We start from the raw sequence: 57,671 nt of genomic DNA on the forward strand, positions 1-57,671 counted from the left end.
CGCGCTTGATCGATGCCGCCCGGCGTGGCGAGCTGACCTTCGAACTCGCCAGCGACGAGAAGCTGAACGCCTTCAAGCGGACCCTGAGCACCGTGCTGGGCAAGCGTCAGCGGTTGCGCTCGCTCAACAACCGGATTCGGCAAGCCCAGGCAGCGCATGGGCATCGCTCCCCACCGGTCCGGGGGCTGAAGCGCGAAAGGACAGGCCTCCAGAGCGAACTGGGCCACTACGAACGTCTGCTGGCCGAGTCGCTGAGTCCCGTCGATATGACGCCTGCAGAGCGGACGCAACTGGCGGCGGCGCTGGGCGATGCCTCGCTGACCGAGGCCCGGGCCGGCATCACCCTGGTCTTGCCGGCAGCGGCCCAGCAACAGGAAGTGAGCCGCCTGATCCGCCATTTCCGCCAGGGCATCTCCAGCACGGCGAAAACGCTGAACGTCACCGGCGATGGCCTGAGCCTGGCGATCTTCGTGGCCCAGGCGGTGAATATGGTACAGGCCTTCCAGGCCTACAACAGTCTGCCCAGCCATGCGCCTAGGGAGGTTCGTACTCAGGCCAGGCTGAATGTGGCGAGTGCTTTAACCGCCACCGGGGCTGCCGGCTTTCTGACCGCCCAAGGGATCGGCCAAGCGGTCCTGGAGCGCCAAGCTAAGGTGCTGGGCGAAGCGCTGGGTACGGGCACGATCAGCGCTCGGCTAGGGGTGATGCACGCCACTTTGGGAGGGGTAGGCTACTTGCTGGGCTTTTTCGCCGCAGGGGCGAGCCTGATAGGCAATGTCGGCAACCTGACGGAGGCGGTGCGTAGCGGCCAGTCGCGGACCACGCTAGGGGCAGTCACGGCGATGGGCGGCAATGTTGGCATGATGGGCGCCCATGGTTACGGAGTTGCCAGAACGTTTCGCACCGTCAGGGACGTACGGAGTGGGGTGACCACCTGGGCGGTCGCCGGCAAGCACCTGGGCAAGTTGTTTCTGCGGCTCAATGCCTTGGGTCTGGTCTTTACCGCCCTGGAACTGGCCGGCTCCTGGATGTACAACCGCTACAACCTTAGCGAGCATGACCAGTGGCTATTGACGTCCCCCTGGGGAGCGGAGCCTACCGATCAGCCGTTGGAACGCTATCTGCAGTTCCTCGAGCAGGTCTTGCAGCCCACCCACGCCGTGGTCGAGGCACGCTACGGCGAGACCTTCATGCCCGCATGGTTCGACAGCTGGACCGAAGGCATCCGTAATCCGGTCAAATACATTTTTACCCTGCATATGCCCAATGTCTCGCCGGCCATGCTCTCGGCGCTGGGTGGCGAGCCGCCCCTGCGCCTGGCGATCCGGGTCTGGCGGCTGACGCCAGCCGGGACGCGTGGGCGCTGGACATCCACCACCTGGCACGATATCACCGAGGACTGGACCAGCGGGATGGTAGTCACGAGCGCCGAGCGGCATGCCGGCCTGATGGTGGTCGGGGAGACGCCCCCCGAGGAGCCGGGCAAGGTGCGCTATGCATTGGGGGTGCGCTATCAATGGCCGGATGGGCAAGGTGGCCACCGCGTCGATGATCAATATTTCCTGATTCGGCCCCGTCGTGGGCGGGGAGCGGGGCCCGAGCAGCGCTATGTGCCGAACGATCGGGTAACCCCCAGCTCCCGGTCCGGCCACGGTGAGTGGCATGAGATCGACGGCCGGGCCATCGCGCTCGGGTCGCCCAAGGACGATTGAGAACACGATGGCAAAGAAACAGTCCGAGAGACTACCCCAACCGACGCCGGGCCAGCCCCATCGGGCCGGCGACACCGAGCGCATCGGCACCAGCAAGGTCACCTACCTGGCGCCGCTGCCGCTGCCCACCGGTCTGTCACCGGTGGACTTCAGCCAGACCATCGGTGAGATGAACGATGTCTATCTCGACTATGGAGCCGGCCCGCCGACTGTCTTTGGTTGGCAGTTGGCAATAGGATTGCCTCTATTTGGTATTTTTTTCTGCCTTGTGATTGCGCCGTTATTGCTGATCGCCATTATGGACTGGGAGTTTTTCCAGCTCTTTCTCGGCATGGCGATATGGGGGGGGGGAGGCATAGCATTGATTATCTGGGTGACGATGCGCAGCAGCCACCGGAATCTGTTGCGAGCCACTCCCATCCGCTTTCATCGCCAGCGCCGCGAGGTGTGCTTTATCGTCAAGGAGCGTCGGCTGGGACGTGAGGTCGATGAGGCGGTGATCGTGCCCTGGGAATCGCTGATGGCCTGGGCGGTGGAGGGGTACGGGGCGACCCAGTACGGCACCACCCGGCAGTACGGCCTGGGGATCGGCTATGCCCACCCCGAGACAGGCAAGTGGCTCAAGACGGAGGGCCTGACGGCGGGCATGGCCTTGTCGCTCGGCGAGTGGGAGGTGCTGCGGGCTTACATGGAGTACGAACTGAACAGCCTCGATGAGGTGCAGGACCCGCTGGGGCTGCGAGCGCCGGGCGATCCGCCCCATCAGGGGGTGCATACCATCCGCAATGCGCGGCGCAAACTCCACGAGGGGCTGCGCCAGAATCCGTCCTTCTGGCGGTATCTCTATGTGCCGCTGTGGTACTTCATTCACGCGATCACCCTGTGGACCCTGCCCGGCTACCTGGCTGAGCGGGAACACCGCATCATCCAGCAACGGCGCCCGCAACTGAAGCTGGCCAAGGTCGAAGAGTATTGGCCAACGTCGAAGAGTGGTCCAAGCCGTTACCCAAAGCGCAGTGGGCCAAGCCCAGCACAGAACTGGTCAAATTGTCCGCGGAGGTGCGGCGAATCCGCCAGCGCGATCCGCTGCGCCCGATCGAGGAGATCGTTGCCGAAGCCTATCGCCGCCAGGGGGTGGTGGCATAAGGAGGCTGTAAAGGCGAGTGGCATGAGATCGACGGCCGGGCCATCGCGCTCGGGTCGCCCAAGGACGATTGAGAACACGATGGCAAAGAAACATTCCGAGAAACTACCCCAACCGACGCCGGGCCAGCCCCATCGGGCTGGCGACACCGAACGCATCGGCACCAGCAAGGTCACCTACCTGGCGCCGCTGCCGCTGCCCACCGGCCTGTCACCGGTGGACTTCAGCCAGACCATCGGTGAGATGAACGATGTCTATCTCGATTATGGAGCCGGTCCACCCACCGTTTTCGGCTTTCAATTGGCAATAGGGCTACCCCTCTTCTTTATTTTCTTCTGCCTTGTGATTGCGCCGTTATTACTGATCGCCATTATGGACTGGGAGTTTTTCCAGCTCTTTCTCGGTACGGCCATTTTTGCGGGGGGGGCTGGCGCCTTCTTGGTGTGGCTTGGCATGCGTTCGGCACACCGGGAGCGCTTGAACGCCGTACCCATTCGCTTTCATCGCCAGCGCCGCGAGGTGTGCTTTATCGTCAAGGAGCGTCGGCTAGGACGTGAGGTCGATGAGGCGGTGATCGTGCCCTGGGAATCGCTGATGGCCTGGGCGGTGGAGGGGTATGGGGCGACCCAGTACGGCACCACCCGGCAGTACGGCCTGGGGATCGGTTATGCCCACCCCGAGACGGGCAAGTGGCTCAAGACGGAGGGCCTGACGGCGGGCATGGCGTTGTCGCTCGGTGAGTGGGAAGTGCTGCGGGCTTACATGGAGTACGAACTGAACAGCCTCGATGAGGTTCAGGACCCGCTGGGGCTGCGGGCGCCGGGCGATCCGCCCCATCAGGGGGCGCATACCATCCGCAATGCGCGGCGCAAGCTCCACGAGGGCCTGCGCCAGAATCCGTCCTTCTGGCGGTATCTCTATGTGCCGCTGTGGTACTTCATTCATGCGATCACCCTGTGGACCCTACCCGGCTACCTGGCCGAGCGGGAACACCGCATCATCCAGCAACGGCGCCCGCAACTGAAGCTGGCCAAGGTCGAAGAGTGGTCCAAGCCGCTACCCAAAGCGCAGTGGGCCAAGCCCAGCGAGGCACTGGTCAAATTGTCCGCCGAGGTACGGCGGATTCGCCAGCGCGACCCGCTGCGCCCGATCGAGGAGATTTTTGCCGAAGCCTATCGCCGCCAGGGGGTGGTGGCATAAGGAGGCTGTAAAGGCGAGTGGCATGAGATCGACGGCCGGGCCATCGCGCTCGGGTCGCCCAAGGACGATTGAGAACACGATGGCAAAGAAGCAGTCCGAGAGACTACCCGAACCGACGCCGGGCCAGCCCCATCGCGCCGGCGACACCGAGCGCATCGGTACCAGTAAGGTCACCTACCTGGCGCCGCTGCCGCTGCCCACCGGCCTGTCACCGGTGGACTTCAGCCAGACCATCGGTGAGATGAACGATGTCTATCTCGATTATGGAGCCGGCCCGCCCACCGTTTTCGGCTATCAACTGGCTATCTGGGGCCCTCTATTTGGCATTTTCTTCCTCCTGGTTCTGGTTCCCTTAATGTTGATCTCCATTATGGATTGGCAGGGGTATCGGATCCTTCTCGGCACGGCAATATGGGCTGGAGGTGCTTTTTCGCTACTGGCGTGGATTGCCATGCGTAGGAATCATCGGGATCGCTTGAACGCCGTCCCCATTCGCTTTCATCGCCAGCGCCGCGAGGTGTGCTTTATTGTCAAGGAGCGTCGGCTGGGACGTGAGGTCGATGAGGCGGTGATCGTGCCCTGGGAATCGCTGATGGCCTGGGCGGTGGAGGGGTACGGGGCGACCCAGTACGGCACCACCCGGCAGTACGGCCTGGGGATCGGTTATGCCCACCCCGAGACGGGCAAGTGGCTCAAGACGGAGGGCCTGACGGCGGGCATGGCGTTATCGCTCGGCGAGTGGGAGGTGCTGCGGGCTTACATGGAGTACGAACTGAACAGCCTCGATGAGGTTCAGGACCCGCTGGGGCTGCGGGCGCCGGGCGATCCGCCCCATCAGGGGGTGCATACCATCCGCAATGAACGCCGCAAGCTTCACGAGGGGCTGCGCGAAGCTCCCTCCCTCTGGCGCTACCTCCACGCATCGTGGTGGTACTTTCACTATGTGATCACCTTAGGTCCGCTGCCAGGCTACCTGGCCGAGCGGGAGCACCGCATCATCCAGCAACGGCGCCCGCAACTGAAATTGGCCAAGATCGAAGAGTGGTCCAAGCCGCTACCCAAGGCGCAGTGGGCCAAGCCCAGCGAGGCACTGGTCAAATTGTCCGCGGAGGTGCGGCGAATCCGCCAGCGCGATCCGCTGCGCCCGATCGAGGAGATCGTTGCCGAGGCCTATCGCCGCCAGGGGGTGGTGTGAGGGCAAAAAGAATCTTCGAGAATTTTTGAAAAAGAAGGAGCGGTTTGGAAAAGCCATGGTGGCTTTCGGAATTCCTTACTTTTTGCCGGGCCTCATCGTATCGTTCTATTTTGGTGGGGCTGGTGAAAATACCATGCCAACGCCTCGTGACGGGAAAGTAAGGGAGCTGAAGATGGGCAGAAAAGTGAGGCCAGGGCAGGGTGGGCGCCGGGAATGGACGCTAGTCGAGTTGGCATGCCTCGAACGACACTTTCATTTCATGACCATGCCCGAGCTCCAGATGACTCACTTTCCCCACCGTACCCAGAAGGCCATACGGCGAATGGCATACAAGCTGGGTCTGAAGAAGCGCGAGCCCAACCGGGATTACGGTCAGCAACCTTGGACCGAAGAGGAACTATCCCTGGTGGCCCAGTATTACCCGACCCTCAAGGCGCGTGAGGTTCAGAGCCGCTTTCTACCCCATCGCAGCGTACTTGCTATCCGCCATGCGGCCAAGAAGTTCGGGATACGTGTCTTTTCGGTGGCGCCGTGGACCGAGCAGGAATTGGCCATTCTGCGACGTGAGTTTCCGCGGGGTGGCCATCGCCAGGTAAGGAAGCATTTACCCCATCGTAGTGAGGCGGCCATCAAGTTTCGCGCCCGAGCCGAGGGCCTGAGCTATACCCCTCACGGGGATGGAGGGCATGGCGAGCCGTGGAGCGTCGAGGAATTACAGCGCCTGGAGGACAACCGCGCGTTGCCAGCCGAGGAACTCGCTGCCTTGTTTCCTCATCGCCACAAACGCAGCGTGATCAACAAGCGCTACCAGCTGGGATGGACACCGGTGAAGCAATGGTCGCCAGAAGAGCTACAGCGACTTCGCGATCACCTCGATCTTTCGGTCGACCAGTTGTGCGAGCTATTTCCCGATCGCCCACGGGAAGGGGTCAGGATCAAACGGGATCGTTTGCGGCGGGCGCAACGAAAGAATCACCTCGCCAGGTTAGCCCATGAAAGCACTGACGCCGAGGCCTGACGCAACGGTCAAGACATGACGGTGCAGCAAATGAACAAGGAGGTAGCGTGAGTATATCCAAGGTTGAAGGGCGGTTGATCGCCAAGATCGGCGACAAGGTGGTCTGTTCCTGCAAGGGAGGGCCTCATCGTATCGTGTCCGGCTCGCCCACCACCAAACTGCGCGGCATTCCCGTGGCGCGGGTCGGCGATAAGAGCTCATGCGGCGCCAGCATTGCCACCGGTACCGCCAAATTCAAGATCCGTGGTACCGAAGCCGCGCTCGACGGGAGCCAGACATCCTGTGGCGGGACGATAGTGGTGTCGGGGTAGTGGAACAAACGAAAATCTCCAGGCGTTGGAACGACGAAGAAATACAGAAACTGACCGTCCACCAGCACTGATAGGGGCTACCTGATTAGTCATGACCAGTCACCTGGCGTTACAATGCTCTGCCCGCTACGGGAGTCCCGTGGCGGGCGGATTTCATTGACCGAGAAGAGGATGTCTTGAGCACTACCACGCGCTCCAAACCCACCGCCGAGTTGTCTCGACTGAATGCCTTGCAAGCACGCCTGGGCGATTGCTTGCTGCGTGATGCTAGAGAATTCGAACGCCGCCTGGCGGGGCTGAAGCGGCGTGCCCGGGAAGGCAAACCGGTGGATCGCGGTCTGGCCGAGATCGAGCGTCGCCTGACAGCCTCGCAGGCAGCACTGACGCATCGTCAGGCGCTGCCGGTGCGTCTCGAATATCCGCCCGAACTTCCCGTGGCAGAGCGTCGTGAAGAGATTCTTGCCGCCCTGCGCGATCATCAGGTCGTGGTGGTGGCCGGCGAGACAGGCTCGGGGAAGACCACACAGCTACCCAAGCTGTGCCTGGAACTAGGGTTGGGGCGGCGAGGGCTGATCGGTCATACCCAACCGCGACGGCTAGCGGCGCGCTCGGTGGCCACACGCCTGGCCGAGGAATTGGCGGTGCCGGTGGGTGAGCAAGTCGGCTATCAGGTACGCTTTACCGACCATACCGGGGATCGCACTCTGGTCAAGTTGATGACCGACGGCATTCTGCTCGCTGAAACCCAGCATGACCCGGATCTCAGCCGCTACGAAGCGATCATCATCGATGAGGCGCATGAGCGTAGCCTCAACATCGATTTCCTGCTCGGTTATCTCAAGCGTCTCATTGTCCGCCGTCCAGACCTCAAGATCATCATTACCTCGGCAACTATCGACGTCGATCGCTTCTCGAACCACTTCGCATCGCCGCCCGGCAAGCCGGCACCTGTGGTACAGGTATCCGGACGCACCTATCCGGTAGACGTTCACTATCGGCCGCTATTGCGTGAAGAGGCCGACGAAGAGGACCGCACCCTACAGGAAGGTATCCTCCACGCGGTGGAGGAGATCGAGACCATCGAGCGCGAGAAGCGCTGGTTCCATGGCCCCCGAGACGTGCTGATCTTCCTGCCTGGCGAACGTGAGATCCGTGAAACCGCCGATACCCTGCGTCGCGCCGATCTCAAGCAGACCGAGATACTGCCACTTTATGCGCGACTGTCGAGTGCTGAACAGAATCGTGTCTTCCAGGCACATAGTGGGCGGCGTATCGTGCTGTCCACCAATGTTGCCGAGACCTCGCTCACCGTACCCGGTATCCGCTACGTGATCGATCCTGGCCTGGTGCGCATCAGCCGCTACAGCTACCGTGCCAAGGTCCAGCGCTTGCCCATCGAGCCGGTCAGCCAGGCCAGCGCCGACCAGCGCAAAGGGCGCTGCGGTCGTGTCGCCGAAGGGGTGTGCATACGCCTCTATAGCGAAGAAGACTACCTCTCTCGCCCGGAATATACCGAACCCGAGATCCAGCGCACTAACCTGGCGTCCGTGATCTTGTCGATGCTGTCCCTGAAGCTTGGCGACATCGAGGACTTTCCGTTCGTCGACGCCCCCGATTCGCGTTTCATCAAGGATGGCTTCCGCTTGCTGTTCGAGCTGGGGGCGGTGGACGAACGCCAGTCCTTGACCGCCACTGGCCGACGTCTGGCGCGATTGCCTATCGATCCTCGCTTGGCGCGCATGGTGCTGGCTGGCGCTACGTCGGGCTGTTTGCGCGAGGTGCTGATCGTGGTCTCGGCATTGGCCGTGCAAGATCCACGCGAGCGCCCGGCAGAGAAACGCCAAGCCGCCGATCAGGCTCACAAGCGCTGGGACGATCCGGATTCGGATTTCGTCGCCTGGCTGAACCTATGGCTTGGTTTTGAGGCCGCCCGTGAGGAGCTGTCGGGCAACCAGTTGCGGCGCTGGTGTCGCGAGCACTATCTCAACTACTTGCGCCTGCGCGAATGGCACGACACCTTCCGTCAGCTCAAGCAATTGCTGCGCGACATGGACATTACGGTACCCGCGGCGGCCCCGTTGTCTGATAAAGGCTCTGATGAAGACCCTGAGGTTGACAATGAACAGCGCGTTCGTCAGCGCCGAGAAAGTCGTGTCAAACTACACCAAGCGTTACTTACCGGCTTGCTCTCGAACATTGGCCAATTACTCGAGAACCGAGAGTATCTGGGCGCACGCAACCGTAAATTCATGATTCATCCCGGCTCCGGGCTAGCCAAGAAATCACCCAAGTGGGTCATGGCCGGTGAACTGGTCGAGACGTCGCGGCTGTTCGCCCGTCAGGCCGCTCGCATTGAGCCGCAGTGGATCGAACCGTTGGCCGAGCACTTGGTCAAGCGCACCTACAGCGAGCCGCACTGGGAAATGAACCGTGCCCAGGTCGTGGCTTTCGAGCAGGTAACGTTGTTCGGACTGCCAATCGTCGCGCGGCGCAAGGTGCACTACGGCCCCATCGCCCCACGGGAAGCGAGGGAGATTTTCATCCGGCGCGCCCTGGTCGAGGGCGAATACCGTACCAATGCCGCTTTCTTCACCCATAATCGCGACATGATCGAGCAGATCGAGGACCTCGAGGATCGCGCCCGCAAGCGCGATATCCTGGTCGACGAAGAGACGCTGTTCGATTTCTACGACCAGCGCTTGCCCGACGACATCATCAACGGCAAGGGCTTCGAGCGCTGGCGCAAGCAGGCCGAGGCCGAGAGCCCGGATATCCTCAAGTTCGACCGCGAAGCGCTGATGGCGCGCGAAGCGGAGGATGTCACTGCCGTTCAGTATCCTGACGAATTGGTGCTGAATGGTGTGCGTTACCCACTGAGCTACCATTTTCAGCCCGGTGCGTCGGACGATGGCGTGACACTGACGGTGCCGGCGGCAATGCTTTCACAGTTACCGGTAGCACGGCTGGAGTGGCTGGTGCCGGGGCTTCTACGCGAGAAGTGCATTGCGTTACTCAAGTCGCTTCCCAAGTCGGTACGTCGTCAGGTAGTACCGATTCCCGATTGGGTCGATGCCGCACTCGAACGCTTGGTTCCTGACGACGTCCCGCTGACGGCAGCGCTTGGCGAGTTCCTGCGCGTCAAGACCGGCATGCGGCTGCACCCCGACGACTGGCGCCCGGAGCAGCTCGAACCGCATCTGGTGATGAACGTGAGGGTCGTCGACCATGATGGCCAGGTGCTGGGTGAGGGGCGTGATCCCATCGAACTGGAGCGGCGCTTTGCCCAGGCCGCCAGCGCCGGTGCTCGCGCCTTGAGCAAGGAGATCGTGGCCGAAGACCATCTGGACGGCTTGCCGGAAGCGGGCTTGCCGGAGTCACGGGTCACCACGCAGGCAGGAATCCGAGTCGAGGCCTATCCCGCCTTGGTCGAAACCAAGGGCGGCCTGGCGGTGGAACTCTTCGAGCACCCCGACAAGGCGCATGAGGCGCATCGTCATGGCATCAAGCACCTGGCCATGCAACGCTTGCCCGATCAGGTCCGCTTGCTGCAACGCCTGCCAGGGCTAGAACGTTGTGCGCTGCTGTTTGCCAAGGTCGGGTCCAAACGGCAGCTCGTCGACGATGTGGTCGAAGCCGTGTTCTTGCAGGTCATCGCCACGGAGCCACTTCCGCGCACACCTCACGCGCTTGCTGAACGCCTCGACGAGCACCGTGCCGATCTGGTGCCACATGGGGAGTCATTGGTCGCAACACTGGAGAGCGCGCTCAAAGGGCATTTGGAAGTGACCAAGGCGTTGAAAGGCAATCTGAGCTTCGCTTTGGCTCTGGTATACAGTGACCTAAAAGCCCAGATGGAACGCTTGGTGCACCCAGGGTTCGTTGCCAAGGCCGGAGGATGGCTCGAGCACTATCCTCGCTATATGGAAGCCGCGATGATCCGTCTGGAGAAGGCGCCGCGCGAACGTATGCGGGACCAGATGCTGATGCAGGAAGTCCATGAGTTCGAGACACGTCTCGCCGGGCGTCGTGAAATGAGCCGGCGTGCTGGAATGGAGGATCCTCGGCTGGTGGAGTTCGGTTGGTGGATAGAGGAATTGCGTGTGTCGTTGTTTGCGCAGCAGCTTGGTACGCTAATGCCGGTGTCCGGCAAGCGTCTGGAGAAGCGCTGGGCAGAAATTACCGGCCAAGGTTGAAGCGGCCCCAGGGGCCGCCGATAAAAGACTCAAGGCGGGAACGAACCGCCACTGGGGGATACTATGATGCAAGCGGTGATTACCGGTACGGGCCTCTACACACCGGAACACGCCATCGACAACGCTGCCTTGGTGGCATCCTTCAATACTTGGGTGGATGCCGAGAATGCCCGGTACGCGTCGGCCATTGCCGCTGGCGAGCGTGAACCGCTGGAATATTCCAGCAGCGAGTTCATCGTCAAGGCGTCGGGTATTCACAGCCGTCATGTTCTGGATGCCGTAGGGGTCCTCGATCCCGAGCGCATGCGCCCCCACCTGCCTGAACGCCGCAATGACGAGCCATCGATCCAATGCGAGATGGGGCTCACTGCCGCTCGTGAGGCGCTGGACCGTGCCGGTGTCGAAGCCTCGGATATCGATCTGGTCATCGTTGCTTGTTCCAACCTGGAGCGACCCTATCCGGCGGTTGCCGTGGAACTCCAGTCCGCACTTGGGGCTGGGGGGCACGCCTTCGACATGAACGTCGCCTGCAGTTCGGCAACGTTCGCCATCGATACCGCTGCCAATGCGATTCGTAGCGGTAACGTGCGGCGAGCCCTGGTGGTCAGTCCCGAGATCTGTTCGGCGCATCTCAATTTCCGTGATCGCGACAGTCATTTCATTTTCGGCGATGCCTGTACGGCCGTGGTCATCGAAGCTGCCGAGCTGGCGAGTGCTGCATCGCGCTTCGAAATTCTTGGCACCCGCTTGGTGACTCGTTTCTCCAATGCCATTCGTAACAACGCCGGTTTTCTCAACCGTGTCACCGATAGCGATCCTCGTGCGACAGATAAATTGTTCGTCCAGGAAGGGCGTCGAGTGTTCAAGGAAGTCTGCCCGATGGTGGCGGCCCTGATCAGTGAGCATCTCGAGGCTTTGGAGTTGTCCGGCGACAAGTTGTCGAGACTGTGGTTGCACCAGGCCAACCGCCATATGAACGATCTGATTGCCCGTCGAGTACTGGGCTTCGAACCGACGCCAGAGCAAGCGCCGATCATCCTCGACCGTTACGCCAATACCAGCTCGGCTGGGTCGATCATTGCGTTTCATCTGCACCGCGACGACCTGCCAGCCGGTGCGCTTGGGGTGGTGTGTTCCTTCGGAGCTGGGTACAGTGCCGGCAGCGTCGTCGTGCGCAAGGTATGAAGTAACGAGAATAGAACCTCTGAACAAGGTGAGATTGATGAAAGGCAAGGGAAGGCGTAGTGCTGTGTCGCTCCACGGTGCCAGGTGTCTGACGGCGATATTGTTATTGGTGGCGCTCGCGGGTTGTGCCAGTCAACGAACCATGGAACCCAATCCCGATGACCCATGGGAAGGCTTCAACCGGCGTGTCTTCGCTTTCAATGACGCCCTCGACCGTGCGATTCTCAAGCCCCTGGCCCAAGGATACGACACCATTACGCCGCAACCGGTGCAGACCGGGGTGGGGAATTTCTTCTCCAATCTTGGGGAAATCCGCACCATGCTCAACAGTCTATTGCAGGGTAAGCCAGGCAATGCGGGGATTGCCGGCGGGCGTTTCTTGCTCAATTCCACCGTTGGCATCGGTGGCCTGTGGGATGTGGCCACCGGCATAGAGCTTACTGGCCGTGAGGAGGACTTCGGTCAGACGTTGGCCGTATGGGGAGCAGGCGAGGGGCCTTATCTGGTATTACCGTTCTTTGGTCCCAGCACCGTTCGGGATACGGCCGGGATGCCGGTGGATACGTATACCTACCCGTTGACCTATGTAGAAGACGATGAGGTGCGTTATGGCCTCACCGCCTTGCGAGTGATCGATACGCGAGCCAGCCTCCTCGAGGAAGAAGAGCTGATCCGCGGTGACCGCTATGCCTTCATTCGCGATGCTTACCTTCAACGACGACGTTTCGAGGTCAACGATGGGGAGCAAGGGGAAGATCCTTTCGCCACCGATGATTTTGATTTCGATGATGACGCTTTTGCCGAGTGAGGCAGGGGGCAAACGGCCATGGCCAGTCCACGTGTGCTGATTGGGGTGCTCGACCAACCTGGGCGCGAGCGCGATGTGCTGGCCGAAACCATTGCCAAAGGCGAGTTCGCGGTGGTCTCTGCAGAGCGCGCCGAGGACTTGCCTGAAGAAGTGGTGCTGATCGTAGCGCACGCGCGCGCTGTCCCTAGCCACGAGTGGCCAGCCCTGACGGCTCGTCGGCCAGCGCTGGTCGTCAGCGACTCGCGGCTCGACAATGACTTGCTGAAGGCAGTGGACGCAGGTTTGGTGGACTATGTCATCGAGCCGGTGCGCCATGGCGATATCCTGCGACGCATGATTGCCAAGGTCATCGAGAACAGGCATTTGGCAGAGGAGCACGCCCGCGATCGCGAACGGCTGGCCGAGCTCAACGAGAGCCTGGAAACCCATTTGGCGATGCTGCGTCTCGACCAGCAGGCCGGGGGCCATATCCAGCGCAAGATGTTGCCGCCACGGCCACAGACGTTGGCGGGAGTGACCTGCGACTACTGGCTGGCCCCTTCCTTGTACCTGTCAGGTGATTTTCTCGATTTCCAGCGCTACGACGATGACTACAGCGTATTCTACTTCGCCGATGTGTCGGGGCATGGCGCCTCGTCGGCCTTCGTCACCGTGTTGCTCAAGTACCTGTGCAATCGCTGGTTGACCGAATGGGACGGCAAATCGCCCGAGGAGCTGCCGTCGCGCTGGTTGAGCGATCTCAACCGAGAACTTCTCGATACCGGGATCGGCAAGCATGCCACCTTGTTCGTGGGAGTCATCGATCACGAGGAACGTCGTCTTCACTATTCGCTAGGCGCGCAGATGCCCATGCCCTTGCTGGTTGCCGAAGGTAGGGTCAATATGCTGGAAGGTGAAGGCATGCCGGTTGGACTGTTTCCAGGAGTGGAGTATCCTAACCTGAATTGTGCACTGCCGCAGAAATTCCAATTGTGGTTGTGTTCCGATGGTGTGCTGGAGTGTCTGCCGGGCGATACGCTCGACATTCGGCTCAAGGAGCTGGAGCGTCTGGTGCGGGACTGCGAAAGCGTGGCCGCATTGAGGGAGAAGTTAGCACTTGGTGATGTCTCAAATATTGAGGAAGACATCGTTGCCAGACATGCACCGGGTCATGACGAACTTCCGGATGATTTGACGATCATGACGTTGAGCGGATTTGACGATGATGATGCATGAAGGACGGCTCAAGGCAGCGTTCGACTCCGGTGTATTCGTTCTCAAGCTGTGTGGAGACGTACGCCTGACACTCTGCGCGACCCTGGACAGCCAGGCACAGCGCCTAGCCAATACGCCGGGCCTGAAGGCGGTGATGATCGATCTTCGTGAAGCGACCAATGTCGACTCGACGGCGCTGGGATTCCTGGCCAAGGTGGCGATGGCGGTGCACGGGAGGCTCGAGCAACCGCCGACTATCGTGGCCGATCACCCCGATGTACGACGCATGCTCGATGTAATGGGATTTTCCCATTATTTCACCCTGGTCGAGGCCCCGCTCACCGAACCTGCCGAACTGGCCGAATTGCCCCAAGTGGAAGCTGATGAGGCCGGTCTACAGAAGCGCATCCTCGAAGCTCACCGCATTCTGATGCGCATGAACGAACACAACCGAGAGCAGTTCCAGCCGCTGGTGGAACTGCTAGAGGCCCAGCAACATGACCCGGTCCAGTGACCGGGTCTCGGCTTTTCTGAACGTTTTTTCGCTGATTTTTGCCTTGCCTACGCGTCCCGGCCTGCCCATCGGCTCGGCGACTTTTCGGGCAAAGCCGGTGTATTCAGAACATTTTTCAGTGCCGCAGCTCGCCTAGCAGCGCTTCCAGTTTGCGCTGATCGTCCATGAACTTACGGATGCCTTCGGCCAGTTTCTCGGTCGCCATGGCATCTTCGTTCATCTCCCAGCGAAACTCGCTTTCGTCGTAGGGTTCGCGAGGCGAGGTTTCGGCATCACCCGCCGGAGAAAGCTGACGCGGTAGAGAGTCGTGATCGTCGGCCAGCTCGGCCAGTAATGCGGGTGAAATCGTCAGGCGGTCGCAGCCGGACAGCGCTTCGATTTCACCACGGTTGCGAAAGCTCGCCCCCATGACCACCGTCTTGTAGCCGTGTCCCTTGTAGTGCTCGTAAATGCGTCTGACCGACTGGACGCCGGGGTCATTGTCGCCTTCGAAGTTGGCGCCTGGCTCACGTGCCTTGTACCAATCGAGGATACGGCCAACGAAAGGTGAAATCAGCGTCACTCCGGCATCGGCGCAGGCTTGGGCTTGGGTGAAACTGAACAGCAGGGTCAGGTTGGTATGGATGCCCTCGCGTTCGAGTTGTTGAGCGGCGCGAATTCCCTCCCAAGTAGCGGCAACCTTGATCAGGATCCTTTCGCGCCCGATGCCGCGGCGCTCGTAACGCTCGATCAGCGAGCGTGCGCGGGTCAGCGTCGCCTCGGTATCGAAGGATAAACGGGCACTGACCTCAGTGGACACGTATCCCGGCACCAGTTCGCTGATTTCACTGCCGATTTCCACGGCTACGGCATCCAGTGCATCACTGATGTCGGTGCTGTGGCGAGCCAGTTCTGCGAGCCTGGCCCGGCGGCCTTCCTGCTGTGCCGCCTGCAAGATCAACGATGGATTGGTGGTGGCATCGGTGGGCTGAAAACGGCGAATGGCCTCGATATCGCCGGTATCGGCGACCACGGTGGTCATCGCCTTGAGTTGAGTCAGCTTGTCTTGGGCCATGGGCATCTTGTCCGGGTCATGAAAGAGTCCTCCACTTTACCAAGGTGACGGGGTAGTGTGCATCAGGCGGGCTGGGGGACGGCTGACGACAGCCGGGGACGCCAGAAAGCGCCTTGCGTTTCGAATGACGCGCCTTCGGTCTCGTCATCGAGTTCGAGGTGGGGAGGCAGTGCCGCGGTTTCGGTAGCGGCGATAGGGGCCGTGACGAAACGGGCTGCATATTCGCGCATCCTCCCGGCTTCCTCCTCCAGGGTATGTGCATTTCGGGTGGCTAGTTCGACCAACCGGGCATTGTCTTGCGTGACACTCTCCATCTGGCCCATGGCCTGGTTGAGCTGCTCGATGCCCAGATGCTGCTCTTGCGAGGCGTTGGCGATTTGCTCCATCAACGTGTTGACCGACTGGATGGCGCAAACGATATCCTGCATACCTTGGCTGGCACGTGTCGAAAGTGCCTTTCCTTGCTCCACGCTGGTACGCGATGCGGCGATCAACTCACGGATCTGGTTGGCGGCATCGGCGCTACGCGATGCTAGCGTGCGCACCTCGCCGGCGACGACAGCGAAGCCTTTGCCCTGTTCCCCGGCACGGGCAGCCTCGACGGAAGCATTGAGTGCCAGGATATTGGTCTGGAAGGCGATATCGTCGATCAGGCCAATGATCTCGTCGATGCGTTGCGAACGGCCATGGATTTCACTCATGGTATCCACGAATTCGGTGATCACGGTATCGCCTTCGCGGGCCTGTAGCGCAGCATGGCTGGCCAACTGGTTAGCCTGGCGAGCACTGTGGGCGTTGCTGGCCACCGTGGTGGTCAATTCTTCCAGGCTGGCAGCGGTCTGTTCCAAGGCCGCGGATTGCTGCTGGGTACGCGACGACAGTTCCTGGTTGCCTTGGGACATGTGCTGTGCCCCATTGAGTACGTGGTCGCTGCCCGTGCTCAGATGTGTCACGAGCGTGGCCAGTGAATGTTGCATGGTGGTCAGCTCTTGGAAAAGCTGACCGATTTCGTTGCTGCCTCGGGTCTCGATGGGGGCCGTCAGGTCACCGGCCGAGATGGTGCGGAAGTGCTCGATGGCCCGGCGCAGGGGACGAATGACATTGCGTGTCACTCCCCATAGCACCAGCACGGTAATGACCAAGGACATCACTATCGCCCCGATGATGGCCATGCCGAGCCATTCGCCGACAAGCGTGAAAGTATCGGACAGGCTGCGACCCTGAGCTGCCGAGGCGCTGAAGAATTCATCGGCACTGGCCATGAACGCTTGGCTCATGTCGCTGACGCGTGATTGCCCCGAGCGATAGCCACTGACGTCACCATCCTCGAGTACCAGTAGTTGTAGTGACATCCCTGTGCTGAGCAATGAACGGAAACGTTGCTCCAGCGTATCGATGGCATCTTGCTGTTCTGTCTGGGCCGGAACCTCGAGAAAACGTGAAAAGGCCTCATCGGCGCTGGCCAACAACGACTTGGCCTGCTCGATCACGGGGCCAGGTTGGTCGAAGGAGGGAACACGAGCCAGTTCCGCCGCTCGATTCATCTCGACCTGGGCACGCAGCAGATCGATATAGGCTCGGTTGAGGGCATTGGCCTGTTCGACATTGATTTGATTGAGAGTACCGAACGCCTGGCGGCTGTAATGATTGGAATAAAGCCCCAAGGCGCCAACACCGATCGCCATCAGGCTGAAAGCGATCAATACCAGCGTCCAACTGACCCTGACGGTCATATCGTCGAATCTTTTCATTTATTTCCCTGCCCATGTCTTAAGTTCGAACTCCCATCCATGGATGGTGGATGGGGCACCGATGCAAGGCTGCCGGATTATTGCGTGATGACCGGTCTTGTGGCGTTGCATCGGGAAACCAGGGATAACAGGACTTTGTTGCATTTATTGGTCATTCATACGGTTTTCAGCCGCTACGATGATTCTGACGCCATGAAGGAAATCAGGTATCATTAGCGTCCTAATTTATTTTTCCGGGACACGCAAGGAGGCCGTCTTGTCGCTCAACGCCCGTCGCGTTGCCATTCTGGTCGCTGCCAACACTGCCTTGGCCCCTTTCGCCATCGATGCCTACCTACCGGCGATGCCGGCCCTGGCCGCGGCTGTGGGTGCCAGCATCCATCACACCGAGCTATCGATCAGTGTCTTCCTGTTTGGCTTCGCCATCGGCCAGCTGACATGTGGTCCTCTATCCGACCGCTTGGGGCGCAAACCGGTATTGCTTGGCGGATTGGCTGTCTTTCTGCTTGCCAGCCTGGCGATCACCCAAGTCGGTTCGCTTTACGAGTTGTGGGCCTGGCGCTTCGTGCAGGCACTGGGCGGAGGGGCTTGCGTGGTCAATTCGGCGGCGATCGTGCGCGACTGTTTCAGCGGTCGCGAGGCGGCCAAGGTGATGTCGACCATGGCGATGATCATGATGCTGGCGCCATTGGCGGCGCCGGCGGTAGGCAGCAGCCTATTGTACTTGGCGGACTGGTGGCTGATCTTCGTGTTCCTGGCCTGCTATGCCGCCTTCCTGATGTGGCTGCTGGGGACTCGCCTGCCTGAAACCCGCGACCCCGACCAGCCAACGGCATCGCCACGTCAGGTACTGGCCAATTATGCCAGCGTATTCAAGCACCGCGAGGCGATGGGCTATATCTGTGCCACGGCCTTGTCGTTCGCCGGGCTGTTTGCCTTCATCACCGCTTCGCCGTTCCTCTATATCGAGCATTTCGGCTTGTCGCCGGCCATGTACCCCGTGGTGTTCGGAGTCAATGTGCTGGTGATGGCCTCGTCCAATCGCGTCAATATCTGGTTGTTGCGCAAGCGTAGCCCGCAGCAGAACCTGCGCCTGGGGTTGGGAGTTCAGCTCGTGGCCGCCAGCGGGTTGGTACTGATGGTGGCGACCGGTCTCGAGTCGTTGTGGACCTTCGTGCCGCTGATCATGATGTTTACCGGCATGATCGGGCTGATCACTCCCAACGCCATCTCCTCCTTGCTGGATCATTTCAGCCATATGAGTGCTACCGCCACCGCGTTGCTGGGCAGTATCCAGTTTTCCTGCGGTGCCTTGGCAGGTGTGCTGGTAGGGGCATTCGAGATCGACAGCGCCTGGCCGACGGTGCTGACCATGCTCATGGTGGCGGTACTGAGCAACGTAGGGGTGCGTAAGCTGGCCGGCAAGGCATTACAGGAGTGAGCGTCGGGCAGCATCGGGATTACCTTTCTGACAAGATGTTACGACTGTCATGAAGTTGTCATTTTCGTGCGGCATCTTGTGTCTCGCGAAGGTTGAACACTCTCATCGACAGGAGTTACCCGCATGAACCGCATCCTCAAGACCACCGCTATCGCTGCCGCTGTCATGAGCGTGGCGGGAGTCGCCCAGGCGCGTGACCAGATCCGTATCGTTGGCTCCAGCACCGTTTACCCCTTTGCCAGCTACGTAGCCGAGGAATTCGGCGCCACTACCGACTACCCGACCCCGGTTATCGAGTCCACCGGTTCAGGTGGCGGTCTGCGCCTGTTCTGTAATGGCGGTGGCGATGACACGCCGGATATCACCAACGCCTCGCGCCGCATGAAGCCCTCGGAGTTCGAGCGTTGCGCGGAAAATGGCGTGACCGATATCACCGAAGCGTTCATTGGCTATGACGGCATTGCCTTCGCCCAGTCCAATGCCAACGAGCAAATGAATGTGACGCGCGAGCAGATCTTCCTGGCTTTGGCTGCCCAGGTGCCCCAGAACGGCGAACTGGTCGACAACCCCTATACTCGCTGGAACGAGATCGACTCATCACTGCCGGATCGCGAGATCGCTGTCTATGGTCCGCCCACCACTTCCGGTACTCGCGATGCCTTCGAAGAGCTGGTCATGGAAGCCGTCTCCGAAGACATGGAAGCCTACGGTGGCGAGGGTTACACCGATATTCGTGCCGATGGCGCCTATATCGATGCCGGTGAGAACGACAACCTGATCGTTCAGCGTTTGTCCGAGAACACCGATGCCTTCGGCATCTTCGGTTACTCGTTCCTGGAAGAGAACGACGATAGCCTGATCGGTTCCAGCATCGATGGTGTCGAGCCGACTCCTGAAGCCATCGGTAGTGGTGAGTACCCGGTATCCCGTTCCTTGTTCTTCTACCTGAAGAACCAGCACAGCGACGATGTGCCGTCGATGTACGAATACGCCAACATGTTCATGAGCGAGCAAATGATTGGTGAGCTGGGCTACCTCAAGGGTATTGGCCTGATTCCGGCTCCGGAGGATCTGCGTGAGGAAGCACGCAACGCCGTCGAGAGCCAGGAACAGCTCGAACTGTCCGACCTTCAGTGAGGTGAGGCAGCTCGACGCATGATGCGGCCGGCAGCCTCGGGTTGCCGGCCTGCTTACGTTCCGGCCTGCCGATGAGCCGGGTAATGACTTCCGAGAGTTTCCTATGCAGACCAACCAACTTCTCCTGCTGTTCAGTGGCGTCTTGTTGCTGCTGGGTCTGATAGCCTTCTTCATGGGGCGGGCCAAGGCCGCCCGTGTACGCTCCACCGGCACTTCCATGTATGCCCAACCGGACCAATACGCTTGGTTCACGGTATTGGCGACTGCAGGCCCCGCCGTGTTGGTAGGTGCCTTGGGCTCCTTCGTGATGCTGTTGCTGGGGGCTGAGATACCCACTCTCTACCTGCTGGCAGGTAGCCTGGTAGTGTCCTGTGTCGGTTTGATGATCGGCATGAACCGGGTTCGTCCAGATTTCCATGCCCGTCAGGCCATCGAGCGAGTGATTCGCTTCATCCTGGCTGGGGCGGCGCTGATCTCTATCTTCACGACGTTCGGGATCTTGTTCTCGATCATTTCCGAGGCCGTTCGCTTCTTCCAGATGCACAGTTTCTGGGGGTTCATCACCGGAACCACCTGGAACCCGGGGGCAAGCTTCCTGGAAGCCGCGGGACGTGCCGATGATGCAGCCAGTGCCGCCCAGTTTGGCTCGGTGCCACTGTTTGCCGGCACCTTCATGATTACCCTGATCGCCATGCTGGTGGCGATTCCCGTCGGTCTGATGTCGGCCATCTACATGTCGGAGTTCGCTCCTGCCAAGGTACGTACGCTGGCCAAGCCGGTGCTGGAAGTCCTGGCAGGGATACCGACCGTGGTCTATGGCTTTTTCGCCGCCATCACCGTCGCGCCTGTCATCGTCACCATCGCTGGCGCCCTGGGGCTCGAAGCGTCATTCAACAATGCCCTGGCGCCGGGGATCGTGATGGGCATCATGATCATTCCGTTCATCTCTTCGCTTTCCGATGACGTCATCAACGCTGTTCCCGACAGCATGCGTCAGGGAGCGCTGGCGCTGGGCATGACGCGGGGGGAAACCATCAAGCACGTGGTGGTGCCGGCAGCGTTGCCGGGGATCATTTCCGCCTCACTGTTGGCGGTGTCGCGGGCATTGGGCGAAACCATGATCGTGGTCATGGCGGCCGGTATGCGGCCCAACCTTACCGCCAACCCCCTGGAAGACATGACCACGGTCACGGTACGTATCGTGGCGGCCTTGACCGGTGATCAGGAATTCGAAAGCGCCGAGACACTGTCGGCCTTTGCTTTGGGATTGGTGCTGTTTGTGGTGACCCTGACGCTCAATCTGGTCTCGGTGATCATGATTCGCCGCTTCCGTGAGAAATACCGCGTCAACAACCTGTGAGCGACCGAGGTTCAAATAGAACGATGAGTCAATCCTTCGATGAGATCAGCGCCCAGCTCAAACGTCGCCACCGCAAGTCGGCGCGACTCAAGTGGCTGTCGATGGGGGCCTTGGGACTGGCCGGCCTGTTCCTGGTGATCTTCTTCGCCGACATGCTGGGCAAGGGGCTGCCAGCCTTTCAGCAGGCCCAGATTCGGGTCGAGGTCACCTATAGCGAGCAGTCGCAGCAGTTGCCGCTGGCGGCAGTGAACGAAGATGTCAGGGAATTGGTCAGCCGTGGCTGGCTACGCACCTTGCCCATGATGATGCGTGACAATCCTCAACTGTTGGGCACGAGCCGTCAGGAATGGGTGCTCGCCGATGGTCAGGTCGACCAATACCTCAAAGGGCATTACACACGCCTGGATGACGACGAGAAGGAGATTGTCGACGCTCTCGCCGAACAGGGACGAGCCGAGCTCCAGTTCAATACGACGTTCTTCTCGCGCGGTGATTCCAAGATGCCGGAGCTTGCCGGCATCATGTCGGCGGCGATGGGTACCGTGATGACGCTGCTGGTGACCCTGGCAGTCTCGTTCCCCATTGGCGTGATGACGGCGGTGTATCTCGAAGAGTTCGCACCCGACAATCGTCTGACCCAGATCATCGAGATCAACATCAACAACCTGGCAGCGATTCCCTCGATCCTGTTCGGTCTGTTGGGTCTGGCGATCTTCATCAACTTCTTCGGCGTGCCTCGTTCTTCACCGTTGGTAGGCGGTTTGACCTTGGCGCTGATGACGTTGCCGGTAATCATCATTGCCACCCGTACTGCGCTGCGCAGTGTACCGGACAATATCCGTCACGCCGCCTTTGGGGTTGGCTGCTCTCGGTGGCAGGTGGTGCGTGATCATGTGCTTCCGTTAGCGCTGCCGGGCATCATGACCGGTTCGATCATTGGCCTGGCCCAGGCCATGGGGGAAACCGCGCCGCTGATCATCGTCGGTATGGTGGCCTTCATTCCGGATATCTCGGCCTCGGTCACCGATGCCGCCACAGTGCTGCCGGCACAGATCTTTACCTGGGCGGGTGAGCCGGATCGTGCCTTCGTCGAAAAAACGGCCGGCGGTATCCTGGTACTACTGACCATATTGATTGCCATGAACGCCACCGCCGTGGTATTGCGCAAGAAATTCGAACGTCGCTGGTAACCAACCGGCGCCTGCAACAGGATATGTCATGATGGATATGAAAGTTGCCAACCTGGGAGCTGCATCCATGTCTATGCCAGCCATCGGAGAGCCGGTGACCCGCAACGAGGAGGCCAATCACGAGTTGAGCATCCGCGTGCGCGACCTCAATCTCTGGTACGGCCAGACGCAAGCACTCCAGAACATCAATATCGATGTCTACCAGAAGAACGTCACAGCGTTGATCGGTCCTTCCGGCTGTGGCAAGTCGACCTTTCTGCGTTGTCTCAACCGCATGAACGACTTGATTCGTGGTGTGCGTATCGAGGGCCTGGTGGAAATGGACGGCCGCGATGTCAACGAAGTCAGAATGGACGAAGTGGCGTTGCGCCGCCGAGTGGGGATGGTGTTCCAGAAGCCCAATCCCTTCCCCAAGTCGATCTACGAGAACATCGCCTATGCCCCCCGTATGCACGACCTGGTAAGCCGCAAGGCCGATCAGGATGAACTGGTGGAGCGGGCACTACAGGACGCCGGTTTGTGGAATGAGGTAAAGGACAAGCTGCATCAACCGGGCACATCGCTATCCGGTGGCCAGCAGCAACGCCTGTGTATCGCTCGTGCCATCGCCGTGCAGCCTGACGTGATCCTGATGGACGAACCGACGTCGGCGTTGGATCCGATCTCCACCGCGACCATCGAAGACCTGATGGACAAGCTCAAGAAGCAATTCACCATCATCACCGTGACCCACAACATGCAGCAGGCCGCGCGTGTGGCCGACTATACCGCCTTCTTCCACCTCGGCGAATTGATCGAATACAACGATACCAAGACCATGTTCTCCAACCCGCATACCAAGAAGGCCGAAGACTACATTACCGGGCGTTACGGATAATAGAACGCTTATGCCCCTGACTGGGGGCTATTTAACACTCTCGTCATGACCGACATGGATGTCGGTGTCTTTCTCTTTCAGGGCACGCCAGGTTTGTTTTACCGTTTCTGAAGGATATTGGCCATAGATCGCCCGGTACTGGGCGGAAAAACGGCCGAAATGCCCAAACCCCCACTTCAGTGCCACTTCGCCGACGGATAGTCGGTTCTCTGGCGACGACAATTCCGCATGCACCGCTTCGAGCCGGATGGCACGCAAGTAGCGCAGTGGTGTCGTATCACGATATCGCTGGAAGCCGGCTTGCAGGGCACGCACACTGACCGCTGCCGCTTTGGCTATCTCGGCCACGGTGAGCTGCCGATGCAGGTTGGCGTGCATGAAATCGGTAGCGATCTTGACGTGGCGTGGTGTGATATTGGGTAAACGCCCAGTCGCTCGATCGTTGGAGCGATGCGGCACGTTCTCGAAGATCAGGTGCAATGCCGAGTCGATGAGTCGTGCCATGGTCTTTGGCGAACGTTCCAGCGTCCTGTCGCCATGCATCCCCGTCATCAGGGTTCGAACGAGAAGGTTCAGGGTCGGCCCGATTCCTTTCGATAAATCGATCAGCGGTTCGAGATGAAGTTCATGAAGCTCGGCTCCTACGGCTAGCGATGGAAGCACTCTGGCGATTACTGATTTAGCAAAGTTCAGCGATACCAGGACATGCTTCCCTTCATCGCAGCAGAACCGCATATAACGCATGAGCGGTGTAGGAACCAACAAGGCTTGGCCAGGAACTGCACTGACATCCTGCTCATCCAGTGTCACCTCGAGCCTTCCGGTGCGGGGTATGAGAAGGCCTAAATTTTCTTTGTCTCCCTCGTAAGTCAATGACCACTCATCGCTGCATTGTGCTTGAACGATGGTCAGGCCGTTGGCGGCAGCGATATCCATGCTCCAATGGAAGGGCGCGTCGGTCTGGTGCGCTGGACGCGACAAGGAGTGATGATAAGGCTCTAGCGTGTCCCGCAGTGTCTCGAAACTCGTACCGGAGAGGGGAAGAGAAGAAGGGACATGATGATACTCCAATATATCGACCTCTTGATTCGTGACTTCCATCCAAAGTGGCTTAGGCACTTTGTTATATATCGGTGCTTTTTCAGCAAACTAATGTCCCATTTGCGAAAAGCCTATCCGAATTGCGCAGATAAATGTCGGAATGGGCTTTGGTCTCACCATTCGTGGCCGATATCGGAGGGAACCAGGAAATGGAGATTCGCTAATGGGCGATACAAGAGAAACCGAGGTGAGGCTGGAAGGCACCCTTGGTCTTCGCGATGTGGAAGCGGTCCGCGAACGTTTAGAGGCAGCGCTGAAGTCGGAGACTTCAGTGGTAGTGGATGTAAAAAAACTGGTTGACGTCGATATCAGTGTTCTTCAGTTGCTGCTCTCTGCTCGTGTCAGTGCCATGCATCGTGGAATCGAGCTGCGCTTCGTAACGTCACATGGTGATGTATTACATGAGGCAATGGATCGAGCCGGAATATTTGGGGTTAGCAGGTAAAAATGCAGAGGTGATCTTCGACATATTTCTTCAATTCATTTAGATGAAAATGCGATTTATCGAAGATTTTTAATATGAAAATGGCTGGGTATGACTCAGTAACGCTGGTTATCCCAGTCGAACTAGATATACGCGTGGAAACGAACTCACTACCTTCCCGGCAAAAATGCGTCAGGGAAGAACGAACAACCAAAGGGAGAAGGGAACCGCATGAGCAAGACGATTCTGACGATAGACGACTCCGCCTCCATTCGGCAGATGGTATCGCTCACCTTGTCGGCGGCCGGCTATCAAGTTCTTCAGGCGAGCGACGGAGAAGAGGGGTTGGAGAAGGCAACCACTCATCGGATCGATGCCGTTCTCACCGACCTCAACATGCCGAAAATGAACGGTATCGAGTTCATTCGTCAGTATCGTGCTCACCCGTCGAGCGCGGGGGTGCCGATCGTTTTCCTTACAACTGAATCCGACGATGAAATGAAGCAACAGGCCAAGCAGGCGGGGGCTACCGGCTGGATCGTCAAGCCTTTCGAACAGCAGAAGCTACTGGCCGTGGTCAAGAAGGTGGCAGGATCATGATGACTCACGATCCCGCCGATACCTTTCGACAGGAAGCGCGCGATCTGCTGGAAAGCCTCGAGCAGGCGCTGCTCGATCTCGAGCAGACGCCCAGTGACCGGGAACTGGTCGACAGCGCCTTCCGCTCACTGCACACCCTCAAGGGCTCGGGTGCCATGTTCGGCTTCGATGAGGTCGCCGATTTCGTGCACGAGTTCGAAACCGCCTTCGACCGGGTACGCAAGGGTGAATCGGCGGTGACTCCGGCATTGATAGCCGTGGCGCTCGCCGCCGGCGATCACGTCGGCAGGTTGATTGAAGAACCTGGACGATATGCCGCCCAGGGGGAGCCGATCCTCGCGGCGCTACAAGACATCGTCGGTGATCAAGGCTCCGTCAAGTCGACTTCTGTTCCGGCGCCCAGCGATGATACGCGCCGGGCGCGGTCTTGGCGAATTCGCTTTCGCCTGCCTGACGACGCCCTCGCGCTTGGCACCAATCCATTGCTGCTGCTTGACGAGCTTCGCGAGCTGGGCGAGTGCGACATTGAGGCGTTGACCGACGACGTGCCGCCGCTCGAGGAAATCGATCCACGGGTCTGCTATCTGGCATGGAAGGTCTCGCTTACCACCGAGGCGCCACGGGAGGCCATCGAGGATGTCTTTCTGTTTCTGAGCGACGGCATGACGTTGGAGATCGAAGCGCTCGAGCCGGGGACGAGTGAGACCGTCACCGCTGACCAAGCATCCAGGGTTCTACCGCAAGACCTGGATACGGATCGGGACAAGAGTCAGGCAGCCGGCGAATCACCAGGGAAAAGCGCGCAACCGCCTCAGCACCGGGAGGCCAAGGAACGTCAGGGAAGCTCATCGTTGCGCGTGCCGGCGGAACGTCTGGATGAGCTGATGGACCGAGTGGGCGAGTTGGTCATCGCGCAGGCACGGCTCTCACAGATGACAGGGGCAAGCGACGATCTCGAACTCAAGACCGTGGCCGAGGAGATCGAGCGGTTATCGTCCGGGCTGCGCGACATCACCATGGGCATTCGTATGGTGCCGATCGGTACGTTGTTCGGCCGCTTTCGGCGCTTGGTCCACGATCTCTCGCATGAATTGGGCAAGGAGGTCGAATTCGTGGCCTCCGGCGAGGAAACCGAGCTCGACAAGACCGTCGTCGAGCAACTGGCCGACCCCTTGGTGCACCTGATTCGCAACGCTGTCGACCATGGCCTCGAGGATCCCGAACGTCGCGAGCTGGCAGGAAAGCCTCGGCGTGGCAAGGTACGGCTCGCCGCCGTTCACGCGGGGGCCGAAGTGGCGATCTCGATTCGTGACGACGGTGCGGGCCTGGATGCCGAGCGTATTCGCGCCAAGGCCGAAAGCGCGGGTCTGATCTCGCCCGAGGCCACGCTGTCCGACAACGAGTTGTACCAGTACATCTTCCACCCCGGTTTTTCCACGGCCAGTGAGGTGACCTCGGTGTCTGGGCGCGGGGTGGGCATGGACGCGGTCAAGCGCACCATCGAAGCACTGCGCGGTAGCATCGAGCTGACCAGCGAACCTGGTTCGGGAACCACCGTTACGCTGCACCTGCCGCTGACGCTGGCCATCATCGACGGCATGCTGGTGCGCGTGGGCGAAGGGCGTTACAGCCTGCCGCTGCTGGCAGTGGAGGAGTGCGTCGAGCTGCCTGAATCCGAAGTCGCCGAGGCCCAGGGCCGTAATTTCCTTAACATTCGCGGCAGCCTGGTGCCTTTCCTGCGGCTACGGGAGCTGTTCGGCGCCAGCGGAGAACCCGACCCACACCAGAAAGTGATCATCGTGTCCTCCGGTGAGTTCCGGGTCGGGTTGGTGGTCGACCAGATCATCGGCAACAACCAGACCGTCATCAAGCCGCTCTCCAAACTCCATGCCAATCTCGGAACCTTCTCCGGCGCCACCATCCTGGGCGACGGCAGTGTCGCGTTGATTCTCGATGTCGCGCATCTGGTGAACTTCGGGCGAGGCTTCGAAGAACGACTACGCGACGAGCGCATGAGGAGGGAAGCATGAACGACGCCAATCGAGCCGCTATTGCCATGCAGGCACTGATCCTCGATCTAGGCGGCGAGATTTTCGCCATCGATGCCGCGCAAGTGCGGGAAATTCTCGATGAGGTGCCCATCACCCAAGTGCCCAATGCACGCCCCTTCGTGGATGGGCTCATCAACGTGCGCGGTCGCGTGGTGCCGCTGGCCGACCTGCGTGTGGCGTTTGGCATGACGCGCACCGCGACGGACGAGGACTCGCGCATCGTCGTCATCGAAATCGAACTTGGTGGCGAATCGAGCATCGTCGCCATCTACGCCGATCGGGTGTACGACGTCACCGATATCGAGACAGCGTCGATCGAGGAAGCACCCAAGGTCGGCATGCGCTGGCGTTCGGAATATGTACGAGGCATCAGCCGCCGGGGCGAAAGCTTCGTGATCATCCCCAACCTGGAACGGATCTTCGTGGAAGAGGGCGACCTCGAGCCGGTCCCCCAAAAAGCAGAAGCGTGAGGCGTAAAAAATATGAGATTGACACTCAAGGCCAAACTTGGCGCTACCTTTGCCACGATCGTGTTGTTGGCGGGCGCAGGGATGTTTTTCGGTATCAATAAGCTGGGTCAGCTCAACGAGACCTTCAACGAGACGCTCAACGAAAATGTCGAGCGGGTTCAGCTCATCAATCGACTCGATGCAGAGGCAGTGCGCATCGATCGCGGTGAATCGGATTTCATTCTCGCCGAAAGCAATGCCGAGATGGATGAATATGCCACCGAAATCGAGGACGGTGCGGCCACGGTCGCGGATCTTACCGACAGGCTGTATGCGCTTTCCGGCGCCACCGGTAGGGCTCAGCTCGACGCCTTCAGGGTCGAATGGGAGAAATTCCTCGCCAGCGATGCCGAGGTGCAAAAGTATGGACGACAGCAGTCGATTCGTATTGCCCGTCGCATCATGCAGGACGAGGGTCGTGATGGCTATCTGGCGGTCCTCGAGTCCGTCGAAAGTCTGGCCGAACAGCTTAGCGGTTCGGCGTCAACGGCTGTAGGGGCCGTCAGCCGCGACAATGGTGCCGAGCAATATCAGGCGGTGACCGATATCATCCCGGCGTTGTTGCGGGTCCGCGTCAATCTGTTGAATGTCCTCACTTCCGCCGACAACCCTGAGGCCCAGCAACGCTACGCCGAGGTGGTGGAGACGCGAGTTTCCGAGTTGCAGGCGCAGGTCGACAAAGCCTCCCGCCTGCTGAGTCGCGAGCACCGGGCGAGTTTCGATGCGATCGAGACGGGTATCGCGGAGTGGCTGCCTGTGCTCAACGAAGCCCTGGCCAAGGGACTGGAGAACGGTGATTACATGGCCGTGCAAGTGGCCAATACTACCTCTCTCGAAGCACGTCGCGCGGCCACCGCCATCCTCGAGAACATGAAGACCCGGCTGGAGGCTGAGGTCGACCAGGCCAAGGTGGACTCGGCGGCGGCCTATGAGCGCAGCCGCGTGATCCTGATCGGTATCCTGGCCGCCGCCGTGTTGATTTCCATCATCGCTGCTACCTGGATCGTGCTCAACATCACCCGTGCCGTGAGTAGTGCCCTCGGGTTCGCCAATGCCGTGGCCGCCGGCGATCTCAATGCCAGCGCCCAGGTGAAATCCAACGACGAAATGAAGGACCTGGTCGATGCGCTCAATGCCATGGCCGCCAAGCTGCGCGAGGTGGTCGGCGAAGTGACCGGCGCGGTGCGCAACGTGGCTTCGGGCAGCCAGGAAATGGCCGCCACGGCCGAGCAACTCAGCCAGGGTGCCACCGAACAGGCCGCTTCCGCCGAGGAAGCGTCGTCGTCGATGGAGCAGATGACCGCCAACATCAAGCAGAGTGCCGACAACGCCAGCCAGACCCAGAAGATCGCCCGCGATGCCGCAAACGATGCCGAGGTCTCGGGCCAGGCCGTGGCCGAGGCGGTGGGGGCGATGGAGACCATCGCCGAGAAGATCCTGATCGTTCAGGAGATCGCCCGCCAGACCGACCTGCTGGCGCTCAACGCCGCGGTGGAAGCGGCGCGTGCCGGCGAGCATGGGCGCGGTTTCGCGGTGGTGGCTGCCGAGGTGCGCAAGCTGGCCGAACGCAGCCAGGCGGCGGCGCAGGAAATCTCGGGGCTCTCCGGCGATACCGTCAAGGCCGCGCAAAGTGCCGGCGAGATGCTGACCAAGCTGGTGCCGGACATCAAGAAGAGCGCCGAGCTGATCGCCGAAATCTCGGCGGCCAGTAACGAGCAGAACGCCGGTGCCAGCCAGGTCAACGTGGCCATCCAACAGCTCGACAAGGTCACTCAGCAGAACACCTCTGCCTCTGAGGAGATGTCGGCCACCGCCGAGGAGCTCTCCAGCCAGGCCGAACAGTTGCAGGCTGCCATCGCCTACTTCCGGGTCGATGAGCAACCGGCGCTGCTCACGAATGGCACCCGGCCGGCATCGGCATCCACTGCGCCCAAATCGCAGGTGTCGTCACGCCCCCGGCGCGATCTAGCGGTGCGGAACGAGAAGGCCAAGGGCGGTTTCGCCCTCGATATGGGCCATGCCGATGATGAATTGGATGCCGAATTCGAGCGGCACGAAACCACCTGACGCATTGGTCCACTAGTCAGCCCCTTCCGTCCGGCATGGAAACTCTTGTGCCGGGCGGTTTTTTATTCAAGGGGAAAGGGCTTTGTACGTATCCATGAGCAATGAGGTGGCAACATGGCGTTATCGCTGAAAGGTAAGTTTGCCCTGGCGTTGGGCGGCATGCTGCTTCTACTGTGCGGTGCCGCGCTATTCGGGATCTTCTCGCTCGACGATTCGATGCGGCATTTCCAGAGCCAAAGTGCCATGGCAGGAAAGAATGAACGTGATGTGCTCAAGATGAACATCGCATTCAAGACCCAGGTGCAGGAATGGAAGAACGTGCTGCTGCGCGGCCAGGATCCCGGGAGATTGGAAAAATATTGGGATGCCTTTCAACATGAGGAAGCGCAAATCGCCACATTGGCTGCTGCGCTCATGGCACGCATGCCGGATGGTGAGACCAGAACGCTCGTGCGTGAATTTGCCACGGCGCATCAGGAGATGGGGCAACGTTACCGTGCTGGGCTCGAGGCGTTTCGCGCGTCCGGCTTCGTGGCCGCTGAAGGAGATGCGGCGGTGGCGGGCATTGATCGTAGGCCGACCCAATTGCTGCTGGACGTGAGCGAATTGATCGCGGCTGCCGTGGATGGCCTTGAGGCCGAAGTGGACAAGGAGCGGATTCTTGCTCGCAATGTTGGCATTTCCGGCATGGCTATCGCCGTATTGTTGGCGGTCGTCGTTGCCGCTTGGTTGCTCCTCGGAATTACCCGGCGTGTGACAATTGCCGTTGAGCTTGCCAATACCGTGGCGGCGGGCGACCTCGATGTTTCTGCGAGAGCTAAGGGTAGCGACGAGATCACGGTGTTGATCGATGCGCTCAATGCCATGGCTGCCAAGCTGCGGGAGGTGGTCGGCGAAGTGAGCGGCGCGGCGCGCAACGTGGCCTCTGGCAGCCAGGAAATGGCCGCCACGGCCGAACAACTCAGCCAGGGTGCCACCGAGCAAGCAGCCTCCGCTGAGGAAGCGTCGTCGTCGATGGAGCAGATGACCGCCAATATCAAGCAGTGCGCTGACACCGCCAGCCAGAACCAGAAGAACGCTCGTGACGCGGCCAACGATGCTGAGATATCAGGCCAGGCGGTCAGTGAGGCGGTCGGGGCCATGGAAACCATTGCCGAGAAGATCCTGATCGTGCAGGAGATCGCCCGCCAGACCGACCTGCTGGCGCTCAACGCGGCGGTGGAAGCGGCACGTGCCGGCGAGCACGGGCGTGGTTTTGCCGTGGTGGCCGCGGAGGTGCGCAAGTTGGCCGAACGCAGCCAGGCGGCGGCGCAGGAAATTTCCGGGCTCTCCGGCGATACCGTCAAGGTCGCACAAAGTGCCGGCGAGATGCTGACCAAGCTGGTACCCCATATCCAGAAGGGCTCCGGAATGGTCGCTGAACTTTCGGCGGCCATCCGCGAGCAGAGTTCCGGTGCCAGCCAGATCAACCTCGCCATCCAGCAGCTCGACAAGGTCACCCAGCAGAACACCTCCGCCTCTGAGGAGATGTCGGCCACCGCTGAGGAACTCTCCAGTCAAGCCGAGCAGTTGCAGGCTGCCATCGCCTACTTCCGGCTCGATGAGCAACCGGCGCTGCTCACGAATGGCACCCGGCCGGCATCGGCATCCATTACGCCAAAATCGCAGGTGTCGTCACGTCCCCGGCACGATCTAGCGGTGCGGAACGAGAAGGCAAAAGGCGGTTTCGCCCTCGATATGGGCCATGCCGATGATGAATTGGATGCCGAATTCGAGCGGCACGAAACCACCTGACGCATTGGTCCACTAGTCAGTCCCTTCCGTCCGGCCAGGGTTTTCCCGAGTCGGGCGGTTTTTATTCCTGTGGGCAGAAATGATTCCGTGCGCAGCCATGAGCATGAGGAGGTATTACAAGGCCTTCACTGCAAGATCAGCAAGTTCGGCCTCGATGTCTTGGTCAATATGACGCGAGCGGCACGTCTGAATGTCCATCCGACGTCGAAGATGATTCCTCGCATGGGAAGAAAGTCAGGTAACTTCCAGTTCGACATGCCCTGGTTTCGAGCGTGGGCGGGAAGGGCCGATGACAATCTTGACCTCTCGACCGAGCCGAGCAAGACATTCGAGCATCTTGGCTTCACTGATGCCACGGAATTGACCACGTAGCAGGCCAGATAGTTTGGGTTGGGGGATACCCACGATCTCGGCAGCCTTCACTTGGGTGAGACGACGACGCTTGATGATCTCACCGATTTTGGCAGCGAGTTGGGCCTTTATCAGCATCTCATCGGCGTCAGGTTGGTCGAGATCGGCATAGACGTTGCCGGATCCTCGTTCGATATCGATCATGGTGCTTGCCCCTTGGCGTGTTGCTCTGCGACCTTGAGCCGTTCACGGATCTTGTCCAGGTCTGGCTTGGGCGTGGGACGACTTCCAGAACACCGGCTGAGCCGAAGCCTTTGAGTGGCTTGGCTTGGGCATGTTTGCCGTTCGTTTGGGCCAGATGAAGGGCAAATCCGAAAACGTCCTGTACGTCCCCGGGCATGGCCTGAAGATCCTTCTTGCTACTGGCCACCCAGTACAGCGGCTTGGGCGATGTCAAGTCCATGAAAAGGAGTTTATTCCCATATGGGTATAGATGGCAAGCATGCCGCGTTAGCCTCACCGGAGTAGCGTGAGCACAGCAATAATCAGGACAAAGGCCGACGGCGGCATCGTCCTCAATGGAGCAGATGACCAGCCAACATCAAGCAGAACACCTCCGCTGCCGAAGAGATGTTATCCACCGCCGAGGAACTCTCCACCCAGGCTGAGCAGTTGCAGGTATCGACGGAGGGCGGTGGCACGTTTCGTGTCTTCTATGTCGCTAACTGGGGCGATGCGATCTACATGCTTCATTGCTTCCAGAAGAAGACACGGAAGACATCGCAGAGAGACATTCAACTGGGCCAGCAACGTTACAGAAACCTGCTCCCGCAGGGATCAATATGTTCGCTTGAGGTGATGAATATGGCCAATGAACGATTCGATAGTATCTGGAGCGCCATCGAGGACTCTCCCGAGCAAGCCGAGAACATGCGGGTCAGGGTCGAGTTAATGCAAGCGCTTCATGAGCGGGTGGCTTTCTGGGAACTGACTCAACGGGAAGCAGCCGCCCGGCTCAATATCAACCAGCCCCGGCTGAACGACTTGTTCAAGGGCAAGATCAGCAAGTTCAGCCTCGATGCCTTGGTCAACATGACAAGCGCGGCGCGTCTGCCAGTAGGCGTTTGCCTACTCCCTGCTTCTATCGACATTCTTTCGGCTATCCATTATCCGATTTACGTGTCTTCATCCGAATAGCGCAGAAAAGAAACAATGAGGGCTTTGACCTCGTTTGTCGTTGCCGATAGCAGAATATTGGGGAGAAGCGACAACAAATGGTTGAGTACTGAATAACAATAAGTTTCAGTGCTCAACATGCGGGGGACGAATAATGAAGCTGACACTCAAAGCCAAACTAATCACTGCTTTCAGTATGGTGATAGTGCTCGCTGCAGCAGGTATGGGCATCGGTATCATCAACCTTGGCAGCCTGAATGCCAATGTGGAGAAGATCACCCAGAAGGATTGGACAAAGGTCGAGCTTTCCAACGATTTCCTGAAATTGGTCAATGAAAACGCACGCGACAATTTCGAGATGATCCTCGCCGAGACGGCCGATGAACGTTCCGAGATCAACGCCCAAATCTCGAACAATGCCGCTACCATCACCGACCAGATCAATCAAGTCGAAACGATGCTCTATGCCGCCAAGGGCAAGGAATTGCTCGCTCGTGTCAAGGAGACCAGGACACCTTACGTGGCCAGTTTCGGTGAGATCACAAGACTCCTCGAGGCGGGTGAGCGTCAGGGAGCCATTCATGTTGCCAACACCATCATGGTTCCCTCTCTTAGAGAGTTCATAGGCGCCATCGACGCATTCGTCGCATTCCAGGGTAACCTCATGAACCGGGCTGGAGAAGAGGCGGCGGTGGCCTATTCGGCCAGTCGAACGATGATGCTGGCCATTCTGGCTCTGGCCGTATTGGTGGCGATGGGCGTGGCGTTCTGGATCATCCTCGACGTCACCAGGCAGCTTGGTGGAGAACCGGCCTATGCCCAGGAAATCATGCGGGAAATCGCCGCTGGCAACCTCGATGTGGCGGTAGCCACGAGGAAGGGAGACGATTCGAGCCTACTGGCCGCCGCACGCGATATGGCTGCCAGGCTGCGCGAGGTAGTCGGCGAAGTGACCGGCGCGGTGCGCAACGTCGCCTCGGGCAGCCAGGAAATGGCGGCCACGGCCGAACAACTCAGCCAGGGTGCCACCGAGCAAGCGGCCTCCTCTGAGGAGGCCTCGTCCTCGATGGAGCAGATGACCGCCAACATCCAGCAGAGCGCCGATAATGCCGCCCAGACCGAAAGCATTGCCCGTGACACCGCCATCGACGCCGAGGCTTCGGGCCGTGCCGTGACCAAGGCGGTGGGGGCGATGGAGACCATCGCCGAGAAGATCCTGATCGTGCAGGAGATCGCCCGCCAGACCGACCTGCTGGCGCTCAACGCGGCGGTGGAAGCGGCACGTGCCGGCGAGCACGGGCGTGGTTTTGCCGTGGTGGCCGCGGAGGTGCGCAAGTTGGCCGAACGCAGCCAGGCGGCGGCGCAGGAAATTTCCGGGCTCTCCGGCGATACCGTCAAGGTCGCACAAAGTGCCGGCGAGATGCTGACCAAGCTGGTACCGGACATCAAGAAGAGCGCCGAGCTGATCGCTGAGATTTCGGCGGCCAGCAACGAACAGAATGCCGGCGCCGCTCAGATCAATGTCGCCATCCAACAGCTCGACAAGGTCACCCAGCAGAACACCTCCGCCTCCGAGGAGATGTCGGCCACTGCCGAGGAACTCTCCACCCAGGCCGAGCAGTTGCAGGCCGCCATCGCTTACTTCCGGCTCGATGAGCAGGCACGGAATATGGCATTACCCGTCAGTGGCGTTGAGTCGACACCGATACCTATCGCACGAGAAGCGCTCGTTTCAGCACAGGTGTAATTCATCCCCGTGGCAGGTTAGTCGACCCCGACCGGGACGATCGTCGTATTCCTGTTGCGTCTTTCTATCCGTTTTACGTGGCAGTTGTCCGAAGCACGCAGGATTCTGGCTAGGCGGACTTCGGCCTCGTTCTGCGTGGCCGATACGGAAAGGTGTCGGAGGTTGGGACCAACGAACCACAACGTATAAAACGAACCACAACGTATAAAGAGTCACGCCCATGAAAAACATACTCATTGCATTGACCATCGCCCTGATGGCCATCGTTCAGCCCGTTTTCGCCGAAGAGCGGGGCACGCCGGAGGAAGCCAAGGCCATGGCGCTGAAGGCTGCGGCCTATGTTCAGGAGCACGGCCGCGAGGCAGCGGCCCACGCATTCATGACCGACAGCGAGTGGCGCGACCACGACCTCTATGTATACATGTACGACGCTGAAGGAACCGTGCTGGCGCTGGCCCCGGCGCCGGATCTCGTCGGCACGAATCGCTTGGAGCTCCAGACCTACGGCGGTAAGTACGTGATCAAGGAAATGCTGGCCTTGGAATCCGCGGGTTGGGTTAATTATCTGTACGATAACCCGGTAACCGAGCAGGTCGAAGCCAAGGCGGGCTACACCATCCCCATGGACGGTGGCGGCTTCGTCGGCGTAGGTGCCTACGAGGAGTAGCGGTCGTACGAGCGCTGCAGGAATCCCCCGCCCGAGGGCGGGGGAGATGTTTGACCTACGCTGCCGATGATGGAGCCCCTTATGACCATACGTATGCGTCTTCTGCTGATGGCTGCAATCCCGTTCCTGGGACTGTTGTTCTTCGCAGTATCGGACATGATCGAAAAACGGCATCTGCTTAACGAGGCGGAAACCGTCGGCTTGCTCAGCGAGTTTTCCGGCAAGGTGGGCAATCTCGTTCATCATCTCCAGCGCGAACGCGGTGCTTCCGCGATCTATCTCGCCAGCCAGGGGCAGGAGGGCGGCGATACGCTCGCCAAACAGCGCCGGCTGACCGACGAGGCACACACGGCGTTCGATGAGTTCATGGCAGGATTCGACGCCAGTGTCTTTGAGGCAGACTTCCGTACCCGTCTTGATAAAGCATTGGCCTCGCTCGACCAGTTCGATGCCCATCGCGATACGGTCCAGGCCCTGGGGATGTCGGCGGCCGATAGCAATGCCTGGTTCACCGCCACCAATGCCGACCTGCTGAACACGGTGGCGCTCATTGCCGTGCTATCGAACGATAAAGAGCTGGCCGGGAAGGCCATGGCCTATGTCAATTATCTGCGCACCAAGGAACTGGCGGGCCAGGAGCGGGCAACTGGGGCAGCGGGTATCTCGGCAGGGCGCTTTCCGTATCAAGTCTACATGCGTTATCTGCGTCTCGTCGGCGACCAGGAGACCTTCTTCGACCTGTTCGAGGATATCGCCACGCCCGAAATGAAGGAATACCACGCACAGACGGTAACGGGACGGCCGGTCGAAGAGGTCGAGCGCATGCGAGCCATCTCCATCAAGGGAGGGCTCACGGGCTCGCTCGAAGACCTGACGGGCCCTTACTGGTATGAGATGGCGACGGCGCGCATCGACTTGATGAAGCAAGTCGAGGACTTCATCGCCGCAGAGCTCGTGGCGCGCGCCGAGGAGATGCATACGGAGGCGCGGAGCGGCTTTTTCGTCAATGTCTCGGTGGTGATCGTCGGGTTTCTCGTCATGCTCGCTGCGGTGTTCCTGATTACCCGCGGCATTCTCAAACAGCTCGGTGGTGAGCCGGCCTATGCGCTTAGAATCATGCGCGCGGTGGCCGACGGCGACCTCGGTGTCACCATCGATGTGAAGGAGCGCGACGAGTCGAGCCTGCTGGCCGGACTCAAGGACATGGTGATTCGTCTCCGCCATATGATGAAGGATGTCAATGCGGCGTCTGCTGCGGTTTCCACGGGAGCCGGGAACATTTCCTCTAGCTCCGAACAGTTGAGCCGGGGGGCCGCCGAACAGGCGTCGTCCTCGCAGGCGACGAGCTCCGCGGTCGAGCAGATGACGGGCAGTACCTCCCAGATGGCGGAGAACATGGCGCGTACCGAGCAAATCGCCCGCCAGTCGGCAGGCAATGCTCGCCAAAGCGGCGAGGCGGTGGCCACGGCCGTTGCGGCCATGCAGGCCATCGCCGAGAAAATCCTGATCGTGCAGGAGATCGCCCGCCAGACCGACCTGCTGGCGCTCAACGCCGCAGTGGAGGCGGCGCGGGCCGGCGAGCATGGCCGCGGCTTCGCGGTGGTCGCCGCCGAGGTGCGCAAGTTGGCCGAGCGCAGCCAGTCCGCCGCCCAGGAAATCTCCGGGTTGTCTTCCGACACGATGGAAGCGGCACGGCAAGCGGGTGAAATGCTCGACGACTTAGTGCCGGACATCGAGCGAACTGCCCAATTGGTAGTCGAGTCGACTGCCGCCACCAACGAGCAGAATGCCAGCGTACAGCAGATCAGTACGGCCGTATTGCAGTTCGATGGCGTGACGCAGCAGGTCGCCGATGCCTCCGGGCTGCTGTCCTCGACGGCTGAGGAACTGATGGACCAAGCCGGGAAGCTGCAGGAAGCGATTTCCTATTTCCGCTTGGAGCGGGATATCGGCGAAGCGCGGAATAGGGCTGGTTCGACCGCTGTCGGATCTGTGGCTCATGTGCCGGACAAGCGGACGAAGTTGCTTGCTCCGTACTGACCCAGGCTGCTTTTTCATCTATTGCAGAGTGCTCTCGTCGGAGGACGGACAGTCTCATGGTTCCTGCAGTTGCGCGACAGTGGTCATGGGTGCCTGAGTGACGCCTGTCGTGCCGATGAAGGCAGCGGAGATACTGTCGTCCATATTTGCAAAGCGCTTGAAGTTTCTGGTCCATCGCTCAGCCCCTTCCGTCCGGTACGGGTTACCCGAGCCGGGCGGTTTTTTCTACCGCTTGTCAGGAAAGTTCCCCGCGATCAACCGCCGACGGGAAAGGGAAGATGAATTATGAGTTGGGGGAAAGCTATGTCGAGAATGCTGAGAACAATTGCGGCCAAGCTGTTTGCGGTGCAGGGCCTGACGTTGGTCGCGCTCCTTGCAGTGGCGCTACTGGGCTATAACGGCATGAGCAGGATGGAGGGGGTAACGCGTACCATCTACGATGATCGGGTGGTGCCACTCCGGCAACTCAAGCGGATATCGGACGCTTATGCGGTCGATATCGTCGATAACGTCCACAAGACTCGCGCCAGGACCAATTCCTGGGAGCAAGGCCTTGCAGACATTGAGGCGGCCCTCGAGCAGATCGAGATGCAGTGGCAAGCTTATCTTGCGACCCATCTGACCGAGAACGAAAAGGAGATCATCTCGACCGTCAGGGAGCGCAAAGCGCTCGCTGACCGTCAAATCGAGAACTTGAAGGACATATACCGGAATCGGGATCGTTCCCGGCTGATCGAATTTGCGGAACAGACGCTTTACCCAACGATCGATCCGCTGACCGGGGCAATCGACGATCTCGTCGTATATCAACTGGAAGCCAGCGCGGAAGCGCGTCAGGCAGGGGAAGCGCTTTTTCGCTCCCTCACCCGGCTTACCATTTGGACGACGGGCGCGGCCATCGTCCTTGGACTGGCCATGGTGGGCTTTTTGGCTGTTCGCATCCGGCGCAGTCTACGTGATGCAGTTGCCCTTGCCACGGCGGTGGCGGAAGGTGATCTCAATGCCGTTACGACAGCAAAATCCAAAGACGAAGCCGGCCAAATGATAGATGCGCTCAACGCTATGACCGCCAAGCTGCGTGAGGTGGTCGGTGAGGTGAGCGGCGCGGTGCGCAACGTGGCTTCGGGCAGCCAGGAAATGGCGGCCACGGCCGAACAACTCAGCCAGAGTGCCACCGAGCAGGCCGCCTCCGCCGAGGAAGCCTCGTCCTCAATGGAGCAGATGACCGCCAACATCCAGCAGAACGCCGATAATGCCGCCCAGACCGAAAGCATTGCCCGTGACACCGCCATCGACGCCGAGGCTTCGGGCCGTGCCGTGACCGAGGCGGTGGGGGCCATGGAGACCATCGCCGAGAAGATCCTGATCGTCCAGGAGATCGCCCGCCAGACCGACCTGCTGGCGCTTAATGCCGCAGTGGAAGCGGCGCGTGCCGGCGAGCATGGGCGTGGTTTTGCAGTGGTGGCCGCCGAGGTGCGCAAGCTGGCCGAACGCAGCCAAGCGGCGGCGCAGGAAATCTCGGGGCTCTCCGGCGATACCGTCAAGGCGGCGCAAAGTGCCGGCGAGATGTTGACCAAGCTGGTACCAGACATCAAGAAGAGCGCCGAGCTGATCGCCGAGATTTCGGCGGCCAGCAACGAACAGAATGCGGGTGCCAGTCAGGTCAACGTTGCCATCCAGCAGCTCGACAAGGTCACCCAGCAGAACACCTCTGCCTCTGAGGAGATGTCGGCCACCGCCGAGGAACTCTCCAGTCAGGCCGAACAGTTGCAGGCTACCATCGCCTATTTCCGCCTTGACGAGCAGCCAGTGTGGGCGGCGTTGCCTTCGAGTGGTGTCAGGCCGGCCTCGAAGGCGCTGGCGATTTCACCTTCGACATGAGCGAGATCGCGTAAAGTCTCTGGCCTATCAGCCCCTTCCGTTCGGCCCGAATTTCCTGGGCCGAATAGCTTTCCCTTACCGCTATTTCGCCTCTCCTGACGTATATCGGCACGCGTCTCCCGGTCATCTGACATCCGCTTTGCGCAATTGCTATCCGAGATACGTAAACGGATGGCAGGGAGGGCTTTGGCCTCGTTCATCGCGGTCGATAACTACAAGTAATGGGGATTGATAACAAGGCATAGGGGAAAGGAAAGCCCAGTGCCCGTGCGAAAGACTGCCCCAGCTTCTTTCCTCGGGGCCTCTGAAGGGGGCGACAAGATAGGGAAACGGGCGTGGCCCGGAAAGACCACTGAAAAACAGAATGTTATGTATAGAAGAGGAACCGCCATGCACGCACGACAACACAGCAGGATCAGGGATATGTTGGCGTTTCGATCCCTAGGGGCGAAAGTCGGGGGCTTGATGGCCGTGCTTCTCGTCTTGGGCTTTGGCGGTGCGATTGGCCTGCTTGCCGACCGGACCGCCAGGTTGCATGAGCAGGCCATGTTGGAGCAAGTGAATGAAACGGCCCGTGCCGAAGCGGAGCAGGTCAGTACCGCTCTTGAGAAGTCCATGCGAACGGCCCAAACCCTGGCCGGAGCCTTGACCGGCCTGAAGCTTGAAGGGCTGACGGATCGCCAGGCGGCGGATGCGATGTTGCGCCAGGTGCTGATCGACAACCCTGAGTTGGTCGGCGTCTATACGCTGTGGGAACCAAACGCGTTCGATGGCCACGATGCCGACTATGTCAATGCCAAGGCCCATGACGAAACGGGCCGTTACATTCCCTATTGGACGAATGGAAGCGGTGCCGTTGAAGTCGAACCGCTCCTCAGCTATGAAGTGCCAGGCGATGGCGACTACTACCTGCTGCCCAAACAGACCGGCAAGCCCGTCCTGACCGACCCCTATTTTTACCCGATCGCCGGCGAGGAGGTGTTGCTGACCAGCTTCGTGGTCCCCATCATGATCGATGGGCAATTTCTCGGTATGACTGGCGTCGATATGCCCTTGTCCGGTGTGCATGAAGCCATTTCCGGGATCAAGCCCTTCGACGGTGCCCAAGCGAGCCTGATTTCTTCCGGTGGCTTTTATGTCAGCACCCCTGATGTCGCCCTGCTTGGCCAGAGTGTGAGCGATACCGGCACCTTCGATCAGGTCAAGGCGCGCATCGTGTCTGGAGAGGTGTTCCACGAAACCGCAGTCGACCCCGAAACGGGCCGCGAGATCTATCGCACCTACACGCCCGTTACCGTCAGCGGTACCGATACGCCCTGGACGCTGGAGATTGCCGTGCCGACGGATGTCGTTCTGGCGTCCGTTGTCGATATACGCAACCTCGCCACCTTGATCGGGATCGTTGCAGTGATCGTTTTGCTTGGTCTTTTGCTATGGCTGTTGAACCGCATGGTCGTCAAGCCGCTCAATCGTACGGCTGGCGTGGCGGATCGCCTGGCGCAAGGCGATTTGTCACAGCGGCTTGAAGTGACATCGAATGACGAAGTCGGGCGGTTGCAGTACGCCTTGCGGGAAATGTCCGTGAAACTGGCGGATGTCATTGGCGGCGTCGCTAGCACCGCCCGCAACGTGGCCTCCGGCAGCCAGGAGATGGCGGCGGCCTCCGGGCAGCTCAGCCAGGGTGCTACCGAGCAAGCGGCCTCTGCCGAGGAAGCGTCGTCGTCGATGGAGCAGATGACCGCCAATATCAAGCAGAGCGCCGATAATGCCGCCCAGACTGAAAGCATCGCCCGCGACGTGGCCAACGATGCCGAGACCTCGGGCCGTGCCGTGACCGAGGCGGTCGGGGCTATGGAGACCATCGCCGAGAAGATCCTGATCGTGCAGGAGATCGCCCGCCAAACCGACCTGCTGGCGCTTAATGCCGCAGTGGAAGCGGCACGTGCCGGCGAGCATGGGCGTGGTTTCGCGGTGGTGGCCGCCGAGGTGCGCAAGCTGGCCGAACGCAGCCAGGCGGCGGCACAGGAAATCTCCGGGTTGTCCGGCGATACCGTCAAGGCGGCACAAAGTGCCGGTGACATGCTGACCAAACTGGTACCGGACATCAAGAAGAGCGCCGAGCTGATCGCCGAGATCTCGGTGGCCAGCCGCGAGCAGACGGCCGGGGCCGGCCAGGTCAACACCGCCATTCAGCAGCTCGACAAGGTCACCCAGCAGAACAGCTCCGCCGCCGAGGAGATGTCGGCCACCGCCGGGGAACTCTCCACCCAGGCCGAGCAGTTGCAGGCCGCCATCGCCTACTTCCGCCTCGATGAGGAGGCGCGGTATGTGGCGCTGCCTGCCGGCGGTGAGCAGAAAAGGACCCGTGGCGGTTCCGACCTCGACATGAGCGAGACCGATGATGCCCTGGACGTCGAATTCGAACGTGGCGAACACGTCTGACGGCATTGGCCCGGCTTCCTACGTAATCTGACGAGCGCAACGTCAGCCCCTTCCGTCCGGCATGGATTCCGTGCCGGGCGGCTTTTTATCGTGCTTTCGTCTTCGACTGGAACAGTCTCATCCGATCTGCGTAATTTACATCCGAATTACGAAGACATTGTTCCATGGCCACTTCGGTCACGCTAACCCAGGCCGATAGAAGCGCTAATACTTCCGCATCGATGACCAGGCACGATATGCGGCTTCGGCCCCGACAAGAGTGAAACCGATGAACGACATCGACTTATAGTGGCTTCCAATGAATAAAAAAAGCACCGACGTCATTTCCATAGATTCTTGGAAACTGGTCGTCCCCGCCATGATCGCGGTCGTGTTGGTCACAGTCTATATTTCGTTTTACCTACCATCCGCCATGCGTTCGTCAGCCATCGAGACGGCGTATCGCACGAGCCTGCAACTCGCCACCCAATACAAGACGATCCGTAGTTTCTACAGCAACGTCGTCGCCGCCCGCGTGAAGGAACAGGGCGATATACCGTTTGCTGCCGACTATACCGCCGATGACGAGAGCATTCCCTTTCCCACCACCTTCATCATGGACATTGCCGAGCTTCTGTCGAAGGAGAATGTGCGGCTGTCGCTGACGAGCCCCTATCCCTGGCCAAACCGCGCCGGGCGACAGCTCACCGCTTTCCAGAAGGATGCCTGGACTTCCTTGCAGGAACGTCCCGAATCCGTCGTTTCACGAGAGGAAACCATCGATGGCCAGCGGGTCCTGAAGGTTGCGGTGGCCGACCGGATGGTCAGTGAGAGCTGTGTCGCCTGCCATAATTCCTCACCGAACTCGCCGAAGCGGGACTGGCATCTGAATGATGTGCGTGCCGTCATGGAAGTCTCGACCACCATGGAGCCCTACCTGGCCCGGGCTGACCGCCAGAGTCAGGCCATCATTCACACCGTGCAGGCCGTCGCGGGTCTGGTCATCGCCGCGCTTGCGCTGCTGGGATACGTCTCGCTGCGACGGAAAAAGGAAAAGGAAGAAGCTCTCCGCAACCTCCATTTCCATGCCCATCATGACACGATGACCGGCACGCTGAAGCGTTCCAGTTTCATTGACGTGCTGCAGGAACGGCTGCAGGGTGATGCCACGCAGTCGCTGGCGCTGCATTATGTCGACCTTGACCGATTCAAGGAAATCAACGACCGCTACGGGCATGCCGCAGGCGACACGCTGGTCAAGGAAGCGGCAGAGCGCCTGAAGGAGGCCGCGGGAGAGAACGGCATGGTCGGCCGGGTCGGCGGCGACGAATTCCTGGTGGCGCATGCCAATGTCGCGGACCAGCACACATTGGAAGCATCGGCGTCGGCCATCATCGACTGCCTGAAAGCGCCGTTCGACCTGCAGGGCAACACCGTGCAGGTTTCAGCAAGCGTCGGTTCGGTCATCTGCCAGCATGTCCGTGAAGGGATCGAACTTTTCATTCAGCGTGCCGATCTGGCGCTCTACAAGGCAAAAGCTTCCGGCCGGAACCGTTTCCAGGTTTACGACGAGACGCTTGGCGAAGCGCACGGCGACAGCCGGAAGCTGAAGGACGCTATTTTCAACGCGATGAAAAACGATACCTTCATGCTTCATTTCCAAGGTGTTTTCAACACGGAGAGCGGCCGGCTAGAAGGCTTCGAGGCACTGCTACGCCTGTCGGACGAGAACGGTAAGCCGATCTCGCCGGACGTGTTCATCCCGGTTGCCGAGGCAATGGGCGCCATTTCCGACATTGGCGCATGGGTCCTCGACCAAGCCTGCGCCTTTTCCGCCCAGCTTCCCGGAGACATTTTCGTCTCTGTCAACCTGTCGCCGGCCCAGTTTGCTGTTGGTGACATTCCCACGCTGGTACGCACTGCACTGGAGAAACACCGCCTTTCGAGCAGCAAGCTGGAACTGGAAATCACCGAAAACTTGTTCCTGGAACGCACGGAGCAGGTGGTCGCGGAGCTTGCCGAATTGCGCGAAATGGGCATTTCGATCGCCATCGACGACTTTGGAACCGGCTATTCGAACCTCAGCTATTTCTGCGACCTGCCAATCACCAAGGTGAAGATCGACCGCTCTTTCCTAGCCGGCTGGGCGCGGGGTGAGGCGGCGGCAAAATCGGTACTCCAAACCATCATGACCCTTTGCCGAAATACCGGGATGGTGGTGACCGCTGAAGGCATCGAGACGACAGCACAGGCGGACTATTGCCGATCGATAGGCTGCCACCAGTTGCAGGGGTTTCTTCTCGCAAGGCCCGCACCGGCAGGCGATCTCGAACCCCTTCTCCAGAAGCTTGCGATTGAAGGCTTCGTCCTCGACATGAGCGAGGCCGGTGATGCCTTGGATGCCGAATTCGAGCGGAGCGAAAATATCTGACGGCATTGGCCTGCCATTCACAGCTCTTTCCATCCGGCTCGGATTTCCCGAGTCGGGCGGTTTTATTCCTGTAAGCAGAAATGATTCCATGCGCAGCCATGAGTATGAGAAGGCATCACAAGGCCATCGTTGCAAGACCAGCAAGTTCAGCCTCGATGTCTTGGTCAATATGACTCTTGGGCTGGCTTCTCCCGGTCATTGACCATGGGGTGAATTAAGGCGGGTATCGAGTGCGAATTTCTCTTGGATGACGAGCTCAAAGAGCCCTTGGGCACTGACTGGGTTCATGACGATGTTCCAGCTGTACCGCGAGACCGTCGAGGGCACTAGGATGAACGGATGCTCCTCTAGGAGATGATCTCCATGTGTCTGCTGGCCCTGGCCAGGGGAACCTGGGATGAGCCAGTTTGGGTTAGGTAGCGATTCCGGCGTCACCTCGTAGACCCGGGAAGGGGCCAGGATGCGTGCGCACAGAAGAAAGTGCGCCTTGGTGTCCAAGGCCTTGAACCCTTTGTGAGCGGCGACCTCAAGGATGGCGGTAGAGGGGTCGAGCGAACCATAGACGGCTGCCCGCCCCTTCGAATTCCAGCGCCCGCCGCCCAGCTCGGCGCCGATACCACTATCCCAGGTCTCAAGGTGGCGCTCTCTCTCCAGACGCCACAAACAGATCTCGTCGGTTGCTGGACGGCTAGCCATCAGGTGTAGACCCCATAATCCATACGAGTCAGAAAGTCGTCGACTAGCTCAAAGCCCACTTGGGTGGTGATCAGGTCGATCGGCTTGCGACCTTCCAGCCCCATGGCAGCCGTGTTCATCCAGCGCTGGGCTTCCTCGGGGTCACCGAATACATCCTCCGCCTTGGTGAGGATTTCGGCAAACCGCCAAGCGCGACTGCTTTGTTCCGCGGTGAGCGGCTCCGGCTTTTTGACGCGGCGGTACAGCGTGCGCTCGGACATGCCGATCACCTTGACCACAATCTTCTTGTCATGGAGAAGGTCAACCGACTCTACGAAGTGGATAATGTCTTGAGATGGCAGCCCTTTCTCGATCAACTCGTGGATCTCGAAGGCAGATCGCGCTTTGGTGGCCCGATTGCCCATCAAGCGCTTCAGGGTGCGTTCCAGGATGTTGGGTTCCTGTTCTGCGTGATTCTCGACGACGGCCATGGCATTGTCCTCCATCGTTGCCATTTGGCACCAGAATATAGCCAAGTGGCAGAGCCGTCGAGAGATTGGTGCCCAAGTTCTTGTAAGGTTTCGGGCAGCCAGGTGTCGAGCTGCCTTGGGCGATTGTTGTGTATCCGGTATGTGAAAAACATATCCGAAAAGCGCATCTACTTGCTGCTGATGCTATTTCTGTAACGAATTGTTTGATAGTTTGTTGAACGACAATTCAACATCCCCCCATCCTGAAACTTCCGAGAAAACAAGAGAGTGAAAGGTCTGCCAGGGAAAGGTTGTGAGGGGGAGAGATGAACCCGATCGATGATGCTCTGGATACCGAATTCGAACGGCACATATGAAGACTGATGTGCCTAATACTGAGTGCCCCTTCCGCCCGGTGTCGATTACCCCCGCCCGGGCGGCTTTTTCTTTTATTCATGACGACCACGGTATTACGCTCCAAGCAGGAAAAGGCCGTTGGCGGCTTCACCCTCAATGATCAGCGGTACCTAATCGTTCGCGAGCGGGTTCGTTCCGCCCGAATGATTTTTCATGCCTGTCGTCGCGAGACTCTCGGACAGAAACGTCGTTATCCAGTTTGCGTATCAGCTGTCCGAATCGCGCGGGCAGTGATCTAGGCAGACTTCGGTCTCGTTCACCGTGGCCGATAGTAAGGGTATCGGGTGAATGGCTTGATGCTGTTGGTTTCATGCTCAGGAATCCATTGAAAAGCCAATTGAGGGAAAGTGAAAGATAATGAGATTCCTGCGTATCTCAACGCGTCTTAATCTGCTGGTCGTAGTGATGATTCTGGGTATGGTCGGCCTGGGAGTGTTCAGCCTGTTTCAGGAGCAGGAGCACCTTGTCAACGAGCGCCAGGCAGCGTTGGCATCGTTGGTCGAAAGTGCCATGGGGGTCCTTGCGAATTACCACCAGCAGGAGCTAGACGGCACACTCAGTCGCGAGGAGGCGCAGAAGCGCGCCCTCGATGCCATCAAGGGCATGCGTTATGGCGGTGGCAACTATTTCTGGGTCAACGATATGACGCCGGCCATGATCATGCACACGGTCAAGCCGGAGCTGAATGGTCAGGATTTGTCCGGTTTCGAGGACCCGAGTGGCAAACGGCTTTTCATTGAAATGGTCGATACCGTCAAGGAGCACGGCCAGGGAATCGTCGAATACTTATGGCCGAAGCCAGGTTTCGACGAGCCGGTGCCAAAGGCTTCCTATGTCGCCGGTTTCGCCCCATGGGGCTGGATCGTGGGCACGGGCATCTACATCGACGATCTCGATGCTTTGTTCTGGGACAATGCCAAGCGGTTGGCCATCGTCTTCGCGCTGGTTGGGCTCGTGCTCTTCGTCATCATTTTCACCATTGCACGCCGCATAAAACATGGCCTGGCCAGTTCACTGCGGTTGGCCGATGCGGTGGCGTCGGGCGCTCTCGATGCGAATGCGACGGCAAGATTCAACGATGAGTTCAAGGTGCTGATCGATGCGCTCAATCGCATGGCCATCAAGCTGAAAACAGTGGTCGGCGAGGTGTCCGTGGCCACCCATCGCGTGGCGTCCGGCAGCCAGGAAATGATGACGGCTTCCACACGGCTCAGCCAGGATGCCATCGAGCAGGCCGCTTCCGCCGAGCAGGCCTCGTCGTCGATGGAGCAGATGACCGCCAATATCCAGCAGAACGCGGATAATGCCGCCCAGACCGAGAAGATCTCCCGCGACGCAGCCAATGACGCCGAGGCCTCCGGGCGTGCCGTGAGCGAGGCGGTGGGGGCCATGGAGACCATCGCCGAGAAGATCCTGATCGTCCAGGACATCGCTCGCCAGACCGACCTGTTGGCGCTCAACGCCGCGGTGGAGGCAGCACGTGCCGGTGAGCATGGGCGCGGTTTCGCGGTGGTGGCCGCCGAGGTGCGCAAATTGGCCGAGCGTAGCCAGGCAGCAGCGCAGGAGATCTCAGGGCTGTCCGGCGATACCGTCAAGGCTGCGCAGAATGCCGGCGAGATGCTGATCAGGCTGGTGCCGGACATCCAGAAGAGTGCCGGGCTGATTGCCGAGATCTCGGCGGCGAGCAACGAGCAGAGTGCCGGAGCCGGTCAAGTCAATACCGCCATCCAGCGGCTCGACGAGGTGACCCGGCAGAACACCTCCGCCGCCGAGCGGATGTCGACCACTGCCGAAGAACTCTCCAGCCAGGCCGAGCGGCTGCAAGCGGCAATCGGCTACTTCCAGGTCGGCGGACGTCGAACTCAGTCCGAAAGAGACAATGCACAGCCGCTGGCAGGCTTGCTCCGCACCGCAAGTTTGCCTGCCTTGGCAGGTGGGAACGAAGGAGAAATATGATGGCGGAAATCACGCAATATGTAACCCTGGGTATCGCCAGTGAACTGCTTGCGGTGCCAGTCGAGCGGGTCAGGGAAATTCTGGAAAGTCAGCCACTTTCGCGCCTGCCGCATGCACCGCCGTGGTTCCTGGGCATGATCGATGTGCGCGGGCAGGGGGTGCCGGTGGTCGACCTGCGGGTGAAGCTCGGTTTCGATGCCGGGGAAGATACCGAGAATACGCGCATCATCGTGCTCGAGGCGCGCATGGAAGGCCATGAGCTGACCCTGGGCCTGAAGACTGATCGTGTCTTCGAAGTCACCCCGCTCGACGACACTGATCTCGAGCCGCCACCGCGAGTCGGAGCCGGCTGGCGACCCGAGTTCATCGTCGGCATCGGTCGGCGCAACGGCGCTTTCGTCACTGTCCTGGCACTCGACCATCTGTTCGCTTCCACGGAGGTGGCGCTGATCGCACCGGCGGAGATGGATAGTGGTGTTGGGGACATCAAGAGTGGGGCTTCATGATGGTGGCAAGTTCCAGTTTGATGTCTGAATTGGTTCCAATCTTCGAACGGCTTGCCGCTCCTCGCGCCGATATCGAGCGTATCTTCCTGGAGATGGGCGATAGCCTGATTGGCTGTGTACAGTTGCTGAACGAGATCTCGGCGGCCCATGAGGGCATGCCAGCGGAACTGGGAGGTCAAGCTTTCTCGCAAGCCGCGCGTCGGTTGGAGTCGATTCGCGACCAGGTCATGGCGATGGGAGGTTCGCATGTAGGTGGACAGACACCTATTGCTCGTCTGTCCACGATGACGGCGGGGGTGGTATCTCCTCTTCGGGATTTGTGCCGGGCTGCTGCCACCATCGAGATCATCACCACCAATGCGCGTATCGTGGCCGCCGATCTTGGGGGGCAGGAGGGAGAGTTCGCGGTATTCACCACCGACATGGACGAGCTGGGGCGGCGTGTGGATCATGTGGTGGGGGAGTTTTCGCGTGCTCATGAGCGGCTGATGGCAAGCTTGGACACCGCGGAACGCGCCAGTGCCGGCTTCTCGGCTCGCCATGGTGATACCTTGGTTCGAATCGCTACGCAAATGGATGACCATCTGGCAAGTGTGGCGGAGCATCGTGAACGAGGAGCGATCAAGGCTGCCGAGCACTCACACTTGACCAGTCAGATCGGGTCACGCGTCGGCATGGCGGTCTCCGCCCTGCAGATCGGTGACATTACCCGCCAGCGTATCGAGCATGTCGAGCAGGCCTTGAGCGCCTTGATGGAGCATGTCGCAAGCGATGAGGAGGTCGCGACTCGCGACAATGACATCGCTGCCGTATGTCGCTTGCAGGTGGCACAACTGGACGAAGCGACATGCGATTTCGATCTACGTGTCGCTGAATTAGCGGAGACATTGCGCCAACTGGCTGCGGATGCCGCGATTGCATTGCACGACAACGGTCAGGAATCCGATGCTCTCCTGGCGACCAGTGGCACGGCTCTGGCCGCGATAACGGATGACTTGCGCGGTATTGGCAGCTTGTTCGAGGATTTCGAACGCACTCGTGTCGGGCTGGAAAAAGTCGCTGTCGAGGCCGCGCATGCCATGACGGAAATGGTCGAACGGCTGGACGCGATCCGAGATATCGAGCAGCGCATACGCCTCCTCAGTCTTAATACCGCCATTCGCTGCAGCCAGTTGGGAGAGCGTGGGCGTGCCCTGAGGGTCGTGGCGGGATTTTTGGGCGATCTCGCCGGACAGACGGTGACTGCCTCGGGAGCCATTCTTGCAGGCCTGGAAGAAGCTGACATGCTGGCCCAGCATCTTGCACGGGAATGGTCGGCCGAAGGGGGGGAGGGGGCTGCTGACCTTGAAAAGGAAGTCGACACCGTTCAGGGCGAACTCGAAGGAGTGGTCGAGCGCCTGCGTGAACGTGCTGAGACGGTAGCTCAAGCCGGCCCCCGGGCAGTGCGCCTACTCGAGGAGGCGGCCGCTAATGTCGCGAATCACCAAGGCTTCAGCGACGAGTGGCGCTATACCTTGACAGGGCTTGAAGCGTTCGCTCACTCCGGTGAAGAACTCCCGGGCTTGAGCGATATCGATGCCGAGTTGATTGCCCGCCTGCGAGGACGCTATACGATGGATAGCGAACGGCGCCTGCATGACCGGCTGTTTGGTTTGCCTCGTGAGTCGGAGGCCGAGTTGATCTCTTTGCCATCCGAAGACGTTCCGTCATCCAAGCAAACAGCGACGTCCGAGGAAGAGAGCTTCGACGACATCCTGTTCTGATCGACGTTCCGGAAAGCGGATGGCTGCTACCTACTGGAAAGTGACCGCTACTATCACACGTCAATAGTCAGTGACATAAAACTGACATCTTCTGCTACTATATATGGAATTCCACATATGTGATTTTGGGGATGTCCATGGCCAAGATCGCAATCGCTTGCAGCTTTGGCTCGATGTTCAGGCACGCTCGACCCAGTAGTTGTCCAGAGCTGTCCATCGGGAGATCAATATGACGTTACGTATCGGCATCAACGGCTTCGGGCGCATAGGGCGCCTGGCACTACGCAGCCTGTGGGCAAGCGTTGCTGGCGGGCAGGTCGAGTTGATGCGAATCAACGACCCGGGCGGTGATGCGGCAACGTTCGCTCATTTGCTGCAATTCGACTCGGTACATGGCCATTGGGCGCCAGGGCAGGGTATTCAAGCCGAAGGTGACGCCATCGTCGTCGATGGTGTGCGCCTGCCGTTCAGTTCCAATCGCGCACTAGCCGAGAGTGACTGGTCGCAGTGCGATGTGGTGATCGAAGCGTCAGGCAAGATGAAGAGCCGTGACAAGCTCCAGGCATACCTTGACCAAGGAGTGGCGCGAGTCGTGGTCTCGGCGCCGGTCAAGGAAGAGGGCGTGCTCAACGTGGTGATGGGCGTCAACGACGATCGCTACGATCCCGACATCCATCGCATCGTCACCGCCGCGAGTTGTACCACCAATTGCCTGGCGCCGCCGGTCAAGGTGATCCACGAAACCTTCGGTATTCGTCACGGCTCGATGACTACGGTGCACGACATCACCAATACCCAGTCGATCCTCGATTCTCCGCATAAGGATCTACGCCGGGCGCGGGCCTGCGGCATGAGCCTAATCCCCACGACGACTGGCTCGGCCAAGGCGATCACCGCGATCTTCCCGGAACTCGAGGGCAAACTGAACGGTCATGCCGTGCGCGTGCCGCTGGCCAATGCCTCGCTTACCGACATGGTCTTCGAGTTGGAGCGCGCGGTTACGGTCGAAGAGGTCAATGCCGCGCTCAAGGCTGCCGCCGAAGGGGAGCTTGCTGGCATTCTGGGCTACGAGGAGCGTCCGCTGGTGTCCATCGACTATCGCACTGATCCGCGCAGTTCGATCATCGATGCACTGTCGACCATGGTCGTCAATGGCACCCAGCTCAAGCTCTATGCCTGGTACGACAACGAGTGGGGCTATGCCAACCGCACCGTGGAACTGGCATTGAAGGTGGGCCGTGGCTGACGGGATGTCGCTCGGCGCACGCTTGAGGCAATTGCCCTTCGAAGTGCGTCAGTATCTGCTGATCACCGGCAACTACTGGGCCTTTACCCTGACCGATGGCGCCCTGCGCATGCTGGTGGTGCTGCACTTCCACCAACTCGGTTATTCGCCACTGGAAGTCGCCATGCTGTTCCTCTTCTACGAGGCGTTCGGCGTGGTCACCAATCTGGTCGGCGGGTGGCTGGGTGCATGGTTGGGGCTCAACCGTACCATGAACCTGGGGCTGGCATTGCAGATCGTTGCGCTGGCCATGCTGATGGTACCGACCGCGGCATTGACCGTACCCTGGGTGATGGCGGCCCAGGCGCTGTCGGGGGTCGCCAAGGACCTCAACAAGATGAGCGCCAAGAGCGCGGTCAAGGTGCTGGTGCCCAAGGAGAGCGCGAATGCCCAGAGTGCGCTGTTCCGCTGGGTGGCATTGCTGACCGGTTCGAAGAATGCCCTCAAGGGGGCGGGGTTCTTCGTCGGAGGCCTGCTGCTGACGTTGATCGGCTTCCGTGGCGCGGTGATCGTCATGGCATTGATGCTGGTCGGCGTGCTTGGGTTATCGCTGTGGCGGCTGCGTGCCGATCTTGGGCGCCAGAAGCAGAAGCCGAAATTTCGTGAGGTGTTCTCCTCGTCGCGAGCGGTCAACGTATTGTCGGCGGCGCGCCTGTGCTTATTCGCTTCCCGCGACGTGTGGTTCGTGGTCGCGTTGCCGGTATTTCTCTACGACCTGCATGGCTGGAGTCACTGGACCGTTGGTGGCCTGCTGGCGGTTTGGGTGATCGGGTATGGAGGTGTGCAAACCCAGGCCCCTTATCTGACACGTCTGGTGAAGGGCGATGCGCGTGCCGTCACCGTGGGCTGGGCACTGGCCCTGGCTGGTTTGCCTGCGTTGCTGGCCCTGTTGCCACTGGCGGCGATCGGCTGGCTGGTGGCCGGATTGCTGGTCTTCGGTGTGTTGTTCGCGATCAACTCCAGTTGGCATAGCTACTTGATCGTGCACTATGCCCGCGCCGAGGGGGTGTCGATGGATGTCGGCTTCTACTATATGGCCAATGCCATGGGGCGGCTGCTGGGCACGATACTATCGGGATGGTTGTACCAGGTGCAGGGGCTGGCCGCCTGTCTGTGGGTATCGGCGGCGCTGGTGGCGCTGAGTGCGGCGATGGCATTGGCGTTGCCTCGTGACCGAGTGCAGCGCGACACCGAACAAAGCGATATGGGTGGGTAGCTGGGGCCGTGGAGGAGAGCGGCTCGGCTATTGGTGTGTAGATGCTTGAGATAGACTGTCATGATGTATCGACATTGGGTGATGACTTGACTTCCTTGGCTCCAACTCGATTCTTCAAATGCTTGGGAGACGATACCCGTCTGCTGCTGACCTTGCTGATCCACAGTGAAGGTGAACTGTGCGTATGCGAACTGACGCATGCGCTCGGAGAGTCTCAACCCAAGATTTCCCGTCACCTGGCCCAGTTGCGTTCCTGTGGCCTGCTCAGTGATCGCCGCGAGGGCCAGTGGGTCTACTATGGCCTGGAGCCCTCACTGCCCGATTGGGCAAGCGTCACCCTGAAGGCCGCGGCAGAAGGCGAAAGCTACCGTCTGGCTGGGCTCCAGCGTCGCCTGGCCGGGATGGGGAATCGCCCGGAAAGGCGAGAGGCGATGTGCTGAAAGAACGCGGCGTGCCGGAAATGGGCACGCCACAATGTTCACCTTCTCAGCCAGACTTGTTCAATTCATAGGGGGCGTTGGCTGCGCCAGGGAAGTGGTGGCGTGTGCCGTTGGCGATGCGTACCAGCGCGAGCATAAGCGGAACTTCCACCAGCACGCCGACCACCGTGGCCAGCGCCGCGCCGGATTGTAGTCCGAACAGCGCGATGGCGGCGGCCACCGCCAGTTCGAAGAAGTTGCTGGCACCAATCATGGCGCCGGGAGCGGCCACGTTGTGGGGTACCTTCCAGGCCTTGGCCCAACCGTATGCGATGAAGAAGATCAGGAAGGTCTGGATGATCAACGGAATCGCAATCAGCGCGATATGCAGCGGGTTGGTCAGGATCACTTCGCCCTGGAAGGCGAACAGCAGTACTAGTGTGACGATCAGCCCGACCGGCGTAATGGGTCCAACCCGCTTCAGGAAGACGTTGTCATACCATTCGATGCCGTGTCGGGCGATCAAGATACGCCGGGTCAGGTAACCGGCAGCCAGCGGGATTACGATGTAGAGCACCACAGACAAGGCCACGGTGTCCCACGGCACCTGGATGTTCGATACCCCGAGCAGGAAAACCACGATGGGCGCGAAGGCGAATAGCATGATCAGGTCGTTGAGAGAGACCTGCACCAGGGTATAAGCGGCGTCGCCGCGGGTCAGGGTGCTCCATACGAAAACCATGGCGGTGCATGGTGCCGCACCGAGCAAAATGGCGCCGGCCAGGTACTGTTGCGCCAGTGGTTCCGGAATCCATGGACGGAACGCCACCATCAGGAAGAACCAGGCGATGGCGAACATGGTGAAGGGCTTGATCAACCAGTTCACCGTGGTGGTAATCACCAATCCCTTGGGCTGACGGCGTACACCAAGTACCGCAGTGAAGTCGATCTGTGCCATCATCGGGAAGATCATCGCCCAGATCAGGATCGCCACCGGAATCGATACCTGGGCATACTCGAAGCGTGACAGGGTTTCGGGAACGGCCGGCACGAACTGGCCGAGTAATACGCCGGTGACGATGGCCAGTGCCACCCATACGGACAGGAATCTTTCGAATAGGCCCATACCGTTGGATGTGGTAGGCGATTGCGCCTCCTGATGTGTCGTCATCTTCGTTTCCCCTACATCGCTCGTTGGTTGACGCGCTTCGACACTTCCTCGGCACTTTCCTTACGTTCGGAATAACGGTCGGTCAGGTAGTGGCTGCGGTCGCGGATCAGCCAAGTGAACTTCATCAGCTCTTCCATGACATCGACGATGCGATCATAGAAAGGGGAGGGCTTCATGCGGTCATCGTCGTCGAACTCCAGGAAGGCCTTGGGTACCGACGACTGATTGGGAATGGTCAGCATGCGCATCCAGCGACCCAGTACCCGCAATTGGTTGACGGTATTGAACGATTGCGAACCGCCGCAGACCTGCATCACGGCGAGTGTCTTGCCCTGAGTGGGGCGTACCCCGCCCAACGCCAACGGTATCCAGTCGATCTGCGCCTTCATGATCCCGCTCATGGCGCCATGGCGTTCGGGGGAGCACCACACCATGCCCTCAGCCCATTGGGCGAGTTCGCGTAGCTCGGCGACCTTGGGGTGCGAGGCATCTTCGGCATCCGGTAATGGTAGGCCGTGAGGATCGAAGATACGTGCCTCGGCGCCCATTGCACGCAGCAGGCGGGCGGCTTCCTCCACCACCAGGCGGCTGAAGGAGCGCTTTCTGAGCGAGCCGTAGAGCAGCAGGATACGTGGTGGATGCTGCGAAGGCGTAGCATCGAACAGGCTATCGGTGTCGGGCGCCTGGAAGTGGCTGTCGATGATATTAGGCAGGTCGTTCATGGTCAGGGCCTATCATTCAGGGGGCAGGGGCCGAGGCGCTTCGCCATGTCGGCCACACATTCATGTCATGATATATGTTTTTCCATATATGTGAAGTGGCATATGTCGATGACGGCGCACTAACGTAAACGGGCCGCCCGTGGGCGGCCCGGAATAGGCAGAGAGAAAAGGCGCTATTCGACCAGTTCGATCGCCACTGCAGTGGCTTCACCGCCACCAATGCATAGGCTGGCGATACCGCGCTTGCCGCCTTTGACGCGTAGGGCGTTGATCAACGTGGCGATGATACGCGAGCCGGTGGAGCCGATGGGATGGCCCTGGGCGCAGGCACCACCGAACACATTGACCTTGTCATGGGGGATGTTCAGTCCATCCATGGCCAGCAGGGTGACGACGGCAAAGGCTTCGTTGATCTCGAACAGGTCGACGTCATCCACGCTCCAGCCGAGCTTGTCCAGCAGCTTGCCGATGGCGCCTACCGGGGCGATGGTGAACTCGCTGGGATGTTGGGAGTGAGTACTATGGCCAAGTAGGCGTGCGACGGGGGTTGCACCATGGGCACTGGCAGCAGCCGAGCTGGCCACGATCAGCGCTGAGGCGCCGTCGGAGATCGAGCTGGAATTCGCCGCAGTGATAGTGCCGTCCTTGGCGAAGGCCGGTTTGAGGTTGCGGATCTTGTCGAGCTTGGCCTGGAAGGGCTGCTCATCGTGCTCGACCACGCTTTCGCCCTGGCGCGAGGTGACCGTCACCGGCACCATCTCACCTGTCAGATGACCTGCCTCGTGTGCCGCCATGGCCCGTTCCAGTGATGCAATGGCGAAATCGTCCATGCGTTCGCGCGAATAGCCGCGTTCGCTGGCGATCTGTTGAGCGAATGCCCCCATCAACTTGCCGGTCTCGGCGTCTTCGAGGCCATCGTAGAACATATGATCCTTCAACTCGCCGTGGCCCAGGCGGTAGCCGCTGCGTGCCTTGGTGAGGATATATGGCGCGTTGGACATCGACTCCATGCCACCGGCGAGGACGATGCTGCCGCTGCCGGCACGGATCAGGTCATGAGCCAGCATCGTTGCCTTCATGCCCGAACCGCACAACTTGTTGATGGTAGTGGCGCCGACAGCGTCGGGAATCCCGGCCTGACGCATCGCCTGGCGCGCAGGACCTTGCTTGACGCCACCCGGCAATACGCAGCCCAAAATGCCTTCGTCAAGCGCCTCGTTGGCGAGCCCAGCGCGCTCGATGGCGGCACGAATGGCGGCCGCGGCTAGCTCGGGCGCTGTAAGACTGGAAAGGCTGCCCAACATACCGCCCATTGGCGTACGGGCAGCAGAAAGAATGACGATGTCATCGTGAGACATAACGGTACTCCTGGCGTTCTGAGGTGACGCTATCGTTGTAATGCCCTTATGGCGTTGACCATCATGAGTGGCTATGGTTTGCTCAAGCATAACCAAGCAAGCGCTAGTGTAAATGCGATGAATGTAGTGAACGACTCACCTCGCCGCAAGGAATTGACCCGAGTCGCGGCCCAACTCTTCGTACAAGAAGGTTTTGACCGCACCACGGTGCGTATGTTGGCCCAAGAAATGGGCATCAAATCGGGCAGCCTGTTCCACCATTTTCGCGACAAGCAGGAGATTCTTTGTGCGGTAATCGAGGAGGGCACCCAGAATGCTCTGGTCATCGCCAATGATGCCTTGGTGCAGTGCGAGGACACGCCGGAAGCACGCTTGCATGCCATGGCGCGTGCACATCTCGAAACTTTGCTGACTGACCGCAATGCCCATGTGGTGGCGTTGTATGAGTGGCGTCGATTGGACGAAGCCTCCCGCGAACATTTGATTCACTTGCGTGATGCTTATGAGGCTCTGTGGCAGGGCGTGATCGCCGATGCCTTGGAGGTGGGCCTGATCCGTGGTGACAAGGCCTTGGTGTCGCGCTTCGTGCTGGGAGCATTGAACTGGACGGTGCGCTGGTACGACCCGGCTGGCCCGCGCTCGCCGGAAGAATTGGCACGTGAGCTGATCGCGATGATGACCGCTCGCGGTCACTGACTTGAAAGCAGAGGCAAGGCAATGCAAGTACGCAACAAGACCTTTTTGATCACCGGGGCTGCCTCCGGGTTGGGGGCGGCTACTGCAGAGCGCTTGGTCGCTGGTGGCGCCCAGGTGGTGCTGTGCGATTTGAGCGATCAAGTGGAAGCCTTGGCCGAGCGCTTGGGAGACACGGCCTTGGCAGTACGCGGTGACGTGACCTCCGCTGACGATATGCAGGCGGCGGTGGACAAGGCCGTTGCCGTGGGTGGCGAAGGCAGCGGCCTGCATGGCGTGATCCATTGTGCTGGTGTGGTGAGCGTGGCCAAGCTCGTCGATCGCGAGGGCAAGCCTGCCGACCTCGATGCCTACGCCAGAACCGTCAATATCAATCTAGTGGGTACCTTCAACGTCATGCGCCTGGCTGCCGCTGCCATGACCAGGAATTCGCCGGGCGAGGATGGCGAGCGTGGAGTGATCGTCACGACCGCTTC

General features: G+C 59.9%; 46 protein-coding genes and 1 pseudogene (1 of these 47 running past the window's edge). 37 read left to right on the forward strand and 10 right to left on the reverse strand.

Annotated elements, in window-relative coordinates; all coding sequences use genetic code 11:
• The 10 genes from L861_RS24820 to L861_RS19960 form a co-directional block, all read left to right on the forward strand.
• On the forward strand, positions 1-1,712 hold a 1,712-nt coding region (locus L861_RS24820), incomplete at its 5' end, for a hypothetical protein (RefSeq protein ID WP_016418457.1).
• A 7-nt stretch (positions 1,713-1,719) separates the two neighbouring features.
• Positions 1,720-4,056 (forward strand): hypothetical protein, encoded by a 2,337-nt coding sequence (locus L861_RS25110; RefSeq protein WP_016418458.1) that lies wholly within the window; start codon positions 1,720-1,722, stop codon positions 4,054-4,056.
• Positions 4,057-4,135: 79 nt separating this feature from the next.
• Positions 4,136-5,251: a hypothetical protein gene (locus tag L861_RS25115; protein ID WP_016418459.1), complete on the forward strand. Its 1,116-nt coding sequence runs from the start codon at positions 4,136-4,138 to the stop codon at positions 5,249-5,251.
• A 172-nt stretch (positions 5,252-5,423) separates the two neighbouring features.
• A complete protein-coding gene (locus L861_RS19930) occupies positions 5,424-6,269 on the forward strand; it encodes a hypothetical protein (protein ID WP_144063083.1) in 846 nt (281 codons plus the stop codon).
• A 47-nt stretch (positions 6,270-6,316) separates the two neighbouring features.
• Positions 6,317-6,580: a PAAR domain-containing protein gene (locus L861_RS19935; RefSeq protein ID WP_016418161.1), complete on the forward strand. Its 264-nt coding sequence runs from the start codon at positions 6,317-6,319 to the stop codon at positions 6,578-6,580.
• Positions 6,581-6,756: 176 nt separating this feature from the next.
• Entirely contained in the window at positions 6,757-10,773 is a 4,017-nt protein-coding gene (gene hrpA, locus L861_RS19940) for an ATP-dependent RNA helicase HrpA (RefSeq protein WP_016418461.1), read from the forward strand.
• Between the two features lie 63 nt (positions 10,774-10,836).
• On the forward strand, positions 10,837-11,958 hold the full coding sequence (locus tag L861_RS19945) for a beta-ketoacyl-ACP synthase III (protein ID WP_016418462.1): 1,122 nt from the start codon (positions 10,837-10,839) through the stop codon (positions 11,956-11,958).
• A gap of 37 nt (positions 11,959-11,995) precedes the next feature.
• Positions 11,996-12,766: an MlaA family lipoprotein gene (locus L861_RS19950; protein WP_016418463.1), complete on the forward strand. Its 771-nt coding sequence runs from the start codon at positions 11,996-11,998 to the stop codon at positions 12,764-12,766.
• A gap of 18 nt (positions 12,767-12,784) precedes the next feature.
• On the forward strand, positions 12,785-13,981 hold the full coding sequence (locus L861_RS19955) for a PP2C family protein-serine/threonine phosphatase (protein ID WP_016418464.1): 1,197 nt from the start codon (positions 12,785-12,787) through the stop codon (positions 13,979-13,981).
• Positions 13,968-14,474: an STAS domain-containing protein gene (locus tag L861_RS19960; RefSeq protein WP_016418465.1), complete on the forward strand. Its 507-nt coding sequence runs from the start codon at positions 13,968-13,970 to the stop codon at positions 14,472-14,474. The genes L861_RS19955 and L861_RS19960 overlap by 14 nt, the downstream gene beginning before the upstream one ends.
• 115 nt (positions 14,475-14,589) lie before the next feature.
• Here the strand turns inward: L861_RS19960 and tal are convergent, their stop codons facing one another.
• Positions 14,590-15,528, reverse strand: a complete 939-nt coding sequence (tal, locus tag L861_RS19965) for a transaldolase (protein ID WP_027947987.1) — start codon at positions 15,526-15,528, stop codon at positions 14,590-14,592.
• A 62-nt stretch (positions 15,529-15,590) separates the two neighbouring features.
• Positions 15,591-17,279, reverse strand: coding sequence for a methyl-accepting chemotaxis protein (locus tag L861_RS19970; RefSeq protein WP_016418467.1), 1,689 nt, complete (start codon positions 17,277-17,279; stop codon positions 15,591-15,593).
• A 256-nt stretch (positions 17,280-17,535) separates the two neighbouring features.
• Here L861_RS19970 and L861_RS19975 point away from each other — a divergent pair, with 256 nt between their 5' ends.
• The 5 genes from L861_RS19975 (at position 17,536) to pstB (ending at position 23,284) form a co-directional block, all read left to right on the forward strand.
• Positions 17,536-18,720, forward strand: coding sequence for a Bcr/CflA family multidrug efflux MFS transporter (locus L861_RS19975; RefSeq protein ID WP_016418468.1), 1,185 nt, complete (start codon positions 17,536-17,538; stop codon positions 18,718-18,720).
• Positions 18,721-18,843: 123 nt separating this feature from the next.
• Positions 18,844-19,857 (forward strand): PstS family phosphate ABC transporter substrate-binding protein, encoded by a 1,014-nt coding sequence (locus L861_RS19980; RefSeq protein ID WP_016418469.1) that lies wholly within the window; start codon positions 18,844-18,846, stop codon positions 19,855-19,857.
• 103 nt (positions 19,858-19,960) lie between these two features.
• Positions 19,961-21,217 carry a phosphate ABC transporter permease subunit PstC gene (gene pstC, locus L861_RS19985; protein ID WP_016418470.1) on the forward strand — a complete coding sequence of 419 codons (1,257 nt, stop codon included), beginning with the start codon at positions 19,961-19,963 and terminating at the stop codon, positions 21,215-21,217.
• Between the two features lie 23 nt (positions 21,218-21,240).
• Positions 21,241-22,407 (forward strand): phosphate ABC transporter permease PstA, encoded by a 1,167-nt coding sequence (gene pstA / locus L861_RS19990; RefSeq protein ID WP_016418471.1) that lies wholly within the window; start codon positions 21,241-21,243, stop codon positions 22,405-22,407.
• Between the two features lie 73 nt (positions 22,408-22,480).
• Positions 22,481-23,284 (forward strand): phosphate ABC transporter ATP-binding protein PstB, encoded by an 804-nt coding sequence (gene pstB / locus L861_RS19995; RefSeq protein ID WP_371827887.1) that lies wholly within the window; start codon positions 22,481-22,483, stop codon positions 23,282-23,284.
• Positions 23,285-23,311: 27 nt separating this feature from the next.
• On the opposite strand, the gene L861_RS20000 is transcribed toward pstB, so the two are convergent.
• Entirely contained in the window at positions 23,312-24,385 is a 1,074-nt protein-coding gene (locus tag L861_RS20000; protein ID WP_081645906.1) for an AraC family transcriptional regulator, read from the reverse strand.
• A gap of 163 nt (positions 24,386-24,548) precedes the next feature.
• Here L861_RS20000 and L861_RS20005 point away from each other — a divergent pair, with 163 nt between their 5' ends.
• The 6 genes from L861_RS20005 (at position 24,549) to L861_RS20030 (ending at position 31,830) form a co-directional block, all read left to right on the forward strand.
• Positions 24,549-24,830: an STAS domain-containing protein gene (locus L861_RS20005; RefSeq protein ID WP_016418474.1), complete on the forward strand. Its 282-nt coding sequence runs from the start codon at positions 24,549-24,551 to the stop codon at positions 24,828-24,830.
• Positions 24,831-25,040: 210 nt separating this feature from the next.
• Entirely contained in the window at positions 25,041-25,409 is a 369-nt protein-coding gene (locus L861_RS20010; RefSeq protein WP_016418475.1) for a response regulator, read from the forward strand.
• On the forward strand, positions 25,406-27,439 hold the full coding sequence (locus L861_RS20015) for a chemotaxis protein CheA (protein WP_016418476.1): 2,034 nt from the start codon (positions 25,406-25,408) through the stop codon (positions 27,437-27,439). The genes L861_RS20010 and L861_RS20015 overlap by 4 nt, the downstream gene beginning before the upstream one ends.
• Positions 27,436-27,930, forward strand: coding sequence for a chemotaxis protein CheW (locus L861_RS20020; RefSeq protein ID WP_016418477.1), 495 nt, complete (start codon positions 27,436-27,438; stop codon positions 27,928-27,930). Before L861_RS20015 ends, L861_RS20020 begins: the two co-directional genes overlap by 4 nt.
• 12 nt (positions 27,931-27,942) lie before the next feature.
• Complete coding sequence (locus tag L861_RS20025) at positions 27,943-30,036, forward strand: HAMP domain-containing methyl-accepting chemotaxis protein (protein ID WP_016418478.1); 2,094 nt, start codon at positions 27,943-27,945, stop codon at positions 30,034-30,036.
• 114 nt (positions 30,037-30,150) lie between these two features.
• Complete coding sequence (locus L861_RS20030; protein WP_016418479.1) at positions 30,151-31,830, forward strand: methyl-accepting chemotaxis protein; 1,680 nt, start codon at positions 30,151-30,153, stop codon at positions 31,828-31,830.
• A gap of 234 nt (positions 31,831-32,064) precedes the next feature.
• Here the strand turns inward: L861_RS20030 and L861_RS20035 are convergent, their stop codons facing one another.
• Together L861_RS20035 and L861_RS25120 are read right to left on the reverse strand one after the other, a co-directional pair.
• Complete coding sequence (locus L861_RS20035) at positions 32,065-32,385, reverse strand: helix-turn-helix domain-containing protein (RefSeq protein ID WP_016418480.1); 321 nt, start codon at positions 32,383-32,385, stop codon at positions 32,065-32,067.
• On the reverse strand, positions 32,330-32,644 hold the full coding sequence (locus L861_RS25120) for a type II toxin-antitoxin system RelE/ParE family toxin (RefSeq protein WP_330217788.1): 315 nt from the start codon (positions 32,642-32,644) through the stop codon (positions 32,330-32,332). The genes L861_RS20035 and L861_RS25120 overlap by 56 nt, the downstream gene beginning before the upstream one ends.
• A 167-nt stretch (positions 32,645-32,811) precedes the next feature.
• On the opposite strand from L861_RS25120, the pseudogene L861_RS24950 reads away from it, so the two are divergent.
• From L861_RS24950 to L861_RS23795, 8 genes and pseudogenes are all read left to right on the forward strand, one after another.
• A pseudogene (locus L861_RS24950) lies at positions 32,812-32,985 on the forward strand (type II toxin-antitoxin system RelE/ParE family toxin); the annotation flags it as partial.
• A 60-nt stretch (positions 32,986-33,045) separates the two neighbouring features.
• Positions 33,046-33,378 (forward strand): helix-turn-helix domain-containing protein, encoded by a 333-nt coding sequence (locus L861_RS24955; protein WP_051149388.1) that lies wholly within the window; start codon positions 33,046-33,048, stop codon positions 33,376-33,378.
• Between the two features lie 133 nt (positions 33,379-33,511).
• Positions 33,512-35,104 (forward strand): methyl-accepting chemotaxis protein, encoded by a 1,593-nt coding sequence (locus tag L861_RS20045; protein WP_016418482.1) that lies wholly within the window; start codon positions 33,512-33,514, stop codon positions 35,102-35,104.
• 220 nt (positions 35,105-35,324) lie between these two features.
• On the forward strand, positions 35,325-35,771 hold the full coding sequence (locus L861_RS20050; protein WP_016418483.1) for a cache domain-containing protein: 447 nt from the start codon (positions 35,325-35,327) through the stop codon (positions 35,769-35,771).
• An 81-nt stretch (positions 35,772-35,852) separates the two neighbouring features.
• Positions 35,853-37,811, forward strand: a complete 1,959-nt coding sequence (locus tag L861_RS24870) for a methyl-accepting chemotaxis protein (RefSeq protein ID WP_016418484.1) — start codon at positions 35,853-35,855, stop codon at positions 37,809-37,811.
• A gap of 312 nt (positions 37,812-38,123) precedes the next feature.
• A complete protein-coding gene (locus L861_RS23790) occupies positions 38,124-39,692 on the forward strand; it encodes a methyl-accepting chemotaxis protein (protein ID WP_016418485.1) in 1,569 nt (522 codons plus the stop codon).
• Positions 39,693-40,157: 465 nt separating this feature from the next.
• Entirely contained in the window at positions 40,158-42,134 is a 1,977-nt protein-coding gene (locus L861_RS20065) for a methyl-accepting chemotaxis protein (protein ID WP_161629063.1), read from the forward strand.
• 298 nt (positions 42,135-42,432) lie between these two features.
• Complete coding sequence (locus tag L861_RS23795; RefSeq protein ID WP_081645911.1) at positions 42,433-44,544, forward strand: EAL domain-containing protein; 2,112 nt, start codon at positions 42,433-42,435, stop codon at positions 44,542-44,544.
• A 195-nt stretch (positions 44,545-44,739) separates the two neighbouring features.
• Here L861_RS23795 and L861_RS20075 read toward each other — a convergent pair whose 3' ends face one another.
• Positions 44,740-45,240 carry an RES family NAD+ phosphorylase gene (locus tag L861_RS20075; protein ID WP_016418490.1) on the reverse strand — a complete coding sequence of 167 codons (501 nt, stop codon included), beginning with the start codon at positions 45,238-45,240 and terminating at the stop codon, positions 44,740-44,742.
• On the reverse strand, positions 45,240-45,710 hold the full coding sequence (locus tag L861_RS20080) for an Xre family toxin-antitoxin system antitoxin (protein WP_016418491.1): 471 nt from the start codon (positions 45,708-45,710) through the stop codon (positions 45,240-45,242). Before L861_RS20080 ends, L861_RS20075 begins: the two co-directional genes overlap by 1 nt.
• Positions 45,711-46,463: 753 nt before the next feature.
• Here L861_RS20080 and L861_RS20085 point away from each other — a divergent pair.
• The 6 genes from L861_RS20085 (at position 46,464) to L861_RS20110 (ending at position 53,272) form a co-directional block, all read left to right on the forward strand.
• A complete protein-coding gene (locus L861_RS20085; RefSeq protein WP_016418492.1) occupies positions 46,464-48,062 on the forward strand; it encodes a methyl-accepting chemotaxis protein in 1,599 nt (532 codons plus the stop codon).
• Positions 48,059-48,568, forward strand: coding sequence for a chemotaxis protein CheW (locus L861_RS20090; protein ID WP_201766446.1), 510 nt, complete (start codon positions 48,059-48,061; stop codon positions 48,566-48,568). Before L861_RS20085 ends, L861_RS20090 begins: the two co-directional genes overlap by 4 nt.
• Positions 48,565-50,331, forward strand: a complete 1,767-nt coding sequence (locus L861_RS20095) for a methyl-accepting chemotaxis protein (RefSeq protein WP_016418494.1) — start codon at positions 48,565-48,567, stop codon at positions 50,329-50,331. Before L861_RS20090 ends, L861_RS20095 begins: the two co-directional genes overlap by 4 nt.
• A gap of 229 nt (positions 50,332-50,560) precedes the next feature.
• Positions 50,561-51,577 (forward strand): ArsJ-associated glyceraldehyde-3-phosphate dehydrogenase, encoded by a 1,017-nt coding sequence (locus tag L861_RS20100; protein ID WP_016418496.1) that lies wholly within the window; start codon positions 50,561-50,563, stop codon positions 51,575-51,577.
• A gap of 4 nt (positions 51,578-51,581) precedes the next feature.
• Positions 51,582-52,832, forward strand: a complete 1,251-nt coding sequence (gene arsJ, locus L861_RS20105) for an organoarsenical effux MFS transporter ArsJ (RefSeq protein ID WP_016418497.1) — start codon at positions 51,582-51,584, stop codon at positions 52,830-52,832.
• Positions 52,833-52,873: 41 nt separating this feature from the next.
• Complete coding sequence (locus L861_RS20110) at positions 52,874-53,272, forward strand: metalloregulator ArsR/SmtB family transcription factor (RefSeq protein WP_016418498.1); 399 nt, start codon at positions 52,874-52,876, stop codon at positions 53,270-53,272.
• A 46-nt stretch (positions 53,273-53,318) separates the two neighbouring features.
• Here the strand turns inward: L861_RS20110 and arsB are convergent, their stop codons facing one another.
• From arsB to L861_RS20125, 3 genes are all read right to left on the reverse strand, one after another.
• A complete protein-coding gene (gene arsB / locus L861_RS20115) occupies positions 53,319-54,422 on the reverse strand; it encodes an ACR3 family arsenite efflux transporter (protein WP_027947853.1) in 1,104 nt (367 codons plus the stop codon).
• An 11-nt stretch (positions 54,423-54,433) separates the two neighbouring features.
• On the reverse strand, positions 54,434-55,144 hold the full coding sequence (arsH, locus tag L861_RS20120) for an arsenical resistance protein ArsH (RefSeq protein WP_016418500.1): 711 nt from the start codon (positions 55,142-55,144) through the stop codon (positions 54,434-54,436).
• Between the two features lie 173 nt (positions 55,145-55,317).
• A complete protein-coding gene (locus tag L861_RS20125) occupies positions 55,318-56,502 on the reverse strand; it encodes an acetyl-CoA C-acyltransferase (RefSeq protein WP_016418501.1) in 1,185 nt (394 codons plus the stop codon).
• A 117-nt stretch (positions 56,503-56,619) separates the two neighbouring features.
• Between L861_RS20125 and L861_RS20130 the strand changes: the two genes are divergently transcribed.
• Both L861_RS20130 and L861_RS20135 read left to right on the forward strand, forming a co-directional pair.
• Positions 56,620-57,198 (forward strand): TetR/AcrR family transcriptional regulator, encoded by a 579-nt coding sequence (locus tag L861_RS20130; RefSeq protein WP_027947854.1) that lies wholly within the window; start codon positions 56,620-56,622, stop codon positions 57,196-57,198.
• A gap of 21 nt (positions 57,199-57,219) precedes the next feature.
• Positions 57,220-57,671 carry the 5' portion of an SDR family NAD(P)-dependent oxidoreductase gene (locus tag L861_RS20135; RefSeq protein ID WP_016418503.1) on the forward strand. It continues 319 nt past the right edge of the window, so only the first 452 of its 771 coding nucleotides appear in the window; its start codon is at positions 57,220-57,222; its stop codon lies off the right edge, out of view.

The organism is Litchfieldella anticariensis FP35 = DSM 16096 (genome assembly GCF_000409775.1).
In the GTDB taxonomy this organism is placed as follows: domain Bacteria; phylum Pseudomonadota; class Gammaproteobacteria; order Pseudomonadales; family Halomonadaceae; genus Litchfieldella; species Litchfieldella anticariensis.

What these genes read in the sequence shown, in the direction of transcription:
- L861_RS20095 (WP_016418494.1), top strand. Translation starts at nt 48,565, where the DNA reads ATGATGGTGGCAAGTTCCAGTTTGATGTCTGAATTGGTTCCAATCTTC.
- arsJ (WP_016418497.1), top strand. Translation starts at nt 51,582, where the DNA reads ATGTCGCTCGGCGCACGCTTGAGGCAATTGCCCTTCGAAGTGCGTCAG.
- L861_RS20030 (WP_016418479.1), top strand. Translation starts at nt 30,151, where the DNA reads ATGGCGTTATCGCTGAAAGGTAAGTTTGCCCTGGCGTTGGGCGGCATG.
- L861_RS19945 (WP_016418462.1), top strand. Translation starts at nt 10,837, where the DNA reads ATGATGCAAGCGGTGATTACCGGTACGGGCCTCTACACACCGGAACAC.
- pstB (WP_371827887.1), top strand. Translation starts at nt 22,481, where the DNA reads ATGCCAGCCATCGGAGAGCCGGTGACCCGCAACGAGGAGGCCAATCAC.
- L861_RS20015 (WP_016418476.1), top strand. Translation starts at nt 25,406, where the DNA reads ATGATGACTCACGATCCCGCCGATACCTTTCGACAGGAAGCGCGCGAT.
- L861_RS20110 (WP_016418498.1), top strand. Translation starts at nt 52,874, where the DNA reads ATGCTTGAGATAGACTGTCATGATGTATCGACATTGGGTGATGACTTG.
- L861_RS20035 (WP_016418480.1), bottom strand. Translation starts at nt 32,385, where the DNA reads ATGATCGATATCGAACGAGGATCCGGCAACGTCTATGCCGATCTCGAC.
- L861_RS20020 (WP_016418477.1), top strand. Translation starts at nt 27,436, where the DNA reads ATGAACGACGCCAATCGAGCCGCTATTGCCATGCAGGCACTGATCCTC.
- L861_RS24870 (WP_016418484.1), top strand. Translation starts at nt 35,853, where the DNA reads ATGACCATACGTATGCGTCTTCTGCTGATGGCTGCAATCCCGTTCCTG.
- L861_RS20010 (WP_016418475.1), top strand. Translation starts at nt 25,041, where the DNA reads ATGAGCAAGACGATTCTGACGATAGACGACTCCGCCTCCATTCGGCAG.
- tal (WP_027947987.1), bottom strand. Translation starts at nt 15,528, where the DNA reads ATGGCCCAAGACAAGCTGACTCAACTCAAGGCGATGACCACCGTGGTC.
- L861_RS19980 (WP_016418469.1), top strand. Translation starts at nt 18,844, where the DNA reads ATGAACCGCATCCTCAAGACCACCGCTATCGCTGCCGCTGTCATGAGC.
- L861_RS19970 (WP_016418467.1), bottom strand. Translation starts at nt 17,279, where the DNA reads ATGAAAAGATTCGACGATATGACCGTCAGGGTCAGTTGGACGCTGGTA.
- L861_RS25115 (WP_016418459.1), top strand. Translation starts at nt 4,136, where the DNA reads ATGGCAAAGAAGCAGTCCGAGAGACTACCCGAACCGACGCCGGGCCAG.
- L861_RS20100 (WP_016418496.1), top strand. Translation starts at nt 50,561, where the DNA reads ATGACGTTACGTATCGGCATCAACGGCTTCGGGCGCATAGGGCGCCTG.
- arsH (WP_016418500.1), bottom strand. Translation starts at nt 55,144, where the DNA reads ATGAACGACCTGCCTAATATCATCGACAGCCACTTCCAGGCGCCCGAC.
- L861_RS23790 (WP_016418485.1), top strand. Translation starts at nt 38,124, where the DNA reads ATGCTGAGAACAATTGCGGCCAAGCTGTTTGCGGTGCAGGGCCTGACG.
- L861_RS20085 (WP_016418492.1), top strand. Translation starts at nt 46,464, where the DNA reads ATGAGATTCCTGCGTATCTCAACGCGTCTTAATCTGCTGGTCGTAGTG.
- L861_RS20090 (WP_201766446.1), top strand. Translation starts at nt 48,059, where the DNA reads ATGATGGCGGAAATCACGCAATATGTAACCCTGGGTATCGCCAGTGAA.
- L861_RS25120 (WP_330217788.1), bottom strand. Translation starts at nt 32,644, where the DNA reads ATGGACTTGACATCGCCCAAGCCGCTGTACTGGGTGGCCAGTAGCAAG.
- L861_RS19930 (WP_144063083.1), top strand. Translation starts at nt 5,424, where the DNA reads ATGGGCAGAAAAGTGAGGCCAGGGCAGGGTGGGCGCCGGGAATGGACG.
- L861_RS20005 (WP_016418474.1), top strand. Translation starts at nt 24,549, where the DNA reads ATGGGCGATACAAGAGAAACCGAGGTGAGGCTGGAAGGCACCCTTGGT.
- L861_RS19960 (WP_016418465.1), top strand. Translation starts at nt 13,968, where the DNA reads ATGATGATGCATGAAGGACGGCTCAAGGCAGCGTTCGACTCCGGTGTA.
- L861_RS20050 (WP_016418483.1), top strand. Translation starts at nt 35,325, where the DNA reads ATGAAAAACATACTCATTGCATTGACCATCGCCCTGATGGCCATCGTT.
- L861_RS20000 (WP_081645906.1), bottom strand. Translation starts at nt 24,385, where the DNA reads ATGGAAGTCACGAATCAAGAGGTCGATATATTGGAGTATCATCATGTC.
- L861_RS20065 (WP_161629063.1), top strand. Translation starts at nt 40,158, where the DNA reads ATGGCCGTGCTTCTCGTCTTGGGCTTTGGCGGTGCGATTGGCCTGCTT.
- L861_RS25110 (WP_016418458.1), top strand. Translation starts at nt 1,720, where the DNA reads ATGGCAAAGAAACAGTCCGAGAGACTACCCCAACCGACGCCGGGCCAG.
- pstC (WP_016418470.1), top strand. Translation starts at nt 19,961, where the DNA reads ATGCAGACCAACCAACTTCTCCTGCTGTTCAGTGGCGTCTTGTTGCTG.
- L861_RS20075 (WP_016418490.1), bottom strand. Translation starts at nt 45,240, where the DNA reads ATGGCTAGCCGTCCAGCAACCGACGAGATCTGTTTGTGGCGTCTGGAG.
- arsB (WP_027947853.1), bottom strand. Translation starts at nt 54,422, where the DNA reads ATGACGACACATCAGGAGGCGCAATCGCCTACCACATCCAACGGTATG.
- L861_RS19955 (WP_016418464.1), top strand. Translation starts at nt 12,785, where the DNA reads ATGGCCAGTCCACGTGTGCTGATTGGGGTGCTCGACCAACCTGGGCGC.
- L861_RS23795 (WP_081645911.1), top strand. Translation starts at nt 42,433, where the DNA reads ATGAATAAAAAAAGCACCGACGTCATTTCCATAGATTCTTGGAAACTG.
- L861_RS20130 (WP_027947854.1), top strand. Translation starts at nt 56,620, where the DNA reads ATGAATGTAGTGAACGACTCACCTCGCCGCAAGGAATTGACCCGAGTC.
- L861_RS20080 (WP_016418491.1), bottom strand. Translation starts at nt 45,710, where the DNA reads ATGGCCGTCGTCGAGAATCACGCAGAACAGGAACCCAACATCCTGGAA.
- L861_RS20125 (WP_016418501.1), bottom strand. Translation starts at nt 56,502, where the DNA reads ATGTCTCACGATGACATCGTCATTCTTTCTGCTGCCCGTACGCCAATG.
- L861_RS24955 (WP_051149388.1), top strand. Translation starts at nt 33,046, where the DNA reads ATGGCCAATGAACGATTCGATAGTATCTGGAGCGCCATCGAGGACTCT.
- L861_RS20045 (WP_016418482.1), top strand. Translation starts at nt 33,512, where the DNA reads ATGAAGCTGACACTCAAAGCCAAACTAATCACTGCTTTCAGTATGGTG.
- pstA (WP_016418471.1), top strand. Translation starts at nt 21,241, where the DNA reads ATGAGTCAATCCTTCGATGAGATCAGCGCCCAGCTCAAACGTCGCCAC.
- L861_RS20025 (WP_016418478.1), top strand. Translation starts at nt 27,943, where the DNA reads ATGAGATTGACACTCAAGGCCAAACTTGGCGCTACCTTTGCCACGATC.
- L861_RS19950 (WP_016418463.1), top strand. Translation starts at nt 11,996, where the DNA reads ATGAAAGGCAAGGGAAGGCGTAGTGCTGTGTCGCTCCACGGTGCCAGG.